The 57,671-nt window shown below is 74.0% G+C and carries 44 protein-coding genes; 33 read left to right on the top strand and 11 right to left on the bottom strand.

What is annotated here, in order from left to right:
- Positions 1–229: 229 nt before the first annotated feature.
- The 6 genes from AB0M03_RS28615 to AB0M03_RS28640 all read left to right on the top strand — a co-directional run bounded on the left by AB0M03_RS28615 (position 230) and on the right by AB0M03_RS28640 (position 7,755).
- Entirely contained in the window at positions 230–1,519 is a 1,290-nt protein-coding gene (locus AB0M03_RS28615) for an aldolase (RefSeq protein ID WP_363496133.1), read from the top strand.
- A 107-nt stretch (positions 1,520–1,626) separates the two neighbouring features.
- A complete protein-coding gene (locus tag AB0M03_RS28620; RefSeq protein WP_363496271.1) occupies positions 1,627–2,277 on the top strand; it encodes a YigZ family protein in 651 nt (216 codons plus the stop codon).
- Positions 2,278–2,436: 159 nt separating this feature from the next.
- Positions 2,437–4,260 carry a hypothetical protein gene (locus AB0M03_RS28625; protein WP_363496136.1) on the top strand — a complete coding sequence of 608 codons (1,824 nt, stop codon included), beginning with the start codon at positions 2,437–2,439 and terminating at the stop codon, positions 4,258–4,260.
- Positions 4,261–4,623: 363 nt separating this feature from the next.
- Positions 4,624–6,288 (top strand): restriction endonuclease, encoded by a 1,665-nt coding sequence (locus AB0M03_RS28630; RefSeq protein WP_363496139.1) that lies wholly within the window; start codon positions 4,624–4,626, stop codon positions 6,286–6,288.
- 158 nt (positions 6,289–6,446) lie between these two features.
- Positions 6,447–6,878, top strand: a complete 432-nt coding sequence (locus AB0M03_RS28635) for a DUF6278 family protein (protein WP_363496142.1) — start codon at positions 6,447–6,449, stop codon at positions 6,876–6,878.
- A 157-nt stretch (positions 6,879–7,035) separates the two neighbouring features.
- Positions 7,036–7,755, top strand: a complete 720-nt coding sequence (locus AB0M03_RS28640; RefSeq protein WP_363496274.1) for a ZIP family metal transporter — start codon at positions 7,036–7,038, stop codon at positions 7,753–7,755.
- Positions 7,756–7,788: 33 nt separating this feature from the next.
- On the opposite strand, the gene AB0M03_RS28645 is transcribed toward AB0M03_RS28640, so the two are convergent.
- Positions 7,789–8,739 carry a LysR family transcriptional regulator gene (locus AB0M03_RS28645; RefSeq protein ID WP_363496145.1) on the bottom strand — a complete coding sequence of 317 codons (951 nt, stop codon included), beginning with the start codon at positions 8,737–8,739 and terminating at the stop codon, positions 7,789–7,791.
- A gap of 145 nt (positions 8,740–8,884) precedes the next feature.
- Between AB0M03_RS28645 and AB0M03_RS28650 the strand changes: the two genes are divergently transcribed.
- Positions 8,885–9,814, top strand: a complete 930-nt coding sequence (locus AB0M03_RS28650) for an EamA family transporter (RefSeq protein WP_363496148.1) — start codon at positions 8,885–8,887, stop codon at positions 9,812–9,814.
- Here the strand turns inward: AB0M03_RS28650 and AB0M03_RS28655 are convergent.
- Positions 9,717–10,256: a MarR family transcriptional regulator gene (locus AB0M03_RS28655; protein ID WP_363496151.1), complete on the bottom strand. Its 540-nt coding sequence runs from the start codon at positions 10,254–10,256 to the stop codon at positions 9,717–9,719. The two genes, AB0M03_RS28650 and AB0M03_RS28655, sit on opposite strands and share 98 nt — an antisense overlap.
- Positions 10,257–10,468: 212 nt before the next feature.
- Between AB0M03_RS28655 and AB0M03_RS28660 the strand changes: the two genes are divergently transcribed.
- Positions 10,469–10,810, top strand: coding sequence for a DUF2218 domain-containing protein (locus tag AB0M03_RS28660; protein WP_363496154.1), 342 nt, complete (start codon positions 10,469–10,471; stop codon positions 10,808–10,810).
- 3 nt (positions 10,811–10,813) lie between these two features.
- Here AB0M03_RS28660 and AB0M03_RS28665 read toward each other — a convergent pair whose 3' ends face one another.
- On the bottom strand, positions 10,814–11,524 hold the full coding sequence (locus AB0M03_RS28665) for a phosphatase PAP2 family protein (RefSeq protein WP_363496157.1): 711 nt from the start codon (positions 11,522–11,524) through the stop codon (positions 10,814–10,816).
- A 434-nt stretch (positions 11,525–11,958) separates the two neighbouring features.
- The gene (gene gabT, locus AB0M03_RS28670) at positions 11,959–13,299 is read right to left on the bottom strand and encodes a 4-aminobutyrate--2-oxoglutarate transaminase (RefSeq protein WP_363496160.1); all 1,341 of its coding nucleotides are present in this window, start codon (positions 13,297–13,299) and stop codon (positions 11,959–11,961) included.
- A 227-nt stretch (positions 13,300–13,526) separates the two neighbouring features.
- Between gabT and AB0M03_RS28675 the strand changes: the two genes are divergently transcribed.
- From AB0M03_RS28675 to AB0M03_RS28715, 9 genes are all read left to right on the top strand, one after another.
- Positions 13,527–15,632, top strand: coding sequence for an ATP-binding protein (locus tag AB0M03_RS28675; protein WP_363496163.1), 2,106 nt, complete (start codon positions 13,527–13,529; stop codon positions 15,630–15,632).
- A 193-nt stretch (positions 15,633–15,825) separates the two neighbouring features.
- Positions 15,826–17,391, top strand: a complete 1,566-nt coding sequence (locus tag AB0M03_RS28680) for a PucR family transcriptional regulator (protein ID WP_363496166.1) — start codon at positions 15,826–15,828, stop codon at positions 17,389–17,391.
- A gap of 161 nt (positions 17,392–17,552) precedes the next feature.
- Entirely contained in the window at positions 17,553–18,995 is a 1,443-nt protein-coding gene (locus AB0M03_RS28685; RefSeq protein ID WP_363496169.1) for an aldehyde dehydrogenase family protein, read from the top strand.
- Positions 18,996–19,106: 111 nt separating this feature from the next.
- Positions 19,107–19,514, top strand: coding sequence for a hypothetical protein (locus AB0M03_RS28690; RefSeq protein ID WP_363496172.1), 408 nt, complete (start codon positions 19,107–19,109; stop codon positions 19,512–19,514).
- A 55-nt stretch (positions 19,515–19,569) separates the two neighbouring features.
- Positions 19,570–20,799 carry a 1-deoxy-D-xylulose-5-phosphate reductoisomerase gene (dxr, locus tag AB0M03_RS28695; protein WP_363496175.1) on the top strand — a complete coding sequence of 410 codons (1,230 nt, stop codon included), beginning with the start codon at positions 19,570–19,572 and terminating at the stop codon, positions 20,797–20,799.
- Between the two features lie 46 nt (positions 20,800–20,845).
- On the top strand, positions 20,846–22,150 hold the full coding sequence (locus tag AB0M03_RS28700) for a site-2 protease family protein (RefSeq protein ID WP_363496178.1): 1,305 nt from the start codon (positions 20,846–20,848) through the stop codon (positions 22,148–22,150).
- Between the two features lie 162 nt (positions 22,151–22,312).
- Positions 22,313–23,473, top strand: coding sequence for a flavodoxin-dependent (E)-4-hydroxy-3-methylbut-2-enyl-diphosphate synthase (ispG, locus tag AB0M03_RS28705; RefSeq protein WP_363496181.1), 1,161 nt, complete (start codon positions 22,313–22,315; stop codon positions 23,471–23,473).
- Positions 23,474–23,648: 175 nt separating this feature from the next.
- Positions 23,649–24,524 carry a GNAT family N-acetyltransferase gene (locus tag AB0M03_RS28710; RefSeq protein WP_363496277.1) on the top strand — a complete coding sequence of 292 codons (876 nt, stop codon included), beginning with the start codon at positions 23,649–23,651 and terminating at the stop codon, positions 24,522–24,524.
- Positions 24,525–24,597: 73 nt separating this feature from the next.
- Positions 24,598–25,164: a GNAT family N-acetyltransferase gene (locus tag AB0M03_RS28715; RefSeq protein ID WP_363496184.1), complete on the top strand. Its 567-nt coding sequence runs from the start codon at positions 24,598–24,600 to the stop codon at positions 25,162–25,164.
- On the opposite strand, the gene AB0M03_RS28720 is transcribed toward AB0M03_RS28715, so the two are convergent.
- Together AB0M03_RS28720 and AB0M03_RS28725 are read right to left on the bottom strand one after the other, a co-directional pair.
- Positions 25,137–26,066: an aminoglycoside phosphotransferase family protein gene (locus AB0M03_RS28720; RefSeq protein ID WP_363496187.1), complete on the bottom strand. Its 930-nt coding sequence runs from the start codon at positions 26,064–26,066 to the stop codon at positions 25,137–25,139. The genes AB0M03_RS28715 and AB0M03_RS28720 overlap by 28 nt on opposite strands.
- 73 nt (positions 26,067–26,139) lie before the next feature.
- Positions 26,140–27,273: a ferritin-like domain-containing protein gene (locus tag AB0M03_RS28725; protein ID WP_363496190.1), complete on the bottom strand. Its 1,134-nt coding sequence runs from the start codon at positions 27,271–27,273 to the stop codon at positions 26,140–26,142.
- A gap of 240 nt (positions 27,274–27,513) precedes the next feature.
- Between AB0M03_RS28725 and rimP the strand changes: the two genes are divergently transcribed.
- From rimP to AB0M03_RS28775, 10 genes are all read left to right on the top strand, one after another.
- Positions 27,514–28,080: a ribosome maturation factor RimP gene (rimP, locus tag AB0M03_RS28730; RefSeq protein WP_363496193.1), complete on the top strand. Its 567-nt coding sequence runs from the start codon at positions 27,514–27,516 to the stop codon at positions 28,078–28,080.
- Between the two features lie 54 nt (positions 28,081–28,134).
- Positions 28,135–29,136: a transcription termination factor NusA gene (gene nusA, locus AB0M03_RS28735; RefSeq protein WP_363496196.1), complete on the top strand. Its 1,002-nt coding sequence runs from the start codon at positions 28,135–28,137 to the stop codon at positions 29,134–29,136.
- Between the two features lie 70 nt (positions 29,137–29,206).
- Positions 29,207–29,500, top strand: a complete 294-nt coding sequence (locus AB0M03_RS28740) for a YlxR family protein (RefSeq protein WP_363496199.1) — start codon at positions 29,207–29,209, stop codon at positions 29,498–29,500.
- Between the two features lie 194 nt (positions 29,501–29,694).
- Positions 29,695–32,784, top strand: coding sequence for a translation initiation factor IF-2 (gene infB / locus AB0M03_RS28745; protein WP_363496202.1), 3,090 nt, complete (start codon positions 29,695–29,697; stop codon positions 32,782–32,784).
- A gap of 130 nt (positions 32,785–32,914) precedes the next feature.
- A complete protein-coding gene (locus tag AB0M03_RS28750; RefSeq protein WP_363496205.1) occupies positions 32,915–33,211 on the top strand; it encodes a DUF503 domain-containing protein in 297 nt (98 codons plus the stop codon).
- 164 nt (positions 33,212–33,375) lie between these two features.
- Positions 33,376–33,819 carry a 30S ribosome-binding factor RbfA gene (gene rbfA / locus AB0M03_RS28755; protein WP_363496208.1) on the top strand — a complete coding sequence of 148 codons (444 nt, stop codon included), beginning with the start codon at positions 33,376–33,378 and terminating at the stop codon, positions 33,817–33,819.
- A 2-nt stretch (positions 33,820–33,821) separates the two neighbouring features.
- Positions 33,822–34,904, top strand: coding sequence for a bifunctional oligoribonuclease/PAP phosphatase NrnA (locus tag AB0M03_RS28760; RefSeq protein WP_363496211.1), 1,083 nt, complete (start codon positions 33,822–33,824; stop codon positions 34,902–34,904).
- 32 nt (positions 34,905–34,936) lie between these two features.
- Complete coding sequence (truB, locus tag AB0M03_RS28765) at positions 34,937–35,842, top strand: tRNA pseudouridine(55) synthase TruB (RefSeq protein ID WP_363496214.1); 906 nt, start codon at positions 34,937–34,939, stop codon at positions 35,840–35,842.
- Between the two features lie 214 nt (positions 35,843–36,056).
- Positions 36,057–39,434: a trypsin-like peptidase domain-containing protein gene (locus AB0M03_RS28770; RefSeq protein ID WP_363496216.1), complete on the top strand. Its 3,378-nt coding sequence runs from the start codon at positions 36,057–36,059 to the stop codon at positions 39,432–39,434.
- Between the two features lie 61 nt (positions 39,435–39,495).
- On the top strand, positions 39,496–40,443 hold the full coding sequence (locus AB0M03_RS28775; protein WP_363496219.1) for a bifunctional riboflavin kinase/FAD synthetase: 948 nt from the start codon (positions 39,496–39,498) through the stop codon (positions 40,441–40,443).
- A 59-nt stretch (positions 40,444–40,502) separates the two neighbouring features.
- Here the strand turns inward: AB0M03_RS28775 and AB0M03_RS28780 are convergent, their stop codons facing one another.
- The 3 genes from AB0M03_RS28780 to eccE form a co-directional block, all read right to left on the bottom strand.
- Positions 40,503–42,677 (bottom strand): MinD/ParA family protein, encoded by a 2,175-nt coding sequence (locus AB0M03_RS28780; protein ID WP_363496222.1) that lies wholly within the window; start codon positions 42,675–42,677, stop codon positions 40,503–40,505.
- A 270-nt stretch (positions 42,678–42,947) separates the two neighbouring features.
- Positions 42,948–43,712, bottom strand: a complete 765-nt coding sequence (locus AB0M03_RS28785) for a hypothetical protein (protein WP_363496225.1) — start codon at positions 43,710–43,712, stop codon at positions 42,948–42,950.
- Positions 43,712–44,980, bottom strand: a complete 1,269-nt coding sequence (gene eccE / locus AB0M03_RS28790; RefSeq protein WP_363496228.1) for a type VII secretion protein EccE — start codon at positions 44,978–44,980, stop codon at positions 43,712–43,714. Before eccE ends, AB0M03_RS28785 begins: the two co-directional genes overlap by 1 nt.
- Positions 44,981–45,297: 317 nt before the next feature.
- Here eccE and AB0M03_RS28795 point away from each other — a divergent pair, with 317 nt between their 5' ends.
- The 4 genes from AB0M03_RS28795 (at position 45,298) to mycP (ending at position 49,161) form a co-directional block, all read left to right on the top strand.
- Positions 45,298–46,887 carry a type VII secretion protein EccB gene (locus tag AB0M03_RS28795; RefSeq protein ID WP_363496231.1) on the top strand — a complete coding sequence of 530 codons (1,590 nt, stop codon included), beginning with the start codon at positions 45,298–45,300 and terminating at the stop codon, positions 46,885–46,887.
- 180 nt (positions 46,888–47,067) lie between these two features.
- Positions 47,068–47,376, top strand: a complete 309-nt coding sequence (locus AB0M03_RS28800) for a WXG100 family type VII secretion target (RefSeq protein WP_363496234.1) — start codon at positions 47,068–47,070, stop codon at positions 47,374–47,376.
- 79 nt (positions 47,377–47,455) lie between these two features.
- Entirely contained in the window at positions 47,456–47,746 is a 291-nt protein-coding gene (locus tag AB0M03_RS28805; RefSeq protein WP_363496236.1) for a WXG100 family type VII secretion target, read from the top strand.
- Between the two features lie 110 nt (positions 47,747–47,856).
- Positions 47,857–49,161: a type VII secretion-associated serine protease mycosin gene (mycP, locus tag AB0M03_RS28810; protein ID WP_363496239.1), complete on the top strand. Its 1,305-nt coding sequence runs from the start codon at positions 47,857–47,859 to the stop codon at positions 49,159–49,161.
- Between the two features lie 81 nt (positions 49,162–49,242).
- On the opposite strand, the gene AB0M03_RS28815 is transcribed toward mycP, so the two are convergent.
- Both AB0M03_RS28815 and eccCa read right to left on the bottom strand, forming a co-directional pair.
- Complete coding sequence (locus tag AB0M03_RS28815; protein WP_363496242.1) at positions 49,243–50,643, bottom strand: APC family permease; 1,401 nt, start codon at positions 50,641–50,643, stop codon at positions 49,243–49,245.
- Positions 50,644–51,123: 480 nt separating this feature from the next.
- A complete protein-coding gene (gene eccCa, locus AB0M03_RS28820; RefSeq protein WP_363496245.1) occupies positions 51,124–55,077 on the bottom strand; it encodes a type VII secretion protein EccCa in 3,954 nt (1,317 codons plus the stop codon).
- Positions 55,078–55,659: 582 nt separating this feature from the next.
- Here eccCa and eccD point away from each other — a divergent pair.
- Positions 55,660–57,129, top strand: coding sequence for a type VII secretion integral membrane protein EccD (eccD, locus tag AB0M03_RS28825; protein WP_363496248.1), 1,470 nt, complete (start codon positions 55,660–55,662; stop codon positions 57,127–57,129).
- A gap of 139 nt (positions 57,130–57,268) precedes the next feature.
- Complete coding sequence (rpsO, locus tag AB0M03_RS28830; RefSeq protein WP_030274764.1) at positions 57,269–57,559, top strand: 30S ribosomal protein S15; 291 nt, start codon at positions 57,269–57,271, stop codon at positions 57,557–57,559.
- The last annotated feature ends 112 nt before the right edge of the window (positions 57,560–57,671 follow it).

Consider the following 57,671-nt stretch of genomic DNA (forward strand, 5'->3'; position numbering starts at 1 on the left):
ATGGGGTTGGGGGGGGCCGCCCGGGGGGGGGGGGGGGGGGCGGGGGTTAGGCGCGCGGGGGCGGGCCGCCCTGCTGCGCCGGGGCGCGGCCGCCCCCCCCGGGGGTGGCAGGACGCGTCCGTCTGGTGGGCCGGCATTGACGCCTTGCCGCCGCTGACACTACTTTCACATCAACAATTTGTTGAAGCGTCGTTGCGGTGTTGCTCCGGCGCGTCGTGGAGGAGTTCTGATGGCCCAGGTCGAGCTGGACGGCACCGTGCCCGCGGGCGGGCCCTCGTTCTCCGAGGCGGCGCGCGCCGCCGTGGCGGCACTGCTGGCGCCGGTCGACGCCGAGCTGGCCCGCCGTTACCCCGGCGACTCGGGCAGCCGGCAGCCCGTCCACACCGTCTACGTCCCGGCCGACGCCTTCGGCGCCGACACCGTACGCGACTGGGGCCGGCAGGCCCTGGAGGCCTTCGACACGCACGCTGCGACCCCCGAGCAGCTCGCCCGGGCGCTGGGCGTCCCGGCGGACGGGCTGCTCGCCGATGTGCACGCCCGGGTCCGGGCCAAGCTGGAGCGCGAGCCCGTCGAGGACCTCCGGGTCGACTTCGAGGACGGCTACGGTCCGCGCCCGGACGCCGAGGAGGACGAGGCCGCCGTCCGGGCCGCCCGCCTGGTCGCCGCGGCAGTGGCCGCGGACAGCGCCCCGCCGTACATCGGTATCCGGATCAAGTGCATGGAGGCGGCCGTCCGCGACCGGGGCATCCGCACGCTGGAGCTGTTCCTGGCCACGCTCCTCGCCGAGGGCGGGCTGCCCGACGGTCTCGTGCTCACCCTGCCGAAGGTCACCTACGCGGAGCAGGTCACCGCGCTCGTCCGGCTGCTGGAGGACTTCGAGCAGCGGGCGGGCCTGCCGGCCGGGCGGCTCGGCTTCGAGATCCAGATCGAGACCACCCAGGCGATCCTCGGCCCGGACGGCCGCGCCACCGTCGCCCGGATGATCGACGCTGCCGAGGGCCGTGCCACCGGCCTGCACTACGGCACCTTCGACTACAGCGCGGCCTGCGGGGTCAGCGCCGCCTACCAGAGCATGGACCACCCGGTGGCCGACCACGCCAAGGCCGTGATGCAGGTCGCCGCGGCGGGCACGGGCGTGCGGCTGTCGGACGGCTCCACCAACGTCGTTCCGACCGGTTCCACCGAGCAGGTCCACGCGGCCTGGCGGCTGCACCACGGCCTCGTCCGCCGCTCGCTGGCCCGCGCCTACTACCAAGGCTGGGACATGCACCCCGCCCACCTGCCCACCCGGTACGCCGCGGTCTACGCCTTCTACCGCGAGGGCCTGGAGGCGGCCTCCGTCCGGCTCGCCGCCTACGTGGCCAAGTCCGGCGGCGACGTGATGGACGAGCCGGCCACCGCCCGTGCCCTCAGCGGCTACCTGTTGCGCGGGCTGGACTGCGGGGCGGTCGACCCGTCCGAGGTCACCCGGCTCACCGGCCTCGACCGGGCCGCGCTGGACGCCCTCGCCGGACGCTGACCCCATCCCGGGGCGGCGGGGCGCGGGACCCCGGCGGTTAGGCTAGCTGGGCCATGCGCAGGCGCACCGCGCCCGCCCCGCCCGCCCCTCCGGAGACCTGCCGCGCCATGTCGCAGCCCAGCCCGAAGCCGTACCTGACCGTCCGGGGCTCCGGCAGCCACGAGATCGAGATCAAGAAGTCCCGCTTCATCTGCCACCTCGCACGCGTCGCCGACGAGGACGAGGCCCAGGTCTTCATCGCGGCCGTCCGCAAGGAGTACTGGGACGCCCGGCACAACTGCACCGCCTTCGTGGTCGGTGACGAGCAGCGGCGCGAGCGCTCCAACGACGACGGCGAGCCGAGCGGTACGGCGGGCGTGCCGATGCTCGAGGTGCTCCGCCGACGGGGACTGACCGACACGGTGGCCGTGGTGACCCGCTACTTCGGCGGCATCAAGCTCGGCGCGGGCGGGCTGGTGCGGGCCTACGGCAGCGCGGTGTCCGAGGCGGTGGACGCGGTCGGGCTGCTGGAGCGCCGCCCGGTCGCGCTCTTCGAGGTGTCCGCCGATCACACCAGGGCCGGGCGGCTCGGGAACGATCTCCGCGCCGCCGGCTACGAGGTCCGCGACCTGGCGTACGAGGCCGCCGGGGTGCGGATCGAAGTCGGCGTCCCCGAGGCCGGGGTGACGGACTTTCACGCCTGGCTGGCGGAGGCCACCGGCGGTGCCTCGGAGGCGGTTCCGGCGGGGTGGAGCCACATCGAGTTTCCGATCGAGTGACACTCGAACGAATTAACCATGCCCGGAGGCGGAACTTCCGCTCCGGGCCCTTCCGTTTCCAGCACAAGGACGTCGCGCCGGCACCCGCCGGCCGATGCCGGACAACCCACCCATCGATGGAGGACCGCAGACCCCACCGCACCACGGGAGGTACCGAGCATGACTTCCGACCACGCCCCGACCTCCGGCCGACCAGCCGAAACCCGCCGATCGGCCGACACGCAGGGCCTGCCCCGCCAGGCCGCCCCGTCCGACCGCGCAACCCCCTACCGGATGACCGTCGCCACGCCGCTGCCTTTCGACGACGTCGTGGCCCTGGTGGACGAGGCGCTCGCCGCCTGGCTCAAACAGGAAGGCCACGACGAGCCGTCGGCCGCCCGCGGCCCGGGCGCCGAACGCCTGAGACTCGGCGAACGGGTGCTGCTCGACCGGGATACCGGGCGCCTGCTCGTTGCCGGTCCGGCCGCCGTTCCCTCGCCCATCACTGACACCCCCGAAGCCGCGACGGCACCCGCGCCCCGTGGTTCCGATCAGCCCCCTGCCACCGGCCACTACGCCCACCGCAGGCTGCGCACCCCCGCCGGCCCGCACCGCACCCACCTGCTGACCATCACCCTCGCCTCCGGCTGCACCGCCGATGCGGCCGGCACGGGAGCCGACGGCGCCGCCGAAGGCGTCGTGCTCCGCCTGGAGGCCGAGTACCTCGCGTCCGGCTCACAGCTCAGCGGCCCCGGCAGGGTGCCCGTGCCGGAGGTCGCCCGGATATTGCTTCCGCTGCTGGATGCCACCGACGGTCCGGCAGCCCTCACCGCCCAACCGGCCGTCGTGACACCCGCAGAGGTGGACGACCTGATCGACCGTCTCTGCGACCCGGAGCGCCGCCTGGCCGCCGTGGTGGTGAGCGTGCCCACCTCCACTCCGCTGGAGGAGTGGCTGGCCGAGCAGGTCCGGCCCGTCCTGCAGCAGGTGACGGGTCTTGCCTCGCTGTACGTCCTCGACCATGCCGCACTGCCGCTGTTCAACGTCGCGTTCGAGTACCACAAGGTGTACGGCGGAGCGGTGCGCACCTTCCTCCCCGAGGTCGACCCTGCTTCCCGGGCCGACGCCGGCCGCCACCAGGTGCTCGCCAGGCAGCGGATGCAGGAGGACACCAGGCGGGCGGCCGCGTTGCTCGCCCGCGAGCCCCGCCGGATCGCAGCCGAACTGCCCCGGCCGGCACCGCTCGCCGCGATCCCCCCGCTGGTCGTGCCGGAGGAGTTCCGTCGCCCGGTCCGTCCGAAGCCCGGCAGCGAAGGGCCGCGCACCCGGGCCGACGAGCAGCGCCGCCGCCGCACCGTGCAGCGGCCGGGCCGCTCCGGCGGGCGGCTGTGTTCCGTGCCCGCTCCGCTCGCCGCGGCGGGTGCCGGGCCCGGACTCCCGCCGGCCGCTGCCCTGATCGCCCCGGCCCACGCGGAGTTCGCCAGGCTGTCGATGGACGCCTCGGCGGACAAGGGCATCTTTCCCGCCAGCTTCGGCGAGCTGGTCGGCCGGTTCGCGGAGTTCCCGCTGCTGGAATTCACCGGGGACGAGAAGGAGACGATCGCCCTGGACGGCCAGCCCGACGGCGCCGGCTGGGCGAGGCTCACCTGGGACGGCCTGACGGCCCTTCAGGAGTACGCAGCCGCGGCCGTCCGCGGAGAGGCCGGCGGCGACTTCAAGCAGTGGTGCGAACACACACCGCCGGGATGCCACCACTTCCCGCCGCGCAAAGCGGTCCGCTGGGAGTCCCGTACGGTCGAGAGCCATGCCAAGTGGAAGCGTGAGCGGATGCTCCCGGTGCCGTCCTGCGTGGATGTCTCGCGGCGCGCGTTCATGGGCGCCCACCTGCGGATCGGCGGCGGTTCCACGGCTCCGCGGCTGCACTACCTCGACGACTGTTCCGGCAGTGGGCGCATCTATGTCGGCTACATCGGCCAGCATCTGACCAACACCCGGACCAACTGACCGTCCGGCCCGGCCCTCCCCACCGAACGGACCCCCTACCGAACCGACCCCGTTGCCAACCCGACTCCCTTTCCGAGCCGACCCCTTCCGAGCTGACCCCTTGCCGGCCCCGACCGCCGTCGGTCCGCGCCCCCGCACCGGGCGTCACCCTCGCAGCGTCCCGTCCCGCAGACACCCCGTCGGGTGAGTGGGACGGGACGCCCACCTGGCCAACTCGCAAGTGTTGGCTGACCCGTGCATCCGAACGGTGGACAATGCTGGACGGGGGCCGTGGCCGAGCGACCCCTGCGAGCGCGTGCGGGCTGGTCCGGGCCCACGCGGCCTCGCCGGACGCGCAGTGACGTAGTGGGGGATCGACCGCTGATGCAGCATTCACCCGACAGCCGCCCGGACGCCGTCCCGTCGGCCCGGGCATCCGGCACCCAACCCGTCCAGGAGGCACCCGCACCGCTGCAGGCCGGATTCCTCGCCACACTCTTCCGGGACCTCGGGGCCGAAGCCCCCGTCGATGCCTTCGCCGACGCACCCTCCGAAACCTCTGGCGGGGCGCCGGAGGAGGACGTGGTTGCCGCGCACGGCCGCGCAGCCGCCCTGACCCACCATCGGACGCTCACCGTGCGGGCCCAGCACGAGCACCTCGCCGACCTGCTCCGCAGGGCCGCACTGCCGGTCTCCGCCATGGACTTCGAGAGCCAGCTGCGCACCTACGAACCGCGGCCCTTCCCGGCGGGCACCGACGACCACCCCGCCGAGGCCGAGCCGCGCTGGGCCGACTACGCCCCGGCAGAGCCGCCCGCCGCCGACCCCGACGAGCCGGCCTCCCGCCGGCTGCTCGACTCCGGCTACCAGCGCGAACTCGCCCAGGCCCGGCTGCGCCACCAGCGCGACCTCCGCGAGTGGCGCGCCCGGCAGGCCGAGGGCGCCGCGGCCGAGACCAGGGCCGCCCGGAGCGCCCACGAGCAGGCCGAGCAGGCCCGGGCCCGGGCCGTCCAGGAGTACAACCAGAGCCTGGAGGAGTGTCGGCGCGCCTACCGGCTGTCCGAACCGGCCGCCGTGGAGTCGCTGCTGGAGCGCGCCTTGGCCGCCGCCGAAGCCACCACCCGGGACCTCCCCGCCCCCTGCCGGGCGCTGTTCCGCCCGCTCACCAGGACGGCCGTCCTCGATCTCGACCTGCCGCCGCTCGACGTGGTGCCCTCGCTCTCCGGATACCGCCTCGGCGACGGCGGCGAGCCCGAGCCCGTGCCGCGGGCCCCCGCCGACCGCGCCTCCGACTACCTGCGGCTCGCCGCCCGCCTCGCCCTGCGCGCCCTGCAGGCCGCCGACGCCGTCGACACCGACGAGATCCTTGCCGGTGTCGTGTTCAACGGCTGGCTGCGTCGGCCCGGCGCCGCCCCGGTCTGCCTGCTCAGCGTGGACGCCGACCGGGACGCACTCGCCCGCACCCGTCTGGTGGCCGAGCCGGTCGGCGCAACCGTGCCGGGCGACGAGGACGACGAACTGGTCCAGGGGATCTACGCCGATGCCGAGCAGGACGAGGCGCTCGTCCGGCTGCGCGAGCTGTCCGCCGTGGTCACGCCGGACCCGTACGGGCCGCTGCCGGTGGTGCCCAATGGCACGGCGGGTTCGACGGTGCCGTCCGCGGCCGAGCTGTCGCCCAACGAGTTCGCGCAGCTCGTCCGGGAGCTGCTGACCCGCGGGGGCCTGGCCGCGTGGAGCGTGCGGCTGCGCGGTCCGGCCGGGCTGGTCGCCACCGCCGAGGGCGCACCGGACAGCGCCCTGCCGGGCCGCTGGGTGGTGTGGGCGTCCCGCAACACCGAGCCGGTGGCCGAGGAGGAGCTCCGCACCCTGGCCGAGGCGGTCCGTGAGGAGGGTGCCGAGCGCGGGCTGCGCCTCACCACCGGCCGGTTCGGGGAGGCCGCACTCGACCTGGCGGCCGAGGAGGGCTACCGGCGCATCCACCTGATCGACGGCGGGGGCGTCCAGGAGCTGTCCAGGACCCATCTCGGGCTGCCCCTGGCGGTCGGCTGAGCACAGGGCCCGGCCGGCCTGGCCGACCACCCGGTGCATCCTGCTCCCGCTGCCGCCCCCGGCTGCCCGCTGCCTGCCGCTGCCGCCCGCCGTCCGCCGCTGTGCGCGGTCGGCGGGTGGCGGCTGCACCGACCCGGTCGCCCTGTCAGGCTGGAGGGATGGGAATCGGGTTCATGGACCGGTGGCGCGCCCGACACGGCCGCCGTCCGGACGGCACCCCACCGCAGCCGGACGAGGCGACGATGGCCGACCTGCTCGCCGAGTGCGGGCTGCTGCGCGAGCTGGCCGGCGAGTCGGGCGTGCAGCTCGACGACGGGGTGTCGTCGTTGACCGACCTCGACCAGCTGCTGCCGCGCTGGCGCGACGATCCGGAGGTCTCCGAGTGGCTGGGCAACGACGCGGGCCTCTACCTCGGCACGGTGCTGCACCGCACCGTCCCCGGCACGGCCTGGCGGCTCGACGAACACGACCGCCCGCTGGTGGTGCTCCCCGGCGGCCGCGAGCTCGACGTCACGGCGATCGGCCACGGCTGGGCGGTCGAGGGCTCGCCCCAGCTGGCCGCCGCCTACCTCGCCGCGACCGACGGTTGACCCCCGTCCTCCTCCCCGCCGCTCCCGCTCCCACGCCCGCAGGGCCCGTACCCGCAGGGCCCGCATCCGCAAGACCTGAGCCCGGCCCCACCGGCGGAGCGGCACGCACGGAGGCTCCCCGGTGACCGCGATCGCAGTGGCGGCCGCCGCCTTCCTGATGACCCTGATCGGCGGCTGGGTGGCGCAGCGCACCGGCGACCGGCGGCACCTGGTGCTCGGGTTCGCCGCCGGGCTGATGCTGGGCGTGGTCGCCTTCGACCTGCTGCCGGAGGCGGTCCGGGCCGCGCCCGACGAGGTGCACGGCGTTCCGCAGGCCCTGCTGATGTTCGCGGCCGGGTTCCTGACGATCCACATCATCGAGCGTGCCGTGGCGATCCACCGGGGTCACGAGGGCGAGTACGCCGCGCACAGCCACGGTCACGATCGGCACGACCACGGCCGCCAGGGCATCGGCCTGACCGCGGCCGGCGCCCTGGTCGGGCACAGCCTGATGGACGGCTTCGCGATCGGCGCGGCCTTCCAGGCCGGTACCACCGTCGGCACGGTGGTGGCGATAGCGGTGGTGGCCCACGACTTCGCCGACGGCTTCAACACGTACACGATCACCCGGATGTACGGGAACGACCGCCGCCGCGCCCTGACCCTGTTGGCCGCGGACGCGCTGGCGCCGATCACCGGTGCGGCGATCACCCTGCTCTTCACCATCCCGGAGCAGGTGCTCGGCCTCTACCTCGGGTTCTTCGCCGGTTTCCTGCTGTACCTCGCGACCTCGGACATCCTGCCGGAGGCGCACAGCCCGCACCCGTCCCGCACCACCCTGCTGTGCACGCTGCTCGGTGTGGGCTTCATGTGGCTGGTGATCGGCTTCGCGGACTGAGCCCGCCCGGGCCGGACGCCGGCCCGGGGAACGTCAGGGGCCCGCAGGTCCGGTGTCCGGTCCGCCCACCACCGCGGAGGCGGCCTCCACGGCGGCCCACCTCTCCCGCATCGCCAGCAGCGCGGCGGTGATCGCGGGCCGTCGGGAGGCCTGGGTGCGCCACAGCGCGTACACCCGCCGGGCGGGCTCGGGGGAGACCGGCCGGGCGACCACGCCCGGCGGCAGGGCGGCCCGGCCGAGCCGGGGGACGAGGCCGAGCCCGAGCCCGGCCTCGACCAGGGCGATCTGCGTCTCGAACTCGCCGACCTGGTAGAGCACGTCGGGCTCCTCGCCGGCCTCGCGGAGCGTCCGTACCAGCCAGTCGTGGCAGATGTTGCCGGGCGGCACGCTGATCCAGCGCTGCCCGAGGAGCTCGGCCACCGGCACGGTGCCGAGGGCGGCGAGCGGGTGCTCGGCGCGCAGCAGCAGGTCGACCGGGTCGAGGCCGAGGTCGAGGCGGGAAAGTCCGTCCTGGACGGGCAGCGGCACGGTGGGCCAGTCCTGCACCAGGGCGAGGTCGACCTCGCCTCGGGCCACCAGGTCGGCGGCCGGGTACGGGTCGCACTCCAGCAGCCGGACGTCCAGGTCGGGGCAGCGTTCCCGCAGGTCCGTCAGGGCGCCCGGCATCAGCCCGCGGGCGCCGGTCGCGAAGGAGGCGACCAGCAGCCGGCCGACGGCCTGGCCGCGCCGCTCCTCCAGCGTCACCTCGGCCTGCTCGACGAGCGCGAGCAGTTGTCGCGCCGTGTCGGCCAGGCGGACGGCGGCGTCGGTGAGCACCACGCCCCGGCCCTGGCGTTCCAGCAGCACCGTGCGGGTCTCGCGCTCCAGTTTGGAGATCTGCTGCGAGACCGCCGAGGGAGTGAATCCGAGGGCGGCGGCCGCGCCGCCGACCGAGCCGTGCACCGCGACCGCGTGCAGCGCGCGCAGCCTGCCGAGATCCAACATGGCGGCCATGCTAAAGCAATGCTGAACGGTTCGGTTCAGAATTCATCGCTGGTGCTACACGGTGCGTGCCCCTCAGGCTCGATGCATGCCAGCGACCACCGACTCCATCACTGCCCCCTCCGCCACTGTCCCATCCGCCGCGGTCATGACATCCCGTCACATCGCCCTGGCGGTGCTGATCGCCGCCGTTTGGGGTCTGAACTTCGTGCTGATCCACGTCGGGCTGGAGAACTTCCCGCCCCTGCTGTTCTGCGCGCTGCGGTTCGCGGTGGTGGCCGTGCCGGCGGTCTTCCTCGTCGGCCCGCCGAAGGTGCCGTGGCGCTGGGTGGTCGCGGTCGGCTGCACGCTGGGCGTCGCCAAGTTCGGGCTGCTGTTCCTCGGCATGCACGCCGGCATGCCTGCCGGCCTGTCCTCGCTGGTGCTGCAGAGCCAGGCCGTCTTCACCGCGCTGTTCGCCGCGGCCCTGCTGCGCGAGCGGCCGACCGGGCAGCGCGTCGCGGGGCTCGCCGTCGCCTTCGCCGGCATCGGCCTGGCCGCCGCGGACCACGGCCCGGGCGGCCCGGCCGGCGCTTTCGCGCTGGTCATCGCATCGGCGGCGTTCTGGGGCCTGTCCAACGTGCTGACCCGCAGGGCCGCCCCGCCGGACGCGCTGCGCTGGATGGTCTGGGTGAGCGCCGTGCCCCCGCTGCCGCTGCTCGCCCTCTCGCTGCTCGTCGAGGGGCCGCAGCAGGACCTGCGCGCACTGGCCGACATCTCCGCCGCCGGGGTGGGGGCCATCGCCTACGTCGGACTGGTCTCCACGCTGTTCGGCTTCGTCGGCTGGAGCCACCTGCTGCGCCGCTACGACGCCTCCGCGGTGGCGCCCTACTCGCTGCTGGTGCCGGTCTTCGGGATGTCCTCGGCCTGGCTGCTGCTGGGGGAGCGGTTCAGCCTCACGGCGGGCGCGGCGGCCGTGCTGGTGATCGCCGGGATCGGGCTCACCGCGCTGCGTCCCGGCTGGGCGGCGAGGCTGCCTCGTACGCGGCCTCGGCGGCCCGCAGTGCCTGCAGCAGTGCCTCCTGGTCAAGGCGGCTGACCGCGCCGAAGTACTCCTGGGCGACCTCGTGCCGGATCTGCCCGATCCGCTCCAGCGCTCCCCGCCCCCGGTCGGTCAGCACGACGCGGACGGCCCGGCGGTCGGCCGGGTCCGGCGTACGGGCGGCCAGGCCGGCCTCCTCCAGGGCGTCCACCACGGCGGTGGCCGAGCGCGGGGCGATGCGCAGCCGGTCGGCCAGCGCGCTGAGCCGCATCGGTGAGCTCTCGGACTCCGCCTCGCGGCTGCACGCGCCGTCGCGGCCGTTGCCGTGGTCCCGGGTGTGTCCCTCGGCGTGGGCGAGGGTGCGCAGGGCGCGGGCCTGGGCAGGGGTGATGCCGTACGGCTCGAGGCGCTGCACGGTCTGCCGCCGGATGCGTTTCATCGCCCGGGTCAGCGCATCGGCGAGTTCCGCTGCGGTGTCGGCGGTCGGCGGCGTGGTCATGGCGGGCTCCCGGCTCGGACTGCCCCGGCCCGGGCCCGGGGCGCGGGGCCAGGCTATCGGGGAGCCGCCGTCTCGCTCCGATAACTTGTTGAGCCTGACTCACTATTCGGTCTAGCGTAGGAGGGTGAGGCGCGCTGTGCGGCTCCTGCCGTTCTGCCTGCCCGTGCGCCTTTCCCGCCGGTATCCCTTCCCGCAAGCCTCCCGGAGGACCCGTGTCCCGATCCCGAGCCCGTGTCGCCACCGACCGCCCCGCCCGCTACGGCAAGCAGCTCGCCTCCCATCTCGGCCGGAAGGTGCAGGCCGAGTGGTCCGAGGAGGAGGGCCGCGGCAGCGTCGCCTTCTCCTTCGGCACCGCCGATCTCGTCGCCGAGCCCGGCGGCCTGCTCCTCGCCGTCGAGGGGGAGGCCGACCGCCTCGCCGACCTCGAGGACGTGGTCGGCCGTCACCTCGTCCGCTTCGGCGCCCGCGACGAACTCGTCGTCGAGTGGCACCGCGACCACGGCGAGCCCGGCCTCGTCCACCGCAACCAGGAGGAGCCCCCCGCCGGCGGGTGACCCTCAGCCTCCGCCCCGCCCGGAGCCGCCGGCCCGCCCGGCCGTCCAGTCGGGGCCGGCCGTGCCGGGGCCGTCGTTGGGCGTGCAGCGGGGGAGCAGTCGTGCGAGCAGCCGCGCGCCGGCCCAGAGGACCAGGCCGGCCAGGCACCAGCTGGCCAGCACGTCCAGCAGCCAGTGGTAGTCGCTCCACACCAGCCCGCAGCCGACCCCGAGGCAGAGCAGCGCGGTGCCGGTGTACAGCAGCGGACGTGCATCGGCGGCCAGGGTGCCGCCGAGCAGCAGGGCCGCGGTGCCGTAGGCGATCGCCGAGGTCGCCGTGTGCCCGGACGGGTACCAGCCCCACTGGTCGGGGGAGAGCGGCTGCCCGTACGGGCCGGGCCGGGCGAACCAGGCCTTGGCCGGCACCACCAGCAGCGGGACCAGCGCCGTGGCCGCCACCGCAGCCGGCAGCGGCAGCCACCAGCGGGACGGCGTGCCGCTGCGCCTCCGCCGCACCGCCGTGAGCACCGCAGCGGCCAGCAGCACCGGCACGGCCGGCACCGAGCCGCCGAGGTCGGACAGGGCCGCGCCCAGGTGGTTGACCAGGGTGCTGTGCAGCAGGTGGCGGAGCTCGCGCACCGCGTGCCGAGTGCCGGTGTCCACGCCCAGCAGGGGGCCGTCCACCGAGACCTGCCAGGAGACGGCCGCCAGCACCACCGCAAACGTCGCGGGCACGACAAAAGACGAAAGCCGCCCCGGAGCAGGGGGGAGAGCTCCGGGGCGGCCGAGGTGATCGCCGCTCCGCGCGGCCCGGGGGGTGTGGGCCGGGCGGTCGGTCGATCGGTCTGGATGCTCAGCCGCCAGTGCCGGGGCGGCAGAGGATGTCGCTAAGGGTTGCGGCTCGCTGTCCATCTGTCATGACAGTACGTCAAAGGCGGTGCCGGGCAGAGATGCGCAAGTGGTTTCGCACAGCATCTTCACCACTGGGAGTACAACCTCCACGCTGCAGTACCCGTCCGGCCGCCCGGGCCCCGCGCAGCCCGGAAGCCCGCCTCGAGCCGGAGGGCCCGCCGGTGCCGAAAGGGCGACGGAACGCCGAGCGGCCCGGTCCAGGTCGGACCGGGCCGCTCGCAGCGGGGCGCTGTGCGCTGTCCACCGCCCCGGGACCGTCAGGCGCGGGCGAAGGCGCCCTCGATGATGTCCAGGCCCTCGTTGAGCAGGTGCTCCGGCATCACCAGCGGCGGCAGGAAGCGCAGCACGTTGCCGTAGGTGCCGGCGGTCAGCACGACCAGGCCCTCGGCGTGGCAGGCCTTCGCCACGGCGGCGGTGATCTCCGGGTTGGGCTCCTTGGTGCCCGGCTTGACCAGCTCGATCGCGATCATCGCGCCGCGGCCGCGGACCTCGCCGATCACGTCGAACTTCTCCTGCATCGCGCGCAGGCGGCCCAGCATGACCTCGCCGATGCGCTGCGCCTTGGCGTTGAGGTCCAGCTCCTTCATGGTCTCGATCGAGCCGAGCGCGGCGGCGCAGGCCACCGGGTTGCCGCCGTAGGTGCCGCCCAGGCCGCCCGCGTGCGCGGCGTCCATGATCTCGGCGCGGCCGGTCACGGCGGCCAGCGGCAGACCGCCGGCGATGCCCTTGGCGGTGGTGATCAGGTCCGGGACGATGCCCTCGTCCTCGCAGGCGAACCACTGGCCGGTGCGGCAGAAGCCGGTCTGGATCTCGTCCGCGACGAAGACGATGCCGTTGGCCTTCGCGTACTCCACGATCGCCGGCAGGAAGCCCTTGGCCGGCTCGATGAAGCCGCCCTCGCCCTGGATCGGCTCGATGATGATCGCCGCGACGTTCTCGGCGCCGATCTGCTTGTTGATCATGTCGATCGCCTGGGCTGCGGCCTCGGCGGCGCAGTTCTCCGCACCGGTCAGCCAGCGGTACGGGTAGGCGACCGGCACGCGGTAGATCTCGGGGGCGAACGGACCGAAGCCCTGCTTGTACGGCATGTTCTTCGCCGTCAGGCCCATGGTGAGGTTGGTGCGGCCGTGGTAACCGTGGTCGAACACCACGACGGCGGTGCGCTTGGTGTACACGCGGGCGATCTTCACCGCGTTCTCGACGGCCTCGGCGCCGGAGTTGAACAGCGCGGTCCGCTTCTCGTGGTCGCCCGGGGTCAGCTCGTTCAGCTGCTCCGCCACCGCCACGTAGCCCTCGTACGGGGTCACCATGAAACAGGTGTGGGTGAACGCGGCGAGCTGCTCCGACGCCTTGGCGACGACCGCCTCGGCGCTGTTGCCGACGTTGGTCACGGCGATGCCGGAACCGAAGTCGATCAGGCTGTTGCCGTCCACGTCCTCCAGCACGCCGCCGTTGGCGCGGGCCACGTACACGGGAAGGGTCGTGCCGACACCGGCGGCCACCGCGCCGAGCTTGCGAGCCTGCAGCTCCTGCGACTTCGGGCCGGGGATCGCGGTGACCAGGCGGCGCTCCTGCGGGAGCGGGGTTGCAGCGCTCATGGCGGTTCTCCAAATCTCAAGGCGCGGTCCTCGAAGGCTACGGCGGCGCCCGGGGCCCGGGCATGCGCCACTCGGTAGCAGTGGACCGTCCGGAATTGTCCGGCGCGGCCAGCGCACGGAGATCAGGGATCGCGCGCCCCTGCTCCACTACATTGAGCGCGGGCGTGTCGCCGGACCGGCGGCATGGGTATGGCAATGCCGGTGGTGGGACAGGGAGCGGGGCCGGGATGGGACTGGACGGCACACACGGGCGGCAGGCCGCACAGGCACAGCGGACATCGGCCGTCCCCCCGCAGCGGCACCTCCCCTTCGACCTCGCGGCCTGGGCCGCCGAGCCCCGCCCCGAGACCCCGCCCGGCATCTTCCGCCTCGGCTACCGCCCCCAGGACGAGACCCGCACCGAACAGGCCACCGTCCCACCCGGCCCGCTCCTGACGCGCGCGGCCCTGAACCTGGTGGTCGGCTGGCTGGTTTTCATCTACGGGCGGGCGCTCTGCCTGAACCTCATCGCCTATGCGGTCGACAAGTTCGAGATCGGCAGCCGGATCGACCTCGGACAGGGGCGCTTCCAGTACGTCGTGCCGGCGGGCCAGCGCGATCTCGTGGCCCTCGCCGTCAACGTCCTCATGATCCTTCTCGTGGTCCGGTACTTCGGCCGGATGGGCCGTTGGACGGAGGTGTTCCGCAGGTACGCCGCGCCGCTGCTCGCCCGCACCGTCACGCAGGAGGCCTCCGAGGGCGGTATCGATGCCGTCGGCCGGACCCACTCCGCCGATCCCTGGTTCGAGGTGCGGGCCGGGGCGCCGGAGGCCGTGCGGCGGTTGGAGGGCGAGCAGTTGGGCGATGTCGACTACGCCCGCATCCGGCACGCCTGGGACACCGTGCTGGCCGACCCCGACCTGCTGCCCGCCTTCGCCGAGCAGGTGGAGGCCCGCGGTGCCGCCGCCTGCGCCCACCCCTCCGGGGCCCGCGACCTGCCGGGCCGCACCGGCCGGCACGACCTGCTGACCCGTCAGGTGCGGCTGGGCACTGCGCAGAACGTGGTGAAGAACCCGCTCGCGCACCGCAGCGCCGGCTTCGCCCTGGACCCGCAGCTGCTCGGCACCTCGCTGCTGGCGGTCGGCCCGGCCGGCACCGGCAAGACCGCCCGGCTGGGCCGGCCGGTCGCCGAGGCGCTCTGCCTGCAGGCGCTGGCGGGCACCGCCTGTGCGGTGGTGATCGGTGCCGCCGACGCCGATCTGGGCCCGGACACCTGGTACGACGTGGTGATCGCGCCGGGCGATCCGCGCTCCCCGTACGGCCTCGACCTGTACGGCGCGGCCGCGGACCCGGACGAGGCCGCGGCCCGGCTGGCCGACGCGCTGCTGCCGGACGAGCTGGCGCAGCGCGCGGAGACCGCCCGGACGGCGCTGCAGCAGGTGGTCGGCCCGTACCACGCCGCGCACGGCCGCTACCCGGGGGTGCGCGAGCTGCGGGCGCTGCTGGGCGGGGACCCGGACGCCTGGGCGGTGCTGCGGAAGGCGCTGCAGGCGGCCGGGGTGTTGGCGGTGCACGAGGCGGAGCTGCAGCACCGGGAGCGGCAGCACGGCCGGGCGGACGATCCCGGTGCGCTGCTCGCCGACCGGCTGGCGCTGCTGGACCGCCCGGTGTTCGCGGGCTGCTTCCCGGGTGTGCCGGGCGGGCCGGCCGGGGGCCTGCCGCCGTTCGCGATGCGGGCGCTGGACCACCCGCTGCGGGTACGGGTGAAGCTGCCGGAGCGCAGCCATCCGGAGGTGGCCCGGGTGCTGTCGCGGCTGGTGGTGGCGCAGTTCGTGCAGGCCGCGTCGGCCCGCACCGAGCGGTCGCTGTTCGCCGGCCTGGTGGTGGACGACGCCTCGGCCGCGGTGGACGTGCACACCGTCCGCGGCCTGCAGCGGATGCGCGGCACCAACGCGGGTGCGGTGCTGCTGCTGCGCACCCTGGCGGACCTGTCCGAGCCGCTGCGGGCGCCGCTGTTCGGTGCGGTGGGCTGCCGGATGGCCTTCCCCGGGATCGCCCCGTGGGACGGCCGGCTGTTCTCCGAGGCCTGGGGCACGCACCTGGTGACCGAGACCGCGGTGACGCACACCCCGGACACCTCGGGCGGGCTGGTGCGCAAGGCGGCCCGGGGCGTCCGCAAGGCGCTGTCGGGGACGACCGCGCAGACCGAGTCGGTGACCACCCGGGACGTGGAGCGGCACCGCTGGTCGCCGTCCGACCTGGCGCACGCGCTGCCGAGCGGCCACGCCGTGGTCTCGCTGACGACGGTGGACGGGGAGCAGGTGCCGCCGCTCCTGGTGGACCTGCGCGGCTGAACGCACCGGCCGCGCGGCTGGACGCGTCCCGGCACGGTCGACCTCACCCCGGCCGGGGCCGGTCGGGGCCTGACTCCGCAGCGGAGGATTCGGTGCCGCCGCTTGTCCGGGGCGTACATAATGGGAGTCGAGCCCCCGAACCCTCACCTGCGCGGTCGCAACGGCGCGACCGTGTCGTACCAGCGAAGGTGCCATGCCCCCCACACTCGCCTCCGTCGTCCGCAACACCGCGCTCCATCTGACCGTGCTGGCGGGTGCGGACCACCTGGAGCGGCAGGTTCGCTGGGTGCACACCAGCGAGCTCGACGACCCGACCCCGTTCCTGGAGGGCGGCGAGCTGCTGCTCACCACCGGGATCAAGCTCGGCAAGAGCTCCTCCCGGCTGCAGGCGTACGTGCACCGGCTGGCCGACGCCGGGGTGGTCGGTCTCGGGCTGGGCGTGGGCCTCTCGCACACCGAGGTGCCGCAGGCGCTGGTGGAGGCTGCCGCGCAGCGCGGGCTGCCGCTGCTGCGGGTGCCGGAGGCGACGCCGTTCATCGCGATCAGCAAGGCGGTGTCGGCGGCCCTGGCGGCCGAGCAGTACGAGGCGGTGACGACCAGCTTCGAGGCGCAGGAGGAGCTGACCCGGGCGGCGCTCGGCAAGGACGGCACGACGGCGGTGGTCCGCCGGCTGGCCGCCAGGCTGGGCGGCTGGGCGGCGCTGTACGACGGTTCGGGTGCGCTGTCCGCGGTGGCGCCGGACTGGGCGGCCCGCCGGGCCGGCCGGCTGGCGGCCGAGGTGGACCGGCTGCGCCGCCGCCCGGCACCGTCGAGTGCGGCCCTGCAGGGCCGCTCCCCGGGCATCGACACGGCGGACGAGGACTTCGTGGTCGTCCAGTCGCTGGGCGCGGACCGCCGACCGCGGGGCTTCCTCGCGGTCGGTACCGAGGACCGGATCACCCCGACCGAGCGGTACGTGCTGAACGCGGCGGTCGCGCTGCTCACGCTGACCCTGGAGCGGTCGCGGGAGCTGCGGCAGGCCGAGGAGCGGATGGGCGCGGCGCTGCTGCACATGGTGCTGGCGGGCGAGGTGGCGACGGCGCGGCAGGTGTCGGCGGGGCTGTTCGGCGGCCTGCCGGAGGGCAATGTCCGGGTGCTGGTGGCCGGTGCGGGCTCCGGCCCGGAGGCGGCGGAGTCGCTGAGCGAGCTCGGCGACCGTGCCGAGCAGGCGGGCGGACGGGTCGGCGAGCGGCTGCTGGTGTCCCGGGAGGACGGCGCGCACGGGCCGCGGCTGCTGGTGCTGGCCCAGGACAACGGCGCCGCGCACCGCGCCTGCCTCGGTGCGGTGGAGGAGCACGAGGGGCTGGCCCTGGGCGTGTCCGGGCCGACCGTGCTGGAGGAGTCCGGCACGGCGTACGCGCAGGCCGAGCGGGCGCTGGCGGTGGCGCTGCGCGGCGGCCGCCGCTCGGTGGACCACGAGGAGGTCGGCGCCGGTTCGCTGCTGCCGCTGCTGGGCGAGGAGGCGGTGACGGCGTTCGCCGAGGGGCTGCTGCGGCCGCTGCGCGAGCACGACCGGACGGCCCGCGGCGACCTGGTGGCGAGCCTGCGGGCCTGGCTGTCCCGGCACGGGCAGTGGGACGCGGCCGCCGCCGACCTGGGCGTGCACCGGCACACCCTGCGGTACCGGATGCGCCGGGTCGAGGAACTGCTCGGCCGCTCGCTGGACGACACCGACGTCCGGATGGAGCTGTGGCTGGCCCTGCGCGCGGGCGAGGAGTGACCGCCGCGCGCTGAGCCCCGTCCTCGGGAAGCCCCGTGCGTCGGTGCGCCGTTCCGTACCGAATCGGGCGCGCACTTCTCCACGGCGTCCAATCCGGTCGGCCGGTCCGCCGCCCTACCGTGGGCTGGTATCCACCACCCGAGGAAAGGGCCGGTACGACCGTGACCACCACCCATGAGTTCTGGCTGGCCGGCCGCCGGGCGAGCGGCGACGCGGACTTCGAGGTCCGCCACTCGTTCGACGGCAGCCTGGTCGGCAAGGTCAGCGTCCCCACCGACGCGCAGGTCGAGGAGGCGGTCGCCGCCGCCGCCGCGGTCGCCCCGGCCTTCGCCGCCACCCCCGCGCACGTCCGCGCGGCCGCGCTGGACCACGTGTCCAAGCGGCTGGCCGAGCGCGCCGAGGAGATCGCCCGGCTGATCACCGCCGAGAACGGCAAGCCGATCAAGTGGGCGCGCGGCGAGGTCGGCCGTGCCGTCTCGGTGTTCCGCTGGGCCGCCGAGGAGGCGCGCCGCACCAACGGCGAGACCATGCGCCTGGACACCGACCCGGGCGGCACGGGCCGCTTCGCGGTGGTGCGCCGCTTCCCCAAGGGCGTGGTGCTGGGCATCGCCCCGTTCAACTTCCCGCTGAACCTGGTGGCGCACAAGGTCGCCCCGGCGATCGCGGTCGGTGCCCCGATCATCCTCAAGCCGGCCCCGGCCACCCCGATCTCGGCGCTCGTCCTCGGCGAGATCCTGGCCGAGACCGACCTGCCGGCCGGTTCCTGGAGCGTCCTGCCGGTGCCGAACGAGAAGATGCCGGCCCTCGTCCAGGACGAGCGCCTGCCGGTCGTCTCCTTCACCGGTTCCGACAAGGTCGGCTACCAGATCATGGACTCGGTGCCGCGCAAGCACGTCACCCTGGAGCTCGGCGGCAACGCCGCCGCGGTGGTCCTCGCCGACTGGTCCTCCGAGGCCGACCTCGACTGGGCGGCCACCCGGATCGCGATGTTCTCCAACTACCAGGGCGGCCAGTCCTGCATCTCCGTGCAGCGCGTGATCGCCGACGCCTCGGTGTACGACGCGCTGGTGGAGAAGGTCGTCGCCAAGGTGGAGGCCCAGGTCACCGGCGACCCCTCGGACGACGCGGTGGACGTGGGCCCGCTGGTCGACGAGAAGGCCGCCGAGCGCGTCGAGGCGTGGGTGGACGACGCCGTCGCCAAGGGCGCCAAGGTGCTCACCGGCGGCACCCGCGAGGGCGCCGCGTACGCGCCGACCGTGCTCGCGGACCTGCCCTCCGACGCGATCCTCGCCACCGCCGAGGTCTTCGGCCCGGTGCTCTCGCTGCACAGGGTGAACTCCACCGACGAGGCCTTCGCCGCGGTCAACGACTCCGCCTTCGGCCTGCAGGCCGGCGTGTTCACCCACGACGTGCAGACCGCCTTCCGCGCCCACCGCGAGCTGCAGGTCGGCGGCGTCATCATCGGTGACGCACCGTCCTACCGCGCCGACCAGATGCCGTACGGCGGCGTGAAGGACTCCGGCGTCGGCCGCGAGGGCGTGAAGTACGCGATGGACGACTTCACCTACGAGCGCGTCCTGGTGCTGACCGGCCTGGACCTCTGACGTCCTGCCGACCCGACGCCCCGTCACCGGCCTCCGGTGGCGGGGCGTTCGCCTGCCTTGACAGGCCCGGGGAGGGGGCGTAGTCCGGAAAGGGAGGAAGGGAGGTCGATCATGCTCGGCGACCTCATCGGAGAGGAACAGGCACAGATCACCGGCCAGCGGGTGGTCCGCAGCGACCACGGGCTGGCGCCCGTCGTGGAGACCTCGTTCACGGGCACCGGCCAGCTGCTCGGCGTCACCGTCCAGGACATGGGCAGCTACACCGGGCGGCTGCGCCCCGACGGCACGCTGTACGGCGAGGGCCAGGGGGTCATCATGAGCCCGACCGGCGCGCACGCCTCCTGGCAGGGCGGCGGCGTCGGCACGTTCACCGAGGGCGGCGGCACCAGCTGGCGCGGCACCATCGTCTACAGCAGCGACTCGCCGGAGTTCGCCGGCCTCAAGGGCGTCGCGGGCGCCTTCGAGTGGGAGGTCGGCGCGGACGGGAAGGCGGTCGGCAAGATCTGGGCCTGGAAGTAGCCGTACGGCACAACCCAGCGACCGGTACCACCGACCGCACGACACAATGGGGGGCATGAACTCGCTCGCCCACCCCCAGCTCCGCTTCACCCCGACGGTCCAGGACCCGGACGGCCCGAGGGAGCTGGTGATCCTCGGCTCCACCGGATCGATCGGCACCCAGGCCATCGACGTGGTGCTGCGCAACCCCGACCGGTTCCGCGTGGTGGCGCTGTCCGCCAACGGCGGCCGGGTCGAGCTGCTCGCCGAGCAGGCCCTGCAGCTCGGCGTCCGCGCGGTGGCGGTGGCCGACGAGGGCGCCCTCCCGGCGCTGCGCGAGGCGCTCGCGGCCAAGGCGGCCGGCCGGCCGCTGCCGGAGGTGCTGGCGGGCCCCGACGCGGCCGCGCAGCTCGCCGCCACGGAGTGCCACTCGGTGCTCAACGGCATCACCGGATCGATCGGCCTGCGGCCGACCCTGGCGGCGCTGGAGGCGGGCCGGGTGCTGGTGCTCGCCAACAAGGAGTCGCTGATCGTCGGCGGCCCGCTGGTGAAGGCCGTGGCCGCGCCCGGCCAGATCGTGCCGGTCGACTCCGAGCACGCGGCGCTGTTCCAGGCGCTGGCCGGCGGCACCCGGGCCGAGGTCCGCAAGCTGGTGGTGACCGCGAGCGGCGGCCCGTTCCGCGGCCGCAGCCGGGCCGAGCTGGCCGGGGTGACCCCGGCCGACGCGCTCGCCCACCCGACCTGGGCGATGGGCCCGGTGGTGACGATCAACTCGGCGACCCTGGTCAACAAGGGCCTGGAGGTCATCGAGGCGCACCTGCTCTACGACGTGCCCTTCGACCGGATCGAGGTCGTGGTGCACCCCCAGTCGGTCGTCCACTCGATGGTCGAATTCACCGACGGCTCGACGCTCGCCCAGGCCAGCCCGCCGGACATGCGGATGCCGATCGCGCTCGGCCTCGGCTGGCCGGACCGCGTCCCTGACTCCGCCCCCGCCTGCGACTGGACGAAGGCCGCGACCTGGGAGTTCTTCCCGCTGGACGACGAGGCCTTCCCCGCCGTGGCGCTCGCCCGCGAGGTCGGTACGCTCGGCGGCACCGCCCCCGCCGTCTTCAACGCGGCCAACGAGGAGTGCGTGGCCGCCTTCCTCGACGGCCGGCTGCCCTTCACCGGGATCGTGGACACTGTGGCGAAGGTCGTCGCCGAGCACGGCACCCCCGCGCGGGGAACTTCGCTCACCGTCGCGGACGTCCTCCACGCGGAGGACTGGGCCCGGGCCCGGGCCCGCGAGCTGGCGGCGGGCTGACGACGGACGGCGAGCGGAGCGGCGACGGCATGGCGGAGGGCGAGCGGTGAACAATCTGATGTGGGTGCTCGGCATCCTGATCTTCCTGGTCGGGCTGCTGTTCTCGATCGCGTGGCACGAGCTGGGGCACCTGTCCACCGCCAAGATGTTCAAGATCCGCGTCCCGCAGTACATGGTCGGCTTCGGCCCGACCGTCTGGTCCCGCAAGAAGGGCGAGACCGAGTACGGCATCAAGGCGATCCCGCTCGGCGGCTACATCCGGATGATCGGCATGTTCCCGCCGGGCGCGGACGGCCGGGTCACCAAGCGCAGCAGCTCGCCCTGGCGCACCATGATCGAGGACGCCCGGGAGGCCTCCTACGAGGAGCTGCAGCCCGGCGACGAGCACCGGCTCTTCTACACCCGCAAGCCCTGGCAGCGGGTGATCGTGATGTTCGCCGGCCCGTTCATGAACCTGATCCTGTCGGTGGTGCTGTTCCTGTTCCTGTTCATGGGCATGGGCGTGCAGACCGCGGTGCCGACCGTCTCCACCGTCAGCCAGTGCGTGGTGAAGGCCGGCCAGCCGACCGACACCTGCCCCGCCGACGCGCCCAAGTCCCCGGCCAACGTCGCCGGGCTGCGGGCCGGCGACCGCTTCGTCTCCTTCGACGGCGACGAGATCCGCAGCTACAAGCAGCTCCAGGCGGACATCCGCAAGTCGCCGGGCAAGCAGGTCCCGATCGTCGTCGAGCGGGGCGGCCAGCGGCTGACCCTGACCGCCGACATCACCAGCAACACCGTGAACCCGGTCGACGAGGACGGCCGCACCGTCAAGGGCGACCCGGTCACCGCCGGCTTCCTCGGCTTCACCCCGACCACCGGCGTCGTCCGGATGAGCTTCGGCGAGTCCACCCACGAGATGTACGCGATGGCCGAGCACGGCGTCTCCTCGCTGGTCGCCCTGCCCGGCAAGGTCCCCGGCCTGTGGCACGCCGTCGTCGACGGCACCCCCCGCTCCACCGACGACCCGATCGGCATGGTCGGCGCGGCCCGGCTCGGCGGCGACGTCTTCGCGATGGACATCCCGGCCACCCAGCAGATCGCCTTCTTCGTCCAGCTGCTGGCCGGCATCAACCTCTCGCTCTTCCTGTTCAACATGCTGCCGCTGCTGCCGCTGGACGGCGGGCACATCGCCGGCGCGGTCTGGGAGTCGGTGCGCCGCCGCCTCGCCGGGCTGCTCAAGCGGCCCGACCCGGGCCCGTTCGACGTCGCCAAGCTGATGCCCTTCGCCTACGTCGTCGCGACGGTCTTCATCTGCTTCACCGTCCTGGTCATGGCCGCCGACGTGGTCAACCCGGTCAAACTGAACTGACCGACCGCCCGCGCCCCCGGGCCCGCACCGGCGCGGCCGGATGTGCTGGGGCGCACGGGCGTGCCGTACCGTTGTGTGCCGGGCGTGTCCTCGTGGACGCGCCCGGCCCGGCCAGAGCAAACCGGCCGGCTCACCGACCTCACCCAGGGGAACCCTGCGCACATGTCCGCGATCTCGCTCGGTATTCCGTCCCTGCCGCTCAAGCCGCTCGCCAAGCGCCGCTACTCGCGTCAGATCATGGTCGGCAACGTTCCGGTCGGCGGCGACGCCCCGGTCTCGGTCCAGTCGATGACCACCACGCTGACCTCCGACGTCAACGCCACCCTCCAGCAGATCGCGCAGCTCACCGCCTCCGGCTGCCAGATCGTCCGGGTCGCCGTCCCCTCCCAGGACGACGCCGACGCGCTGCCGATCATCGCCAAGAAGTCGCAGATCCCGGTGATCGCCGACATCCACTTCCAGCCGAAGTACGTCTTCGCCGCGATCGAGGCCGGCTGCGCCGCCGTCCGGGTGAACCCCGGCAACATCAAGGCCTTCGACGACAAGGTCGGCGAGATCGCCAAGGCCGCCAAGGACGCCGGCGTCCCGATCCGGATCGGCGTCAACGCCGGCTCGCTCGACAAGCGCCTGCTGGAGAAGTACGGCCGGGCCACCCCCGAGGCGCTGGTCGAGTCCGCGCTGTGGGAGTGCTCGCTCTTCGAGGAGCACGACTTCCGCGACATCAAGATCTCGGTCAAGCACAACGACCCGGTCGTGATGATCGACGCCTACCGGCAGCTCGCCGCGGCCTGCGACTACCCGCTGCACCTCGGCGTCACCGAGGCCGGCCCCGCCTTCCAGGGCACCATCAAGTCCGCCGTCGCCTTCGGCGCGCTGCTCTCCGAGGGCATCGGCGACACCATCCGGGTCTCCCTCTCCGCCCCGCCGGCCGAGGAGATCAAGGTCGGCATCCAGATCCTGGAGTCGCTGAACCTCCGCCAGCGCGGCCTGGAGATCGTCTCCTGCCCGTCCTGCGGCCGCGCCCAGGTCGACGTCTACAAGCTCGCCGAGGAGGTCACCGCCGGCCTCGAGGGCATGGAGGTGCCGCTGCGCGTCGCCGTCATGGGCTGCGTCGTCAACGGCCCCGGCGAGGCCCGCGAGGCCGACCTCGGCGTCGCCTCCGGCAACGGCAAGGGCCAGATCTTCGTCAAGGGCGAGGTCATCAAGACCGTCCCCGAGTCGAAGATCGTCGAGACCCTCATCGAGGAGGCGCTCAAGCTCGCCGAGCAGATGCAGGAGGAGGGCGTCGAGTCCGGCGCCCCGGTCGTGGTCGCCGCCGAGTGACCGGCGGCCGACGCTGACCCGGGCCGTCCGCACGGCCCCCGCTCCCCCGGTCTCCGGGGGAGCGGGGGTGTACGGACGGCCCTCGCGTTCCCTGCCGCGCCGCCCGGGGGAGTAGGGTGCGGCAGAAGTCCCGTGGGGCGTGTCTAGTGAGGTGCCTGTGCTCGATCGAGGTGTGATGCTCCCCGGCCCCTTCCAGGTCGCGCGTGCCCTGGCGGCCACCCGGGTGCTCGAGGCCCCGGATCTCGACGACGCCCTGGAGGTCCTGCACCGGGACCCGGTGGCCAACGCCTTCGTCGCCACCCGCGTCGAGGCGGTCGGCCTCGACCCGTGGCGGCTCGGCGGCGAGATGTGGGGCTGGTACGACGAGGACGGCCGGCTGGAGTCGCTCTGCTACGCGGGCGCCAACCTCGTCCTGGTCAACGCCGGCCCGGAGGCCGTCAGGGCCTTCGCCGAGCGCGCCCGCAGGCAGGGCCGCCGCTGCTCCTCGATCGTGGGCCCGGCAGGGCCCACGGCCGCCCTCTGGGCGCTCCTGGAGCGCAGCTGGGGCCCCGCCCGGGACGTCCGCGCCCACCAGCCGCTGATGGCCGCCACCGAGCCCTCCGCCGAGATCGAGCCGGACCCGCTGGTACGGCGGGTGCTGCGCAACGAGATCGAGACGCTGATGCCCGCCTGCGTCGCGATGTTCACCGAGGAGGTCGGCATCTCCCCGCTGGCCGGCGACGGCGGCCTGCTCTACCAGGCCCGGGTCGCCGAGCTGATCTCCGCCGGCCGCTCCTTCGCCCGCTTCTCCGAGGACGGCGAGGTGCTCTTCAAGGCGGAGATCGGCGCGGTCACCGAGGGCGCCTGCCAGATCCAGGGCGTCTGGGTGGCTCCGGAGCACCGTGGCAAGGGCCTTTCCAAGGCCGGCATGGCCGCCGTCCTCGACATCGCGCTGCGCGAGGTCGCCCCCGTGGTCTCGCTCTACGTGAACGACTTCAACCTGCGTGCCAGGGCCTCCTACCGGCGGGTCGGTTTCACCGAGGTCGGCGCCTTCATGAGCGTCCTGTTCTGACCCTCCCCGGGAGGCCGGGCAGATCCCGGTCTTCGCAGGTCACGGCGGGCCCCGGAGTAGTAACGTCCCGGTCATGGAGCAGCTCACCGAGGTGACGATCGAGGTCATCGATTTGGCGGCCTGGGCGCCGTACGCGCTGGAGGTCCAGGCGCTGGCCTTCGGGCTGACGCCCGAGGAGGTGGCGGTGCGGCTGCACATCGTCGGACGGCACGCCCAGCAGCCGGGCGTGGACGCACTCGGGGCGATGAGCGGCGGCCGGCTGGTCGGCTTCGGCTACGGCATGCCCAACTCGCGCGAGCACTGGTGGTCCACCGTCATCCAGCCCTACCTGGAGGCCGGCGGCCACGGCGACTGGCTGGACGGCGTCTTCGCCGTCACCGAGCTGCACGTGCTGCCCGCCTACCAGGGCCGGGGCCTGGGCAGTGCGCTGATCCGCGGCCTGTGCGAGCGCTCCGGCAAGGACCGCAGCATCCTGTCGGCCATCGACGCGGAGACCCCGGCCCGCCGGCTCTACCGCTCCCTCGGCTACCGCGACCTGGCCCGCGCCGTGCGCTTCCCCAACACCGTCCGCCCGTACGCGGTGATGGGCGCCCGGCTGCCGCTGGCCGCGGTTCACAGCCAGGCGGCGAACTCCAGGTAGAGCTCGGCCGCCTCGCGGTCGCCCACCGAGAGGCTCCACAGGCCGGCCTCCACGGTGCGGAACAGCGTCCAGCCGCGCAGCCGGTCCCGGTCGACCTCGACCGCGTCGGAGAGCTGGTGCAGTCGGCGCCGGACGGCCGCGCGCGGGCCGGGGGAGCCGGCCAGGGTGTCCATCCGGTCCCGGGCGAGCCAGGCGAGGTCCCAGGCGCGCTCGCCGACCACCGGCTTGGGGTCGATCGCCAGCCAGGGGGAGCGATCGGCGGCGAGGACGTTGCCGTGGTGGAAGTCGCCGTGCAGCAGGAAGCGCTCGGGCTCGGAGGCGATCAGCCCGGCGGCCGTCTCCAGCGCCTCGTCGACCAGGGCCGAGGCGTCGGCCGCGCCGGGCAGCGCCCGCCGCTCGCCCATCCGCCCGGACATGCCGGCCGCGACGTCGACGACCAGCCGGAACGGGTGCCCCTCGGCCGGCGGCACCCACAGCCGGTGCAGCAGGGCGGTGGCCTCCAGCATCGCCTTGGCCTCGGCGAGCGAGCGCAGCGGGATGTCGCCGTGCAGCCGCTCCAGCAGCAGCACCCCGGCCTCCGGGTCTGCGTCGGTCATCAGGACGGCTCCGCGGCCCGCCCAGTGCCGCAGTGCGGCGTGCTCCTGCGCGGTCTCCTCGGTCACCAGCCCGACCTTGAGCACGGCCGGCGCCAGGTCGTCGTCCCGGTGCACGTAGCCGACCAGGCTGATCAGCCCGCCCGGGTCGGCGATCCGCTCCAGGGTCAGCCCCCAGCGGTCCAGGTACTCGGCGACCAGGTCGGGCAGCGCCGCCAGCCAGGCCCGTCCGGCCTCGCCCTCCCAGGCCTGCACGGTGTCCGCGAGCCGCTCGGGAATGGTGATCTGCTGCCCTGGCAGTGCCGACATGGTGGCCTCTCGCTCGGTGCGCCCGGGGGTGGTGCCGCCCGCCCATTGTCGGCCATGGGAGGGAAGCCGCTGGTCAGGTGCTCGGTGACGCGCTGGCGCCCGCGGTCGTGCTCGCCCCGTCGGAGGCACCCGTGCCGGGCAGTCCGGGCAGCGCGGACAGGTCGGCGCCCCACTGCGCGGCCCGCAGCGCGGTCTCCCGGAGCGCGGTCGCCGCGGTCTGCCGCAGCGCCCCGGTGGTCGCCGCGACGGCATCGACCCAGACGGCGGTCAGCTGGATCTCGATGTGGGCGGCGAGCCGCCCGCCGCCGTCCGCGTCGGTGACCGCGAACGGGAGCCGGTAGCCGGCCGCCGCGGCGGTGGGGGTGCTGCCCGCGTCCTCGAGCAGCCGCTGCAGGGCGTCGCGGCGTGCCTGGTGGGCGGTGTAGCCGGCGCGGGCGCTGTCGCGCTGCGGACCGGTGGCCGTCCGGGCGCCGACCACGCCGTAGCCGTAGACGGCCGCGTGCTCGGCGGCGAGGGCGGCCTGCAGGGCGCCCGTGGCGCCGCTCGGCAGCGGGGCCGGGCGGCTGCTCGCGGCTCCGGAGGCGGAGGTCTGCGGGGAGGCCTGGGCGGTGACCGGCCCGGATGCCGTGGCGGAGGCCGAGGCGGACCCGGAGGCCGTGGTGCCCGTGGAGGGGGCAGGTGCGGGGGCGGTGACCGGCCCGCTGTCGCCGAGGGCGCGGGCGTGCAGCGCCCCGGAGGCCGCGACCGCGGCGAGCAGCCGGGCCAGGTCGGGGGAGGCGGCCTCCAGGTCGGCCAGCCGGGCGGCGGCGGTGCGCCGCTCGGCGGCGGCCAGCTCCGCCACCGACGCCGCCACCGACGCCGCCGCCGGGACGGCGGCCGGACCGGACGGGGTGGCGGAGCCGGAGGCCGGGGCGGAGCCGGAGGGCACGGCCGAGGGCAGTCCGGCGGCGAGCGCGGCCCGGTGCTCCTCGACGTCGGCGCGCAGGTCGTGCAGGGTGTCGGCCCGGTCGGTGCCGGGCCCGGCGAGCACCGCGTCGTAGGAGGCGAGCAGCGCGTCGGTGGCGGCCACCGCCCGGCGGCGCAGCGGGAGGTCGGGGTCGGGGCGGCCGCGGTCCGGGTCCCGGTGGTCCTCGGTGCAGCCGGACACCAGCAGCGCGCCGGTCAGCGCGCCGAGGGCCAGGACGGTCCGCCGGGTGGGGGACGGCATCGGCGTGCTCCCGCTCGTTCGTACGGGGCCGGATGCCCCGAGGTCACGGTGCATCATGGCAGGGCGTGTTCGAGACCGGACCGGCGTGCGTCCGAACGGCCGGATGTGAGCTTGCTCGCAGCACGGGGCTGTCACCCGGGCGGGCGGCACGGTCGGAATCGGCGGTTGCCGGGTGGACCGGATAGGCTGCGCGATGAGTTAGCACCTGACAACAGCAGACGCGGCCGAGGAGTCACCCGGATGAGCACCCCCCAGATCGACCGGCTGCGTGCGCTGCTGGAACCCCTGGCCGCCGAGGCGGGCCTCGACCTGGAGGACGTCAGGATCACTCAGGCGGGCAGCCGCCGCCAGGTCCAGATCGACGTGGACGCCGACGGCGGCGTGGACCTCGACGCGATCGCCGAATTCAGCCGCGAGGTCGGCCGGGCGCTGGACGACTCCGACCTGATGGGCAGCGCGCCCTACCTGCTGGAGGTCGGCTCGCCGGGTGCGGAGCGCCCGCTCGTGCTGCCCCGCCACTGGGCCCGCGCCGAGGGCCGGCTGGCGAAGATCCAGCTGGCCGAGGGCGGCGAGATCACCGCCCGGGTGCTGGAGAGCGACGAGGAGGGTGCACTCGTCGAGGTGCAGCCGGTCAAGGGGCGGGGCCGTCCCAAGGAGCGCCGGCTGGACTTCGCCGAGATCGCCAAGGCCCGGGTGCAGGTCGAGTTCAACCGCAAGGACGACGCGCTGCTCGACGAGGCCGGCGAGGACGTCGTCGACACGGACGACGCGGACGACGCCGGCGACGACGGCTCGCACGACGCGTAGTCGGGGTCCGGCCCCGATCATGAATCTGAAGAGAGAAGAAGAGGAGGCGTAGCCGTGGACATCGACATGAGCGCCCTGCGTGGGCTGGTTACCGAGAAGGGCGTTCCGTTCGACCTGCTGGTCGAGTCGATCGAGTCGGCGCTCCTCATCGCGTACCACCGCACCGAGGGCTCGCGCCGCAGGGCGCGGGTCGAGCTGAACCGCAAGACCGGCCACGTGACCGTCTGGGCGCTGGAGGACGCCGCCGAGCTGGAGGAGGGCGTCGAGCCCAAGGAGTTCGACGACACCCCGAGCGGCTTCGGCCGGATCGCCGCGTCCACCGCCAAGCAGGTCATCCTGCAGCGCCTGCGGGACGCCGCCGACGACCAGACCTTCGGCGAGTACGCGGGCAAGGAGGGCGACATCGTGACCGGTGTCGTCCAGCAGGGCAACGACCCGAAGAACATCCTGGTCGACATCGGCAAGCTGGAGGCGATCCTGCCCCCGCAGGAGCAGGTGCCGGGCGAGGAGTACAAGCACGGCACCCGGCTGCGCTGCTACGTGGTCGGTGTGCGCCGCGGCGTCCGCGGCCCGTCGGTGACGCTGTCGCGCACCCACCCGAACCTGGTGAAGCGCCTGTTCGCGCTGGAGGTGCCGGAGATCGCGGACGGCTCGGTGGAGATCGCCGCGATCGCCCGTGAGGCCGGCCACCGCACCAAGATCGCGGTGTGGTCGCGCAAGCAGGGCCTGAACGCCAAGGGGGCCTGCATCGGCCCGATGGGCGGCCGTGTGCGCAACGTCATGGCCGAGCTGCACGGCGAGAAGATCGACATCGTCGATTTCTCGGAGGACCCGGCCGAGATGGTCGCCGCCGCGCTGTCGCCCGCCCGGGTGACCAAGGTGGAGATCGTGGACTACGCGCAGCGCTCCGCACGGGTGATCGTGCCTGACTACCAGCTGTCGCTGGCGATCGGCAAGGAGGGCCAGAACGCCCGCCTGGCCGCCCGTCTGACGGGCTGGCGGATCGACATCCGGCCGGACACCGAGGCCCCCGCCGGGGAATCCCCGGCCCGGTAGTCCGCGTTGTAGCAGTCCCGCGGTGATCGGCGGGGCGGCGCCATGTCCCATCGGAGGGGTAGACTTGAGGTTGTCTGGCCGGACGCATGTCCGCGCATGCCCTGAACGCACCTGCGTGGGCTGCCGCAAGCGCGCGGCCAAGCATGAGCTGCTGCGTGTCGTGGCGGTCGAGGGCATCTGCGTCCCCGATCTCCGCGGCGCACTGCCGGGGCGGGGTGCACATCTGCATCCCGATCCCGCCTGCCTCGACCTCGCGGTCCGCCGTCGGGCGTTCCCCAGGGCCTTCCGGCTCCAGGGTCCGCTCGACACCGATGCACTGCGGTCATACGTCGAGCAGCGGGCGGGCGCGGCCCCGGCGTCCTGAATCCTCAGGCGCGGCGGAGCACCGCAGGAAGTGCGCGGCACACGTTCGTCGTGTGCGGCGCGAAACGTCAGGTACCTCGCGAGATGGAAGTAGGTCGAGATTGCGATGAGCACTCGATGAGTACGCGATGAGTACGCCCATGAAGTAGCGACAGTCCGGCGGACGATGACCCCGGACGGATAGACAGGAGCGAAGTGGCTAAGGTCCGGGTATACGAGCTCGCCAAGGAACTTGGCTTGGAGAGCAAGGCCGTCATGGCCAAGCTCACCGAGCTCGGTGAGTTCGTGCGTTCGGCGTCCTCGACGATCGAGGCGCCGGTCGTTCGCAAGTTGACTGACGCTTTGGGAGCGACGCCGCCTGCCGGTGGTTCCTCCGCGAAGCCTGGCCCGCGGAAGCCCGCGGCGCCCCAGCCCGCCGGCGGTGCCGGCGCGGCTGCACCCAAGCCGGGTGCGCCCACCCCCGGCCCGCGTCCCACCGTGACGCCGGGCCCCCGTCCTACCCCCGCCGCCGCGGCACCCTCCGCGCCGGCCGCCCCCGCGGCTGCCCGCCCGGGCGGCGCGCCGACGCCGGGCCCGCGCCCGGCGGCCCGCCCGGCCGCGCCCGCCGCTCCTGCGGCGCCGGCGGCCGAGTTCTCCTCCCCGGCCCCGGCCGGCGAGGCCCGTGAGTCCCGTCCGGCCGCTCCGCGTCCGGCCAACCCCGCGGCCCGTCCGGGCCCGCGTCCGGCCGGCCCGCGTCCGGGCAACAACCCCTTCACGTCCAGCAACACCGGCATGGCCCGTCCCGGCGAGCGCCGTCAGGGCGGTCCCGGTGCCGGTGCGCCGCGTCCCGGTGGCGACCGTCCGCGTCCGGGTGCCGGTGCTCCCGGTGCGGGTGCCCCCCGTCCGGGTGGTGCCCCGCGTCCGGGTGCTCCCGGTGCCGGTGCCGGTGCGCCGCGTCCCGGTGGCGACCGTCCGCGTCCGGGTGCCGGTGGCCCCGGTGCGGGCGCTCCGCGTCCCGGTGGCGCTCCGCGTCCGGACGGGCTGCCCCGTCCCGCCGCGCCGCGTCCCGGCGGCCCGAGCCCCGCGGGCATGCCCCGTCCGAACCCCGGCATGATGCCGCAGCGTCCGGCCGGTCCGGGCCCGCGTCCGGGCCCGCGCCCGGGTGGCGGCCCCGGTGCCCGTCCGGGTGGCGGCGCCGGTGGCGGCCGTCCCGGCTTCGCCGGTCGTCCGGCCGGTCCGGGCTCGCGTCCGGCGGGCGGCGGCTTCGGCGGCCCGCGTCCGGGCGGTGGCGCCGGCGGCGGTGGCGGCTTCGGTGGCGGCGGTGCCCGTCCCGGTGGCTTCGGCGGCCGTCCCGGCGGTCCGGGTGGCCGTGGTGGCACGCAGGGTGCCTTCGGCCGCGGCCCCGGTGGCCGTCCGGCCCGTGGTCGCAAGTCGAAGCGGGCGAAGCGCCAGGAGTACGAGGCCATGCAGGCCCCGTCCGTCGGCGGTGTGATGCTGCCCCGCGGCAACGGACAGACCGTCCGCCTGTCGCGCGGTGCCTCCCTGACGGACTTCGCGGAGAAGATCAACGCCAACCCGGCGGCGCTCGTCTCGGTGATGTTCAACCTGGGCGAGATGGTCACCGCGACCCAGTCGGTCTCCGACGCCACCCTCGAGCTGCTGGCCGGCGAGATGGGCTTCGTGCTGGAGATCGTCAGCCGTGAGGACGAGGACCGCGAGCTGCTCGAGTCCTTCGACATCGACTTCGGTGCCGACGAGGGCGACGAGGAGATGCTGGCGCCGCGTCCGCCGGTCGTGACCGTCATGGGTCACGTCGACCACGGCAAGACCCGCCTGCTCGACGCCATCCGCAAGACCAACGTGGTGGCGGGCGAGGCCGGCGGCATCACCCAGCACATCGGTGCGTACCAGGTGCAGACCGAGGTGAACGGCGAGGAGCGCCGCATCACCTTCCTGGACACCCCGGGTCACGAGGCGTTCTCCGCCATGCGTGCCCGTGGTGCCAAGTCCACCGACATCGCGATCCTGGTGGTCGCGGCCAACGACGGTGTCATGCCGCAGACGATCGAGGCGCTGAACCACGCCAAGGCCGCCGGTGTGCCGATCGTGGTCGCGGTCAACAAGATCGACGTCGAGGGTGCCGACCCGACCAAGGTCCGCGGTCAGCTGACCGAGTTCGGTCTGGTGGCCGAGGAGTACGGCGGCGACACCATGTTCGTCGACATCTCCGCCCGCCAGGGCCTGCACATCGACAGCCTGCTGGAGGCCGTGGTCCTCACCGCGGACGCCTCGCTCGACCTCCGGGCCAACCCGGAGCAGGACGCGCAGGGCATCGCGATCGAGGCCCACCTGGACAAGGGCCGCGGCGCCATGGCGACGCTGCTCGTCCAGCGCGGCACGCTCCGCGTCGGCGACTCGATCGTCGTGGGCGACGCCTACGGCCGCGTCCGCGCGATGCTGGACGAGAACGGCAACAGCCTCACCGAGGCCGGCCCGTCCCGTCCGGTCCTGCTCCTCGGTCTGACCTCGGTGCCCCGCGCCGGCGACAGCTTCATCGTCGTCGACGAGGACCGCACCGCCCGCCAGATCGCCGAGAAGCGCGCCGCCCGCGACCGCAACGCGTCCATGGCCCAGCGCCGTGTCCGCGTCTCGCTCGAGGGCCTGGAGGCCGCCCTGGCCGCCGGCTCCATCGAGAAGCTCAACCTCATCATCAAGGGTGACGTCTCCGGTTCGGTCGAGGCCCTCGAGGACGCCCTCGTCAAGCTGGACGTCGGCGACGAGGTCGAGCTGCGGATCCTGCACCGCGGTGTGGGTGCCATCACCGAGTCCGACGTGGACCTGGCGATGGGCTCGGACGCCATCATCATCGGCTTCAACGTGCGCGCCGAGGGGCGTGCCCGTACCGCGGCCGAGCGCGAGGGCGTCGACATCCGGTACTACTCGGTCATCTACCAGGCGATCGAGGAGATCGAGGCCGCGCTCAAGGGCCTGCTCAAGCCCGAGTACGAGGAGGTGCGCCTCGGCTCCGCGGAGATCCGCGAGGTGTTCCGCTCCTCCAAGTTCGGCAACATCGCCGGTGTACTGGTGCGCGAGGGCGTCATCCGCCGCAACGCCAAGGCCCGCCTGCTGCGCGACGGCAAGGTCGTGGCGGAGAACCTCAACATCGAGGGCCTGCGCCGCTTCAAGGACGACGCGACCGAGGTCCGCGAGGGCTTCGAGGCCGGTGTGACCCTGGGCTCGTACAACGACATCAAGATCGACGATGTCATCGAGACCTACGAGATGCGCGAGAAGCCGCGCTCGTAACGGCTCACGTCCGGGGCCGGTCGGCGGGTGTTAACCCGTCGACCGGCCCCGGTCTCGCTGTGTAGGGTCCTCGTACATCCCCCCGAGGGATCACTCCGAGGCCTTCAGGTCGGCTCTGACCTGCCCACACATGTTCGTAGGAACACTCACCTTCGACCTCCTCCTGGGCGATGTGCACTCGCTCAAGGAGAAGCGTTCGATCGTGCGGCCCATCGTGGCCGAGCTGCAGCGCAAGTACAGCGTGTGCGCTGCCGAAGTCGGGAACCAGGATCTGCACCGCCGGGCCGAGATCGGCCTCGCCGCGGTCTCCGGGGACGCCTCGTACGTCACCGAGATCCTGGACAGCTGTGAGCGGTTCGTCGCCGGCCGCCCCGAGGTGATGCTGCTCTCCGCACGGAGGCGCTACCACCACGACGACGACGAGTGACCACCGGTGCGCCGGGCGCCACCCGCACGAGCGGAAGTCGCCACCGTCACACCGATCAGGACCGAGAGCGCCCACAAGGTTGGGCGCGGGCAGGTACGTTGGGGCAGGGGCCCCACCGGGTGCGCGACCGACCCGAGTACCGGCCCATTGCACGAGGAGGCAACGTGACCGACACCGCAAGGGCGCGCAAGCTCGCCGACCGCATCCAGGTGGTCGTCGCCGAGACCCTGCAGCGCCGGATCAAGGATCCGCGCCTGGGCTACGTGACCATCACCGACGCCCGGGTCACCGGGGACCTGCGCGAGGCCACCGTCTTCTACACCGTCTACGGTGACGAGACCGAGCGGCAGGCCAGCGCGGCCGCGCTGGAGAGCGCCAAGGGCGTGCTCCGTTCGGAGGTCGGCCGGCAGACCGGGGTCCGCTTCACGCCGACCCTGACCTTCGTCGCGGACGCGCTGCCCGACAACGCCAAGAACATCGACGACCTGCTCGACCGGGCGCGGCAGTCGGACGCGGCGGTGCGCACCGCCGCCGCCGGCGCCACGTACGCCGGCGACGCGGACCCGTACCGCAGCCCCGCCCGCGACGACGCGGACGAGGACGAGTAGGCATGACCGGCGAGCCGACGGCGGCCGGTACCGCGGGGGCGGTCTCCACCAGCACGGTGGAGCCTGCCCTCGCGGTGCTTCCGGGGCCACGCAGCGAGGTCTCCGGCCTCGAACACGAGTGGCAGCGCGTGGTGGCGGCGATCCGGCAGGCCACCACCGTCGACCTGATCTGCCACATCAACCCGGACGGCGACGCCCTGGGCTCCGCGCTCGCCGCGGGCCTGGCGCTGCGCTCGCTCGGCCACCGCGTCCGGGTCTCCTTCGGCGACGACCCGCAGATCGTCCCCGAGTCGCTGTCCTTCCTGCCCGGGCAGGAGCTGATCGTGCCCGCCTCGGCCGTCCCCGACGTGCCCGAGCTGGTGCTCTGCTTCGACGTCGCCTCCGAGGGGCGGCTCGGCCTGCTCCACGACAAGGCGTTCGCCGCCCCGGTCATGGCGGTCTTCGACCACCACGCCTCCAACCCCGGCTTCGGCACCCACCGCCTGATCGACCCGGGCGCCCCGGCCACCGCCGTCCTCGTCGACGAGCTGCTCCGCCGGCTCGGCGTGCCGCTCGACCAGTCGCTCGCCACCTGCCTCTACACCGGCGTCGCCACCGACACCGGTTCGTTCAAGTACGCCGCCACCACGCCGGCCACCCACGAGCTCGCCGGACGGCTGCTCGCCACCGGCATCCGGCACGACCTGATCTCCCGTCAGCTGTGGGACACTTCCTCCTTCGGCTACCTCAAGGTGCTCGCCGGAGCCCTCGGCCGCGCGGTGTTCGAACCGGACGCGGCCGGCGGCCGGGGTCTGGTCTGGACGTGGGTGCCCTACGAGGAGCTCGCCCTGTTCGGCGTCACCGTCGAGGAGATCGAGGGCCTGATCGACGTGCTGCGGCGCCCCGCCGAGGCCGAGGTCGCCCTCGTGCTCAAGCAGGACCCGGACGGCACCCTACGCGGCTCCTGCCGCTCCAAGGGCGCCGTGGACGTCGCCGCGGTCTGCGCCGAACTCGGCGGCGGCGGACACGTCTACGCGGCCGGCTTCGCCGCCCGCGAGGACGCCGAGACCGTGGTGGCCCGCTTCCGGGCCGCGCTGCCCGGCTGACCCCGCCCGAACACCTTCCGAAGAAAGATCCGATGAAGCGCAAGGGAACAGCTGCTGACGGCCTGGTCGTCGTCGACAAGCCGGAGGGCATCACCTCGCACGGGGTGGTCGCCAAGCTGCGGTGGCTGGCCGGCACCCGCAAGGTCGGCCACGCCGGCACGCTCGACCCGATGGCCACCGGCGTGCTGGTGCTCGGCCTCGAGCGGGCCACCCGCCTGCTCGGCCACCTGATGCTCACCAGCAAGACCTACGAGGCGACGATCCGGCTCGGGCAGACCACGATCACCGACGACCGCGAGGGCGAGATCACCGCCTCGGCGGCCGCCGACGGCGTCACCCGGGAGGCGATCGACGCCGGGATCGCCGCGCTCACCGGCGACATCCTGCAGGTCCCGTCGAAGGTCTCGGCCATCAAGATCGACGGCAAGCGCTCCTACGCCCGGGTGCGCGAGGGCGAGGACTTCGAACTCGAGGCCCGGCCCACCACCGTGCACTCCTTCACCGTGCACGAGCAGCGCTCCGCCCTCGCCGAGGACGGCACCCCGGTGATCGACCTCGACGTGACCGTCGAGTGCTCCTCCGGCACCTACATCCGCGCCCTGGCCCGCGACCTCGGCGCCGCGCTCGGCGTCGGCGGCCACCTCACCGCGCTGCGCCGCACCAAGGTCGGCCCGTACGGCCTGGAGCACGCCCGGACCCTGGAGCAGCTGGAGGAGAAGCTCGAGGTGCTGCCGATCGCGGAGGCCGCCGCGGCCGCCTTCCCGCGCTGGGACATCGACGCCGAACAGGCCCGGCTGCTCTCGCACGGCATGAAGCTGCGCGCCCCCGGCCTGGGCGTGGACGGCCCGATCGCCGTCTTCGACCCGGAGGGCCGCTTCCTCGCCCTGGTCGAGGAGAAGGGCGGCAGCGCCCGCCCGGTCGCCGTCTTCGTCGGCTGACACCTGCCCCGCAACCCCGACAGGGCGTCTTCACGGCACGTGGGTGGCCGCTCCAGGGGCGCTACCCACTCACCCGGACGGGCGAGCGCGCGAGGTGAACCGGTGTCGTGAACGGCGCGTGCACGGTGGTGCGAGGTTCGGTGGGGGCAGACTGCCCGCGGCGAGAACGGCGGCCGCACCGGCCGCCGACCGACCCGGCGGGAGGGCAGCGCGGATGGCGGGCAGACACCAGCCGGGGGCGGCAGCACGACAGCGGCCGCCCGACCCCGGGGACGCACTCGTCGCGGTCCGCGACAGCGCCGGACTCCACCGCGGCCTCGGCTTCACCGCCGACCCGCAGGGCACCGTCGTCACCGCGTACGAGGTCGCCGAAGGCGCCGCCGGGCTCGTCCTCCACCTGCCCGGCGGCACCACCCGCACCGTCCCGCCCCACGGCATCGAGCTGCTGCCCGCCCACGGACTGGCCGTGCTGCACCCCGCCGGGGGCGGCCCGGCCGCACCCGCCCTGCCGATCGCCCCGGACACCGGCGCGCCACCCCCGGAACGCCCCCTGGCGCTGCTCGGGCCGCCCGGCGCCGGCGGAGCGGCCACCCTGCCCCCGGTCACCGCGGCCGGCCGCTGCACGGCCGTCCAGCCCCTCCGGGACAGCTTCAAGGCCGTCCCCGGCGCCCTGCTGCTCGACCTCCCGCCCGGCACCGCCGACCCCGGCACGCCCGTACTGGACACCGCCACCGGGGCCGTCCTGGCCGTGCTCGCCCCCGCCCTGCGCGGCGACCGGCCCGGCACCACCGCCGCCGCCGCGCTCGCCGGCGAGGGCCTGCAGGCCCTGCGACAGCGCAACGCGGAGGGTGTCCCCTGCCACGGCACCGCCCTCAACCTCGGCGGTGTCCTGCAGCTCGCCGCCGTCCGGCTCGGCACCGCCGGCGCAGGCCACTCCCGGATCACCGACCTGGCCGCCGACCGCACCGACCGCGCCGACGGCCTCACCGGCGAGGAGCCGCCCGACCTCCTGACCGTCCTGCTCGGCACCGCCGGCAGCGGCCGCAGCACCGAACTCGCCGCCCTCGCCGTCCGCCGCACCGGCGCCCGCCACCCGCTGCCCACCCTCTGGCTGCGCGGCGCCGACCTCGCACCGGACGACACCTCGCTCGCCGGCGCCGTCGGCCGCGCCCTCGCCCGGGCCGCCGCCCGCCTCGGCGTCCCGGCCCCCGTCCCCGAGGACGCCGCCCGGCTCTGCGCCGACGCCGGCCGCCCCCTGCTCCTGCTGCTGGACGCCCCCGAGGAGGCCCCCGCGGCACCCTCCGACACCTGGTGGACCCGGACCGCGCACTGGCTCGCCGACCACCGCGTCCGGCTGCTCACCGCCTGCCGGCCCGAGACCTGGGAGCACCTCGCCGCCGTCCTGCCCGGCAGCCGGCCGATCGGCCTCGGCCCGCTGCCCGCCGACGCCGCCGACCGGATCGCCCGCCGCCACGGCGTCGACCCCGCGGCCCTCGCCCCCGCCGACCGGACCCACCCGCAGGCCCTGCGCACCGCCGGCGACCTGTGCGCCGCCGGCCTCACCGGCACCCCGGCCGGCCGCGGCGAGCTGTACGCCGCCCACCTCGACCTGCAGTGCCTGCGGATCGCCCGCCGGATCAGGGCCGCGGAGGACCGCCGCCCCGGCGCCCACCGCCGCGGCGCACCCCCGCCCCGCGGCGAGGACACCGGCCGGCTGCGCCGCACCGCCGCCACCGTCGCCGGACGCGTCCACGAGGCCGCCCGGCTGCTGCTCGGCGCCGGCCACACCGGTCTCACCGGCGCCGACTTCGACCGGCTGTTCCCCGCCGACGGAGGCTGGGGCGCAGCCGTCCTCGCCGAGGGCCTGTTCGTGCCCGCCGGGGACGGCCACCGGCTCGCCCACGAGGACCACGCCGACTGGCTGCTGGGCCGCCACCTCGACCTCGACCGCGCCCTGGATCTGCTCCTCGGCCCGACGGGGGAGCAGGCGGGCGGCGCCCCGGTCGACCACGACGGCCACGGCGTGCCCCGGCACCGCGTCGGCCCGGTCGCCGCCGCACTGCGCCGACTCGCCGAGAGCGGCGAGCGCCGGGCCCTTGACGAACACCTGCACCGCCTGCAGCACACCCTGGAGACCGCCCCGCCGGGCTCCGACGCCTCCTGGTGGGCCGCCCGGCTGATCACCGACGTGGTGCCCGCCCTGCCCCGGCCCACCGACCACCGCGCCCTGCTGGAACGGCTCGCCCGGCACGGCGGATTCACCCCCGCCTGGTGGTCGACGCTGCCGCTCGCCCCGGCGGACCGGCTGGACCTGCTGCGCCGGCTGGTGCGCACCGACCCGCCCGGCGGCCCCCACCGCGCCGCCGCCGAGGCCCTGCTGGCGGCCGACCCGGCCGCCGTCCAGCCGCTGCTGTGCGCCTGGTTCGCCGACACCGGCCCGCTCGCCGACGGCACCGGTGCCACCGTCGCCGACCTCGCGCACGACCTGCTGTACGCCCACCGGCGGCTCGCCCTCGACGAGTTGGCGGACGCCCTGGCCGCCGCCGCCCACCCGCGCGCCGACGCCCTGCTCGCCCGGCTCGCCGAGGACGAGCCCTCGGCGCTCTGCCGCGCCGTCGACCGCTGGGCCCACGACCCCCGCCCCGAACGGCACGTCGCCGCCGCCGTGCACGCCCAGCGCACCGCCCCGCACGCCGGCCCCGCCGGGCAGCGGCTGCTGCGCTTCGCCGCACTCGCCCTGCTCGCCCGCGAGAACGAGCCCGCCCTGCACGGCGCCGCCCTCGCCCTGCTGCTCCGCGACCCCGACGACCGGGCCGCCCACCTGCCGCGCGCCCTCGAGGCGTACGCCGCCGACGACCGCTTCGTCGGCGCGGCCGCCCTCGCCCCCGCGCTGGCGGACCACCCCGAGGAGGTGCTGGCGGCCGTCCGCAGCCGTCTCGCCCGGCCCGCCGCGCCGGTCGCGGACGGCCTGCGGCTGCTGGCAGGCGCCGCCGACCCCGGGACGGTCCGCGAGGGCGTCCTGCTCGCCGCCCGCCAGCTGCGCGAACACCCGGAGCGCGCCGGGCAGTTGGCCGCCCACCTGGAGGTCCTGCTGGCGGCCGGGCACGATGCCCGCCCGCTGCTCGCCGAGGTCGTCGCCGCCCCCGCCACCGTCCGCAAGGTCTTCGCCCCCGTACTCGCCGCCCAGGACGGCCCCGACGGCCCCGACCGCGACGCCCTGCTGGACACCCTGCTCGCCGCCGAGCGCGACCCCGGCGTCCTCGCCGCCGTCCTGGACCGCCTCGCCGACGGCTGTCCCCGCACCGCCCCCGAGCGGGCCCGCGAACTCGTCCGGCGGATCGCCGCACGCTGGCCGGAGGCCGACACCGCACTCGTCCGCGCGGCCGGGCGGACGGCCGCCTTCGCCCGGCTGCTCGCCGACTGGCCCGACACCGCGCCGCCCCCGCCCGAGGGCCCGCTGACCGCCCGGCTGCGCGCCCTCGCCGCCGCCGGACGCGACCCGCAGTACGCCGCGGCCGAGGCCGAACGCACCGGCCGGGGCGCCGAGGCCATTCCGGTGCCGAAGCAGGGACGGGCTCATGGCACGCTATAGGGGTTCGGGTTGAGTGTTCGAGCGCCTCCCGAGGCGCGGCAGAGGGACAAGGAGCGGTCAGGTGCAGCGCTGGCGTGGCCTGGAGGAGATCCCCGGGGACTGGGGGCGCAGCGTCGTCACCATCGGATCGTTCGACGGTGTGCACCGGGGCCACCAGCTGATCGTCGAGCGGGTGGTGGCACGCGCCCGCGAGCTCGGCGCCAAGTCCGTCGTGGTCACCTTCGACCCGCACCCCAGCGAGGTCGTCCGGCCGGGCAGCCACCCGGCCCTGCTCGCTCCGCAGCCCCGCCGGGCCGAACTGATCGAGGGGCTCGGCGTCGACGCGGTGCTCGTCCTGCCGTTCACCCTCGAATTCTCCCAGGAGTCACCGGAGTTCTTCGTCCGGTCGGTGCTGGTGGACGCGCTGCGCGCCAAGGCCGTGGTCGAGGGCCCGAACTTCCGCTTCGGCCACCGGGCCGCCGGCAACGTCGCACTGCTCGCCGAGCTCGGCCGCGCCGACGACTTCGAGGTCGAGGTGCTCGACCTGCAGGTGAGCGGCGCCGCCGGCGACGGCGAGGCGTTCTCCTCCAGCCTGTGCCGCCGGCTGGTCGCCTCCGGCGACATGGCCGGCGCCGCCGAGGTGCTCGGCCGCCCGCACCGGGTCGAGGGCGTGGTCGTCCGCGGCGCCCAGCGCGGCCGCGAACTCGGTTACCCCACCGCCAACGTGGAGACCGTGCCGCACAGCGCCGTCCCCGCCGACGGCGTCTACGCCGGATGGCTCACCGCCGACGGCGAGCGCATGCCGGCCGCCATCTCGGTCGGCACCAATCCGACCTTCGACGGCACCGCGCGCACCGTCGAGGCGTACGCCATCGACCGGGTCGGCCTCGACCTGTACGGCATGCACGTGGCCGTCGACTTCCTGGCCTACCTGCGCGGCATGGAGAAGTTCGACTCGATCGAGGCCCTGCTGGAGCGGATGGCCGACGACGTCAAGCAGTCCCGCGAGCTCACCGACACCGCAGGCTGACCGGCCCGGACGCACCGCAGGCCCCCGACGTCCGGCGTCGGGGGCCTGCGGCGCTCCCGTCACTGCTGCGGCGGCGGGTAGCCGTACCCGGGCGGCGGGGGCTGCTGGCCGTCCTGCGGCGGCGGGTAGCCGTACCCCGGCTGCTGCGGCTGCTGCCACTCCTGCGGCAGCGGCTGCGCGCCGGGCTGGGCCGGCGGCTGCTGGCCCCACCCGGGCGGCGGGGCCTGGCCCGGCTGCGGCGCCCACGGCGCGCCCGGCGCGGGCTGGCCCGGGTAGCCGTAGCCCTGCTGGGGCTGCTGCTGCGGGTGGCCCGGCTGCTGCTGCGGGTACGGCTGCTGCTGGGGCGGCATCTGCTGGCCGTAGCCCTGCTGCTGCGCCCAGGCGGCCTGCTGGGCCTGCTGGGTGCGGGCGATGTCCTCGCCGACCAGGGTGGCCAGCTCGAAGTACGCGTCGCGGACCTTGGGCTTCATCATGGCCAGGTTGACCTCGGCACCGGCCGCCAGGCTCTCGTCGAACGGCACCACCACGACGCCGCGGCAGCGGGTCTGGAAGTGCGCGACGATGTCCTCGACCTTGATCATCTTGCTGGTCTCGCGGACCCCGGAGACCACCGTGATGCTGCGCTGCACCAGATCGGCGTAGCCGTGCGCGGACAGCCAGTCGAGCGTGGTGGAGGCGCTGGAGGCGCCGTCCACGCTCGGCGTGGAGACGATGATCAGCTGGTCGGCCAGGTCGAGCACACCGCGCATCGCGCTGTACAGCAGACCGGTGCCGGAGTCGGTCAGGATGATCGGGTAGTGCTGGCCGAGCGTCTGGATGACCTGGCGGTAGTCCGAGTCGTCGAAGGTGGTGGAGACCGCCGGGTCGACGTCGTTCGCCAGGATCTCCAGGCCCGAGTGCAGGTCCTGCGAGGTGAACTGGCGGATGTCCATGTAGCTGCGCAGGTGCGGGATGGCCGTCACCAGGTCGCGGATGGTCGCGCCGGTCTGGCGCTTCACCCGGCGGCCGAGCGTGCCGGCGTCCGGGTTGGCGTCGATCGCGATGACCTTGTCCTGGCGCTCGCTGGCGAGCGTCGCACCCAGCGAGGTCGTCGTCGTGGTCTTGCCGACACCGCCCTTGAGACTGATCACCGCGATCCGGTAGCAGCTCATCACCGGCGTACGGATGATCTCCAGCCTGCGCGCCCGGTCGGCCTGCGCCGCCTTGCCGCCGAACTGGAACCGCGGCTGCTGCCGCTGCGCCTTCGGCTGGCCGCGCAGCAGGCGGTCCGAGGACAGCTCGACCGCCGCGGTGTAGCCCAGCGCGGCACCGTGCGCCATGCCCTGCTGCGGGCCCGGCTGCTGGAACGCCGCGGGCGCCTGCGGCACCCCGCCCTGCTGCGGGTACGGCTGCTGCTGCGGGTACGCGTGCGGCTGCGGCCAGCCGCCCGTCCGCGGATCGACCGGCGGACCGGGCACCGGGGCGGGACCGGGCTGCGGCGCAGGACCCGGGCCCGGCTGCGGCGCGGGGCCGGGCACCGGGGCGGGACCGGGCACGGTGGGCGGCACGGCCTGCTGCTGCGGCCACGGACCGGGCTGCGGCGCGGGAGCGGGACCCGGCTGCGGCGCGCTCTGCTGGAACGGCGGCGGGCCGGGCGGGCCCGGCGGCACCGGCTGCTGCGGCGGGGCGTACGCAGCGTTCTGCTCGGGCGCGGGCGGCCACGGCTGTGCCACCTGCTGCTCCGGGGCCGGCGCCGGAACGGGCGCGGGCGGGGGAGCGACCGGAGCGGGAGCCGGCTCGGCCGACTGCAGCTCGACCGCGGGCTCCGCCTCGGCCGCGACCGGAGCAGGAACGGGAGCGGGAACAGGGGCCGGCGCGGGAGCGGGGGCCGGCTCGGCCACCGGCGGCGCCGGTGACTCCTCCGCGGCGGGCGCCACCGGCTCCGGCGACGGCACCGGAACGGCCGGCGGCTGCTCGGCCACCGGTACGGGAGCAGGAGCCGGGAGGGGGACGGGCTCCGCGGCCGGCGCGGGAGCGGGCGCCGGCACGGGCGGCTGCGCCACCGGGGGCTCGGAGGCGACCGGCGGCTGCGGCACGGCAGGCGGTGGCGAGGGGGCGGGCGCGGGTGCCGGCTGCGCCGGCGCCGCGCTCTGGGTGTACCAGGACGGGGGAGCGTAATCGGGCTCGTCCGACCAGTCGTCGTCGTCCTCCGCCGCGTTGTCGCCGACGTAGACGCCGTCCCGATCGCTGCTCACTGGGGCTCCCTCGTTTTCGTCGACGCTGTTCGCGGTGGTCGGGCTACAAGACTAGGACGTGATCCGCGGTCACCTGAAGGCGGTACCGGCTGCCGGACCACGGCGGGCACGGCAGATCGTCGCACCGGGAACCGTCCAAAGGGTGAACGCCCGACGCGCGGCCTCTGCCTCCCCCGTCCCCGGTCGTGACCGCTCGAAACGGTCGCGGCCGACACGGGGGTCCGTGCCGGCCGCAGCGGGTACGGACACCGTCCGTGCCGTGAGGTGCTGTCAGTCCATCCGGCGGGGGCCGCCCAGCAGCTGGGCCTCGGCCTCGACGGGGTTGGTCATCACGTACTGGCGGCGCATCCGGGTCGCCCACAGGGTGATGTTGTCGCCGAGCGTCGGCAGCGCGGCGACCTCCTGGTCGCCGAGCGACAGGATGCGCGAGACGGTCTCCGCCTCCTGCGGCGAGACGCGCTGCACACCCACCAGGTCGGCCGAGTTGAGCACGCGGCTCGCGTTCGGGCCGAGGTACGGCAGCAGGGTCAGCGTGGTCTGCCAGGGCGCGGCCGACAGCCGGCTGCGCGAAGGACGCGCACCGAGGTCGCGGATCACCAGCACCGGGGACGCCACCGAGGCGCCCTGCGGGCCGAGCCGGCCGACCTGGTGGATCGTCACGCAGGGCTGGCCGCCGCCGGCGGCCTGCGCCATCGGCGCCCAGGCCTGCGGACGGCCGGTCTCCACGGCCACCCGGGCGCCGGTCGCCGCCGCGCGCAGGGCGATGACCTGGGCCGTCCACATGCCGCCGACCAGCACCACGTCGTAGGCGTGCGGGCGGAACAGGCCGATCACCGCGGGCTGCTGCTGCGGGTCGACGCCGATGACCACGCCGTCGTCGCCGACCGGGAAGGACAGCGCGCCCAGGTCCTCGGTGGTGAGCACGTGCTTCTCGCGCTTGGGGCCGCGCAGCCCGAAGCCGGGCCGGATGCGGACCGGCCGGGCCTGCTCCGCGGCAGGCTGCGGGGCCTGGGTGGGGTAGGACTGATAGGCCATCAGGACGTCCCTCCCAGGGGCAGCGTGGCGAGCAGGCCGGGCGCCTGCTCCAGGTCGAGGCGGGTCAGGCCGACGCCGGCGCTCTGCGCGCGCGACTCCACCAGGCGCCCGACCTGGGCGACCTCGCTCTCGCTGCGGCCGGTGACCCGGACGTGGCCGCTGACGGCGACCGAGCCGCCGGTGCCCCGGCTGGCCGTCAGGCTGAAGGTGCTCGCCAGTGCGGGCGTGCCGGTGACCAGGTTGACCATGTCGGGCGCGGAGATCCGGCCGGGGGCGCCGCCAGGGCGGCTGAGCTGCGGCCACTTGGAGATCCAGAAGGTGCTGTGCCAGCGGTCGTCGATCCGCCAGAACTTGCTGCTCTCCTGGGTGCGGCGGGCGGCCGTCCCGCCGCCGCCGCTGCCCTGGCGGCCGGCCACGGCCACCGGGTTGGCGCAGATCGAGATGGCCAGGGCGGCGATCAGCTCCTGCTCGTCGAGCACGGTGGCGGTGAACCCGGCGGCGTTGAGCCGGCCCGCGAGCTGGTCGGTGACGCGCTGGAGGGTCTTGCGGGCGCCCTCCTCGCCGCCGCCGCGGGCGAGCACCGCGGTGGACGAGGTCTCCGGGTTGAGCTTGAGCGCGACCCAGGTCAGCCGCAGCGCCGGGGTGGCGGGGCCGTCCTGCAGCTGCTGGTAGGCGCGGGCGGCCAGCGACTGGTCGGGCAGGTGCGGGGCCGGCGCGGGCTGGGTGTGCTGCACCAGCTGGACGGACTCCAGGGAGATGTCGTCGACCTGGAGCGCCGAGCAGACGATGTCGAGCGGCAGCGGCAGCGCGGTGCGGGCCGGGCGCAGCGGCTGGTCCTTGGCCTGCACCAACAGCACGGAGGTGTAGAAGGTGCCGTCGCCGACCATGCCGGTCTCCCGGCGCATGGGCCGGCCGTCGCCGAGGTCGGTCTCGGTGACGTGGGTGCAGGTGCGCAGTGCGGGCTCGACCTCCAGGGCGGGGGCGAGCGCCGGGTCGGTGCCGGGCGGCGGCACGTTGTACTGCGCCTCCTTGCGGCGGGCCTTCAGGGCCGACCGGATGCGCAGCGCCTCCGGCAGGGTGCGGCCGCCGAGCGGGAGCAGGGCCACGATCGCCAGCAGCACGGCGGGCACGGCGAACGCGCCGGCCATGGCCGGTGCGATCGTCCAGCCGACCGCGACCAGGGCGGCCGCGACCTCCAGCATCACCAGCTGCTGCAGCTGGAGCCGGCGGCCGAGCCGGCCGGGGCGGGGGTGGACGCGCAGCGCCACCGGTGCGGTCGCGGGCGCCGCGGACCGGGCCCGACGGCCGCCCGGGTCGGCCCCCCGGCCTCCCGGCCTGCGGCCGTGCGAGGCGCTTCGTCGAGCTGGAGCGGTCTGGCTTGGCATCCCCCGATGGACCCTCTCTGATCAGATGTCACGGCCCGGCCGACCGGGCGGTGAACCCTACCCGTTACCGTACTCACCGTCTGCTGCGGCATCGTAGAGGGTTCAGCGCGCGCGGTGCCCGCCGGGTGGCAGACTCACGCACGGCGAACGTGCGTTGACGGTCGTACAGGCGCCGTACAACAGGGGAGACGGGGACGAGCATGGCATCACGCAGGGACGAGCTGAACGCGTACAACTTCGCCCGGCGGCGGACGGTGGGCGCGTTCCTGCAGCCCGGCGGCGGGGGCAACGACGAGGACGCGCCGCGCCCGGTGCGGGCGGTGCTGCCCAGCTTCGTGGTGGCCGCGGTGGTCGTGGCGGGCTTCGGCATGTGGGGCGTCATCAAGCCCAGTGCCCCCAAGAACTGGGACGACGGCAAGAACATCATCCAGGGCAAGGACTCCACGACCCGGTACGTGGTGCTGGAGGACCCGCAGACGCACGAGAAGGTGCTGCACCAGGTCCTCAACATGTCGTCCGCCAAGCTGCTGCTGCCGGCCGGTTCGAAGGTCGTCCAGGTCGCCGACAAGGTGCTCGACAACTACAAGAACCACGGCGCCACCATCGGCATCCCGTACGCGCCGGACAAGCTGCCGTCCTCCGCCGACGCGGGGGAGGCGAAGAAGTGGTCGGTGTGCGACCGCCCCGGTGTCGACACCAGCCAGGTGAGCATCAACCAGGCGGTGTTCGTCGCGGCGGGCCAGGACGCCAAGGTGCTGTCGAACCCGGCCATGGTGCTGCAGGAGGGCCAGGGGCTCTACGTGCAGGCGCCGCCGCTGCGCAAGGGCGACGAGGGCAGCAAGTTCCTGGTCGACATGAACGGCGTGAAGCACGCGGTCGGCAAGACGGACCTGGAGGGCACCGATCGGAAGGCGCTGGAGTCCGGCCTGTTCGGCGACGGGGTGCAGCCCCAGCAGGTGACCAAGGCCTGGCTGGACACCCTGGAGAACGGCGAGCCGATCGTGTTCCCGCAGATCAAGGACCTGACCAGGACCAAGACTCCCTCCAGCGTCCCGCTCAGCAACGCGCAGGAGCGGTTCGTCGGCCGGCTGCTGGTCTTCCAGAACACGTACTACGTGGTCGGCAAGGACAAGCTGTTCGCGGTGACGCCGTTCCAGGCCGAGGTGATCCGCAACTTCCCGGATCTGCAGGTGGCGTACGGCGGCGCAGCCACGCCGAAGGCCGCGGAGATCTCGCCGAAGGACAACGCCGAACTGGCCCCGCTGGTCGACAAGTCCATGCTGGACACCGGCGACCTGCCGGACGCCAAGCCGCAGCTGCCGCTCAACGTCGGCCCCAAGGGCACCCGTTCGGTGATCTGCAGCACCTTCGAGGGCTACGACAAGGGCGTCGTCAAGCGCACCGTGTGGGCGCACACCGACTATCCGGCGAAGGTGTCGCTGGGCTCCGCGAGCGCCCATGTGACGCCCGGTCACGGCCTGTTGTACCGCGCGGTGGACGGCCAGACCGGGCCGGGCGCGCAGGACAGCTCCGGCACCACGTTCCTGATCACCGAGACCGGGCTGCGCTACTCACTGCAGGCCAACAACGACGGTGGCAACGGGCCTTCGCCGGCGCCGAGCGCCGCGCCGCAGCAACAGCAGCAGGGCAACGGCGAGGAGAACGGCGCCCAGGCCCGGCTGGGCTACAAGACCGTGGTGCCGAGCATGGTTCCGCTGAGCTGGTCGGTGCTGGTGCCGGCCGGCGGTTCGCTGAGCACCAAGGCCGCGGAGACCGCCCAGACCGCGTGACGTGCCGTCAGGGCGGTTGCGTGGCGGCCGTGTCATGGTCTGGTAACTACCGGCACTCCGGTGTTGGGTGACTTGCGCTTGGCGGCTACAGTGCTGGGGACACCGCAACGTGGTGTCGACGGGTAGGCCGTACCGGCACTACCCGAGGATGAATGTCAGTCTCATGGGGGACGGTGGATCATGGCTGGTCAGTTCAAGACGACCGCTGAGGAAATGAATGCCTTCGCCAACCGCATCGGCGAGGTGAACGCGCAGGTCCAGGGCGAGATTCAGCGGCTCAACTCGCTGGTCGACTCGATCAAGTCGGGCTGGCAGGGTGCGGCGGCGCAGGCCTACCAGCAGATGCAGACCCGCTTCAACGAGGACGCCACGGCGCTCAACAAGGTGCTCGACGAGATCAAGCAGGCGATCGAGGCGACGACCAAGCTGTACGCGCAGACCGAGCAGGACCAGCAGTCCTCGATGACCGGCGTCGGCGGCTCTTTCTGATCCTCGCGGGTCCGTACGGCCTCGGCCGTAAATCGGCCCGCGTGTCGGGTCGCGCCGATTCCATCGACTAGGAGACACCATGTCCGACCACATTCTCGTCAATTTCTCCACCATCCAGAGCTCCGCGTCGGAGATCCGCCAGACCGCCCAGCGCATCCAGTCGCAGCTGGACGAGCTGAAGGCCGGCGTCCAGCGCATCGCCGCCAGCTGGGAGGGTGCGGCCCAGCAGGGCTACCAGGCCCGCCAGGCCGAGTGGGACAACAAGGCCGCCGACCTGCAGCAGGTGCTCGGCCAGATCGCCACCACGCTGGACAACGCGGCGCAGAGCTACCAGGCGACCGAGTCCAAGAACGCGGGCGTCTGGAGCTGAGCCCCCGCCGCCTCGCGGCGCGGCATCACTGATGTGGGCGGGCGTCCGACGGGCGCCCGCCCACCGCGCGTGCAGACGCGCACGGCATCCGGAGCATGAGGGGAAGACAGGTGTCGTTGGGTACGTTCCGCAGGGCGGCCGCCGCGTCCGTGGTGCTGGGGGTGGTCGGCTCGTTCGCCGCGGCCCCGGCGTACGCGGCCACGCCCACGCCCTCGCCGTCGGCGTCGCAGGGCTCGGCGCTCTGGTCGCCGATCGGCATAGCCGCGGCCGGTGAGTGCAAGTTCCCGTCCGACAACGTGCAGGGCACGCCGTGGGCGCTCCAGCGGGTGCTGCTCAACGAGCTCTGGAAGGACGGCCGGACCGGCAAGCTGTCCAAGGACGTGCCGGGCCGGAAGAAGGGCGACCCGGTGAAGGTCGCGGTGATCGACACCGGTGTGGACGACCGCAACCTGCAGCTGCAGGGCAAGGTCTTCGCCGGCGGTTCCTACCTGGTCGACAAGCAGAGCAACCAGAAGCCCGACGCCAAGACCGACACGGTCGGCCACGGCACCAAGGTGGCCGGCATCATCGCGGCCAAGCCGATCGCCGCGACGGGGTTCGTGGGGCTCGCGCCGGACGCGGTCATCCTGTCCTTCAAGCAGAACGACGACCAGGGCAGCGGCTCGGTCGAGAGCCTGATCACGGCGATCAACGACGCGGTGAAGCAGGGCGCCGACGTCATCAACATCTCGCAGGACGTCCGGGCCGAGGGCGACAAGGCCGACTTCACGTTCAAGGACCAGCTCGAGGCCGCGGTCCTGGCCGCGGACAAGCAGGGCGTGGTCATCGTCGCCTCCTCCGGCAACGACGGCCGCGAGGGCGACACCTTCCCCGCCGCCTTCAAGAGCGTGCTGGCGGTCGGGGCCTCGGACCGCAACAACGAGCGCGCCCCGTTCTCCGAGTACGGCGAATTCGTCGACGTCGCCGCGCCTGGCGTGGACATGCTCTCCACCGTGCCGGCCGGCGGCCAGTGCGTCGACAACGGCACCAGCTTCTCCGCGCCCTACGTGGCCGGGGTGGCGGCCCTGCTGAAGGGCGCCTACCCGGACTGGACGGCGGCGCAGATCTGCGCGCGCATCGAGCAGACCGCGCAGCGCAACCAGCGCGGCCCGAACAAGTTCATCGGCTGGGGCGTCGTCGACCCGGTGAAGGCCGTGCAGAGCGGCGACGAGCAGGCGAGCGAGGCCCACGAGGACCCGAAGGTGGCGCTCGACCGGGTGCCGGTCGTCGCGCAGCCGCTCGGCCTGGCGGAGACCCAGGCCGACCGGGACCGCCGGACGGGCACCTACGTGCTGGGCGGCGGCGTCCTCGCCGTGGCGGCCCTGGCGGGCGGTTCGGTCGTCCTGCGCGACCACCGCCGCCGCCACGAGGGCTGAGCCCCGCAGCGCCCGTACGACGCCGTCGGCCCGGCCCCGCAACGGGGGTCGGGCCGACGGCGTTCGCGGTGTCCGGGCGGGTCAGACCTGCTCGTCCTCGGGCAGGGTGATCACCCAGCGCTCGGCCTGCCGGGGGCGCAGGTAGAACAGCCAGTACAGGCTCGCCACCACCGTGATGCCGCCGGTCCACAGCAGGGCCTGGGTGTCCAGCTGGGTCAGCAGGTAGGCCAGGCCGACGGTCAGCAGGACGGGCAGCGCCGGCCACAGCGGCTGGCGCCAGGCGGGGGCGTGCTTGTGGTGGGCGCGGCGGGAGAACAGCGCGGCCACGGCGACCAGCAGGTAGAGCGCGGTGACCGCGACGCCGGTGATGTTGGTCAGCTGGTCCTGCGGGACGAAGCAGAGCACCGCACCGGGGACGCCGACCGCCAGCGTGGAGACCCACGGGGCGCTGAACCGGTTGAGGGTGCCGAAGGCGCGGTTGACCGGCTCGGGCCAGGCCTTGTCGCGGCCGGAGGCGAACAGCACCCGGGAGTTCTGGATGACCATGACGATGCCGGCGTTGATGATGGCCAGCGCGACGCAGAGGCTGATGAAGGTGCCGACCGCGGAGTTGCTCCAGCCGGTCACCAGGTCGGAGATGTTGCCGGCGCTCAGGGCGGCGAGGTCCGGGGCACCCATGGTGATGGCGACGACCGGGAGGATGATGATGACGACCGACAGGGCCAGCGTCCACAGCACGGTGCGGGCGACGTTGCGGCGGGGGTTCTCCAGCTCCTCGGAGAGGTAGATGGCGGTGGAGAAGCCCTGGGTGACGAAGAGCGCGGTGCCCATGGCGGCGACGATCGCACCGAGGCCTACTGCGCTCGTGGCGCCGTCCGTGACGACCGAGCCGTGGAAGAGGCTGCTCGCGCCGCGCTCGGCGTGGCCGAAGCCCAGGAAGGCGACCACCGCGGCGGCGATGACCTCCAGGACGAGGAAGATGCCGGTGATCCAGGCGTTGGCGCGCAGGTCCAGCAGGCCTGCCACGGTGGCGGCGATCATGACGGCGGCGCCGGCCCAGCGGGCGTCCATGTGGACGATGGGTGCCAGGTAGTCGGCGGTGCCGATCGCGATCAGCGAGGGCACGATCATCACGACGATGAGCGACTGGACGAACACCAGCCAGCCCGCGAAGCGCCCGGCCAGGGTGCCGACCATGGCGTACTCGCCGCCGGCGCTGGGGACGAGGGTGCCGAGCTCGGAGTAGCAGAAGGCCACCGCGATGCAGATGAGCGCGCCGATGGCGATCGACATGGCGGTGAAGGTGCCGAGCGAGGAGAACAGCTCCGGCACGATGACGAACAGCGAGGACGCCGGGGTCACGCAGGAGAGCGTGAGCAGGGTTCCGCCCACGACACCGATCGAACGGGTGAGCTTCTTGGGGGTGCCCGTCGCCGCAGTGGGTTCGGCTACGGCGAGTGGCGGGCGAAGCGTGTCGGTCATGGGGCATCCGATCGGCTGTGCGGGGCTTGGGGGGAGGGAGCGGTATCGCCTCCGATGGGCGCTGGGCGGCCTTGTGTCTCGTCGCTCCCGGATGGCCATGGAAGCGCGACGCTTTGCTTGCGTCAACGCGCGATCTGCTACGGAATCCGTTGCACCGAGCCGCATAAACATGCGAACTGTTGATGCCGTGTGGCAATTCTCACCTTTGTCCGTCTTGTCAACTCGGGTGGGTGAAGATTGAATCAAAGACAAAATTGCGATTTTTATCAAGGAATCAAAGGTTGTGAGCCGTTTCACTCCTCGGGCTGAAGGCGGACCTCTCGGGGCCCGGGCGGCGCCCCGACCGGTACGGGAACCGCAGCCGGCGCCGGCAAAAAAGTAGATAACGTTCTGGCACCGTCCACGGCCTGGGACGCCGGAAGGGCCGGACTCCGAGGAGTCCGGCCCTTCCGGTCACGCAAGGTCACCACCGCGGGGCGGTCACGGGGCGGGCAGCCATCCCGTCTGCACCGTCTGGCCGGAGGCGATCCGGCGGGAGACGAACACACCGCGGCCCGGCGGCAGCGGCTGCGGCTTGACCGTGCCGAGCAGCGCACCCTCGTTCTTGTCGCCCGAGAGCAGCACGCCCTGGCCGCCCAGCTCGCGCATCCGCTGCATGACCGGCTCGAACAGCGAGCGGCCGGCACCGCCGGCGCTGCGCGCGATGATCACGCGCAGGCCGATGTCGCGGGCGAACGGCAGGAACTCGGCCAGCGGCGCCATCGGGTTGCCCGAGGAGGTGGCGACCAGCTCGTAGTCGTCCACGATCACGAACATGTCCTTGCCGCTGTACCAGCTGCGGTTGCGCAGCTGCTCCGGCGTGACGTCCGGGCCGGGCAGGCGGCGCGAACAGGCGCCGCGGAGCATCTCCACGGCCGCCGACATCGCGGGCGCCGCCGCCGAGTACTCCACCAGGTACTCCTGCGGCACCACGCCGAGCAGCGAGCGGCGGAAGTCGCCGACCACGATGCCCGCCTGGTCCGGGGTGTACCGCTCGGTGATCTGCTTGATCAGCATCCGCAGCAGCGCCGACTTACCGGACTCGCTCTCGCCGAAGACGATGAACAGCGGGTCGGTCTCGAAGTTGACGAAGACCGGCGCGAGCTCGACCTCGTCCACACCGAAGGCCACACCCAGCTCGGGGTGCTCGAAGCCCTTCGGCAGCGCGTGGCCGTCCAGGACGGCCGGCAGCATGCGGACCTGCGGGGCGCGCGGCCCCGTCCACGCGGCGTCGATCTGTGCCACCAGGTCGGCCACGCCGTCCGCCAGGTCCTCCGTCCCGGACGAGCCGTCCAGGCGCGGCAGGCCGGACAGGAAGTGCAGCTTGGCTGCGGTCAGACCGCGGCCGGGCGAGCCCGCCGGGACGTTGACCGCGACCTTGCGGTCGATCTCCGACTCCATCGAGTCGCCGAGGCGCAGCTCGGTGCGGTTCTGCAGCAGGTCCTTGAGGGCTGGCCGCACTTCCGCGTACCGCGCCGCGGTGACGATCACGTGCACGCCGTAGGTCAGACCGCGCTGCGCGATGTCGTTGATGACCGGCTCGAGGACCTCGTACTCCTGCTTGAAGGTCAGCCAGCCGTCGATGATCAGGAAGACGTCGCCGAACTGCTCGTCCGGCAGCTGGCCGGCCGCGCGGCGGGAGCGGTAGGTGGCGACGGTGTCGATGCCGGCCGAGCGGAACAGCTCCTCGCGCCGGTTGAGCACACCGTGCACCTCGCTGACCATGCGGCGCACCTTCTCGACGTCCAGGCGTCCGGCCACCCCGCCGACGTGCGGCAGGCCGGCCAGCGCGCCGAACGCGCCACCGCCGAAGTCCAGCAGGTAGAACTGCACCTCGACCGGGGTGTGCGTGACCGCGAACCCGGAGACCAGGGTGCGCACCATGTTGGACTTGCCGGACTGCGGACCGCCCACGATCAGACCGTGGCCGGCCGCGCCCGAGTAGTCCTGGTACATCACGTCGCGGCGCTGGTCGCGCGGCTTGTCGACGATGCCGACCGGCACCACCAGGCGGCCGAGCGCGCCGAACTCCGGCGAGGTCAGGCCGCGCTCCGCGGTGACCTGCAGCGGCGGCACCAGGCCGTCGATGCTCGGCGCCTCCTCCAGCGGCGGCAGCCACACCTGGTGGGCCGGCGGGCCCTGGCTGATCATGCGCTGCACGAACACGTCGAGCATGGTGTCGAGCAGCGAGTCGTCGATCTCCTCGACCTCCTCGAACACCTCCTCGACCACCGGCTCGACGACCGCCACCTCGGCGGCGGTGAACAGCACCGGCTGCGCGGTGATCACCTGGCCGCCGCTGGTGCGCTGCTGGCCTGGCGGACGGTAGGGGCCGGAGACGTACGCGGCCCGGAAGCGCTCCATGACGTCGGAGCCGAACTTCAGGTAGCCGACACCGGGGATGGGCGGCAGGTGGTAGGCGTCCGGCACGCCGATCGCGGCCCGCGACTCGGCGGCCGAGAAGGTGCGCAGACCCAGGCGGTAGGAGAGGAAGGTGTCCAGACCGCGGAGCTTGCCCTCCTCCAGCCGCTGCGAGGCGAGCAGCATGTGCATGCCGAGCGAACGGCCGATGCGGCCGATCTGGATGAACAGGTCGATGAAGTCCGGCTTGGCGGTGAGCAGCTCGGAGAACTCGTCGATGATCATCAGCAGCGAGGGCAGCGGGTCCAGCGCCGCACCCGCCGCACGGGCCCGCTCGTACTCGTTGATGTTGGCGTAGTTGCCCGCCGCCCGCAGGAGCTCCTGGCGGCGGTTCATCTCGCCCTCGATCGCGTCGCGCATGCGGTCGATCAGGGTCGCTTCGCCCTCGAGGTTGGTGATCACGGCCGCGGTGTGCGGCATCTCCGCCATGCCGGCGAAGGTGGCACCACCCTTGAAGTCCGCGAGGACCAGGTTCAGCACCTCGGAGGAGTGGGTCACCGCGAGCGCCAGCACGATGGTGCGCAGCACCTCGGACTTGCCGGAGCCGGTCGCGCCGACGCACATGCCGTGCGGGCCCATGCCCTGGAGCGAGGCCTCCTTGATGTCCAGCCAGACGTACTCGCCGTTCTGGCCGACACCCAGCGGCACCTTGAGCTTCTCGGCCATCGGGCGCGGCCGCCAGTGCCGGGCCGGGTCGAAGGAGCCCGGGTCGCCGGTGTTCATCATCTCGGTGAAGTCCATGGACACCAGCGACGGGTCGCCGTCGTCCCCGCCGGCCGACACCCGGAACGGGGCCAGCTGGCGGGCCAGCGCCTCGGACTGCCAGGCGGACAGCGTGTCCGGCCGGCCCGAGTAGGACGCGCCGGAGGCGGACTCCAGCAGCAGGCTGTCCTTGCCGACCGTGACGACCAGGTGGCCGCTGGGCTCGTCCAGGTCACCGGGGACGACCTCGATGACGGTGACGCCCTCCACGCCGTCCGGGCCGGCCAGGACCGAGTCGTGCGGCACCGAGGCGCCGTCCATGACCACGATCAGGTGCGGCTTGTCGGCGCTCGGCACGTTGTCCCGGGAGAAGCCCTTGCGGCCCTCCAGCTCCTTGGCGAGCAGTTCCTCCAGCTCGCCGAGGCCGGTGGCGATCAGGCGGCGCGAACCGGCGCCGTCGTTCTCCTTGCGGTGCTGCGCGTGCGGCAGCCACTTCGCCCACTCCCACTCGTCGACCGCGCCCGGGGCGGCGGCGACGGCGACCATCAGGTCGTCCGGCGAGTGCAGGGTCGTCAACTGGGCGATCATCGCCCGGACGTTGCCGTACACGGTGTCCGGGTCGCCGCACACCGTGATGTGGTAGAAGGCGCGCAGCGAGACCGCCAGCGGCAGGTCCTGCAGGGTGCCGTGCGACTTGATGAAGGTGCCCATGGCCTCGGCGGCCATCGGCTCCAGCTCGTCCATCGGGGCCGTCTGCGGCGCGACGATCGGCGTCGACAGCTGCTGCGGCCCGGTACCGAGCCGCACCTGCGCGAAGTCCGCCTCGGTGGGCCTGCGTTCCCAGAGCCGGCGGCCCTCGGCCACGATCGACCACAGCTGGTCGGGCTCGGGGTGGGTGAACAGCAGCGCACCGCGCTGCCGCTCCGCCGTGCGCCGCACCTGCCGGCGCATCTGCTGCAGGTACTTGAGGTAGTCCCGGCGCTCGTCCGCGGTGCCGGCGTTGCCGCCGCGGCGCGCCTTGACGATCTGCGCGACCGCCATGCCCGCGGTCGAGGCGACCATCAGGACACCCATGATCTTCATCGGGCCCTGGGCGCCCGGGGAGAAGAAGAACGCCGCCGAGCCGCCCATGCCGAGCAGCGGCAGCAGGGACATCATCCAGTCCTCGCCGCCGGCCCGCGGCAGCTCCGGCGGAGCCACCAGCTCCACCGGCTCGTCCGGCACCGGCGGCGGATACGCCCGCGGCGGACGCTTCACCGTCACGACACTCATGCGGCCGCCCCGCTCCGCCCGGCGGCCGCTGCGCGGAACCCGGACCTCTTGACGGTCCGTTCGCTTCGCTCGCTCACTGGCACCAACCCTCACGCACACCGATTACGTACGGGTGAGGGCGCCCCGTGCGATGACGCCGCCCCCGCTCCGCCGACCGCAGACGCAATCGAGGGTGCTGCACCAGCCGGGCCCCCGTACGCCTTGCGCAGGGGCCGATCCTACTGGGCAGCGGCGACGGTTCGACCACGGGGTCAGCTGAGGAGATTTCCGGTACGAAGCGTCGAATCTCCTCCACCAACGGCACACCGTTGCACGGCATTTCACCGCCCCCCGCGAGGGGGTGGGAATTCGGGCGGGGTACCCGGGGACATCGCACCTCCGGCGGGCGGTAGGGTAACGCCGCGCCAACTCTGGCCGCGACCGTGTCAGTTCCGGTCGGGCCGGGAGAAGGGCGACGGGAAAGCAAGAGCTGACGAGCAGGCAAATCCGACAAGGGGGAGCGCCGGTGAGCGAGCACAGCGAGCGGACAGGTCAGAGGTGCGCGGTGTGCCACGCGTCCTCCGGGCTCGTGGAGGTGACCGCATGAGCGCCGGCGCAACGACCGGTTTCTGCCGGGTGACCGTCGTCGCACCGGACAGCCGGATCGACGTCGCACTGCCCGAGGACGTGCCGCTCGCCGACATCTACCCCGAGGTGCTCCGCCTCACCGGGCAGACCCAGGTCGACGGCACGCCCACCGGGTTCCACCTGGTGCGCCGCGACGGCACCGTGCTGGACAGCGGCCTGCCGCTGGCCGCCCAGCAGGTCCGCGACGGTGACCTGCTGAGCCTGCGCCCGTTCGCCGAGTCGCTGCCGCCGGCCGTCTACGACGACGTCGCGGACGCCATCGCCAGCGCCGTCGAGGCCGACCGCCGCTTCTGGAGCCCCGACCTCATGCGGGCCTTCGGCCTGACCGGGGCCACCCTGCTGCTGGCCCTGCTCGGCTTCGCACTCTGGTTCTCCGACCTGCGCCACGACATGCACGGCCTGCCCGGCATCCTCTCCGGCGTGACCGCGGTCGTCCTGGTGACCTTCGCCGGCGTCCGCGCCCGGGTCTACGGGGACCACGCCGCCGGCCTCGCGCTCGGCCTCGGCGCCCTGCCGCACGCCCTGATCGCCGGCTCCGGCGCGGCCCCGGTCGGCCACGTCGGCGACGGCCCCGGCCGCCTGCAGTTCCTGATCGGCTGCGTCGCAGTGCTCATCGTGTCCGTGCTGCTGGTCGGCCTGCTGCCGGAGAAGGACTCGGTCTTCGTCGCCTCCTCCTTCCTCGCCGCCGCCGGCACCCTGGCCACCTTCGCCGCCGTGCTGCTCGACGGCACCCCGGCCACCCACATCGCGGCCGTCACCGGCGTCGCCGCGGTCGCCGCAGTCGGCTTCCTGCCCGCGCTCTCCGCCCGCTTCGCCCGGCTGCCCGTCGGGTTCAGCGCCCCCGGCCAGACCCGCACCCGCGGCACCGCCTACGGCGAGGAGAGCAGCCGCTCCGAGGCCGTCCAGTACGAGCGGATCGCCCACCAGGCCCGCCGCGGCCACGAGGTCCTCGTCGGCCTGGTCGGCGGCTGCGCGGCCACCGTGATCGGCGCCTGCGCCGTGCTCGGCTTCAGCAACTCCACCTTCGGCGAGCTGCTCGCCCTGGCCGTCGGCGTCTCGACGATGCTGCGCGCCCGGCTGTTCCGCTACACCGCGCAGGTCTTCAGCCTCACCGTCGCCGGCCTGGCCGGCCTCGGCCTGCTGATCCTCGGCCTGTCCCTGCACACCCCGCTGTTCATCCTGGAGCAGATCCAGCAGGGCGGCACCGACACCTCGATCGACCTGCGCACCGTGTGGCTGTCGGCCTCCGTCGCGGTCGGCGCGGCGCTGCTCACCGCGATCGCGCTGGTCGTGCCCCGGCTCGGCGTCTCCCCGTTCTGGGGCCGCATCCTGGACATGGTGGACAGCCTGATGCTGATCTCGCTCGTCCCGCTCGCGCTGGCCGTGCTCGACATCTACGCACTGGTCCGCGGCGCCACCAGCTGACGCCGCCGCACCCGCTCCCGCGCCCGCCGGCGCCCCGTGCAAGGGGACGCCGGCGGGCGCTGGTACGCTTGGTCAGTCCGAGTTCTGTCAGATCCTGTGTCGTCTACCGGGATCACTCGGCCACCCCGAAGGAGATGCCGTGGCTCTCGCCGCCGACGTCAAGAAGCAGATCATCGCCGAGTTCGGCCAGAAGGAGGGCGACACCGGCTCCCCCGAGGTCCAGGTGGCCATGCTCTCCCGCCGTATCTCGGACCTGACCGAGCACCTGAAGGCCCACAAGCACGACCACCACTCCCGTCGTGGTCTGCTGATCCTGGTCGGCCAGCGCCGCCGCCTGCTGCAGTACCTGGCCAAGAAGGACATCGAGCGTTTCCGTACCCTCGTCGACCGCCTCGGCATCCGCCGCGGCGCCGCGGGCGGCGCTCGCTGACACCGCTCCGTGGGGCGGCTCCCCTTCCCGGGGGGCCGCCCTTCGGCGCATCCGCCGCAGGGAACTGCCGCGGAACACCCCCGGAGAATCGCTGCCGCACGCGTGGTAATGG

Origin of the sequence: Kitasatospora sp. NPDC051914 (assembly GCF_040680995.1) — a bacterium.
Lineage (GTDB): Bacteria > Actinomycetota > Actinomycetes > Streptomycetales > Streptomycetaceae > Kitasatospora.

Coding starts and splice junctions, on each gene's coding strand:
- AB0M03_RS28615 (WP_363496133.1), top strand. CDS start 230: ATGGCCCAGGTCGAGCTGGACGGCACCGTGCCCGCGGGCGGGCCCTCG.
- AB0M03_RS28620 (WP_363496271.1), top strand. CDS start 1,627: ATGTCGCAGCCCAGCCCGAAGCCGTACCTGACCGTCCGGGGCTCCGGC.
- AB0M03_RS28625 (WP_363496136.1), top strand. CDS start 2,437: ATGACTTCCGACCACGCCCCGACCTCCGGCCGACCAGCCGAAACCCGC.
- AB0M03_RS28630 (WP_363496139.1), top strand. CDS start 4,624: ATGCAGCATTCACCCGACAGCCGCCCGGACGCCGTCCCGTCGGCCCGG.
- AB0M03_RS28635 (WP_363496142.1), top strand. CDS start 6,447: ATGGGAATCGGGTTCATGGACCGGTGGCGCGCCCGACACGGCCGCCGT.
- AB0M03_RS28640 (WP_363496274.1), top strand. CDS start 7,036: ATGACCCTGATCGGCGGCTGGGTGGCGCAGCGCACCGGCGACCGGCGG.
- AB0M03_RS28645 (WP_363496145.1), bottom strand. CDS start 8,739: ATGTTGGATCTCGGCAGGCTGCGCGCGCTGCACGCGGTCGCGGTGCAC.
- AB0M03_RS28650 (WP_363496148.1), top strand. CDS start 8,885: ATGACATCCCGTCACATCGCCCTGGCGGTGCTGATCGCCGCCGTTTGG.
- AB0M03_RS28655 (WP_363496151.1), bottom strand. CDS start 10,256: ATGACCACGCCGCCGACCGCCGACACCGCAGCGGAACTCGCCGATGCG.
- gabT (WP_363496160.1), bottom strand. CDS start 13,299: ATGAGCGCTGCAACCCCGCTCCCGCAGGAGCGCCGCCTGGTCACCGCG.
- AB0M03_RS28675 (WP_363496163.1), top strand. CDS start 13,527: ATGGGACTGGACGGCACACACGGGCGGCAGGCCGCACAGGCACAGCGG.
- AB0M03_RS28680 (WP_363496166.1), top strand. CDS start 15,826: ATGCCCCCCACACTCGCCTCCGTCGTCCGCAACACCGCGCTCCATCTG.
- AB0M03_RS28690 (WP_363496172.1), top strand. CDS start 19,107: ATGCTCGGCGACCTCATCGGAGAGGAACAGGCACAGATCACCGGCCAG.
- dxr (WP_363496175.1), top strand. CDS start 19,570: ATGAACTCGCTCGCCCACCCCCAGCTCCGCTTCACCCCGACGGTCCAG.
- ispG (WP_363496181.1), top strand. CDS start 22,313: ATGTCCGCGATCTCGCTCGGTATTCCGTCCCTGCCGCTCAAGCCGCTC.
- AB0M03_RS28710 (WP_363496277.1), top strand. CDS start 23,649: ATGCTCCCCGGCCCCTTCCAGGTCGCGCGTGCCCTGGCGGCCACCCGG.
- AB0M03_RS28715 (WP_363496184.1), top strand. CDS start 24,598: ATGGAGCAGCTCACCGAGGTGACGATCGAGGTCATCGATTTGGCGGCC.
- AB0M03_RS28720 (WP_363496187.1), bottom strand. CDS start 26,066: ATGTCGGCACTGCCAGGGCAGCAGATCACCATTCCCGAGCGGCTCGCG.
- AB0M03_RS28725 (WP_363496190.1), bottom strand. CDS start 27,273: ATGCCGTCCCCCACCCGGCGGACCGTCCTGGCCCTCGGCGCGCTGACC.
- rimP (WP_363496193.1), top strand. CDS start 27,514: ATGAGCACCCCCCAGATCGACCGGCTGCGTGCGCTGCTGGAACCCCTG.
- AB0M03_RS28750 (WP_363496205.1), top strand. CDS start 32,915: ATGTTCGTAGGAACACTCACCTTCGACCTCCTCCTGGGCGATGTGCAC.
- AB0M03_RS28760 (WP_363496211.1), top strand. CDS start 33,822: ATGACCGGCGAGCCGACGGCGGCCGGTACCGCGGGGGCGGTCTCCACC.
- truB (WP_363496214.1), top strand. CDS start 34,937: ATGAAGCGCAAGGGAACAGCTGCTGACGGCCTGGTCGTCGTCGACAAG.
- AB0M03_RS28770 (WP_363496216.1), top strand. CDS start 36,057: ATGGCGGGCAGACACCAGCCGGGGGCGGCAGCACGACAGCGGCCGCCC.
- AB0M03_RS28785 (WP_363496225.1), bottom strand. CDS start 43,712: ATGGCCTATCAGTCCTACCCCACCCAGGCCCCGCAGCCTGCCGCGGAG.
- AB0M03_RS28795 (WP_363496231.1), top strand. CDS start 45,298: ATGGCATCACGCAGGGACGAGCTGAACGCGTACAACTTCGCCCGGCGG.
- AB0M03_RS28800 (WP_363496234.1), top strand. CDS start 47,068: ATGGCTGGTCAGTTCAAGACGACCGCTGAGGAAATGAATGCCTTCGCC.
- AB0M03_RS28805 (WP_363496236.1), top strand. CDS start 47,456: ATGTCCGACCACATTCTCGTCAATTTCTCCACCATCCAGAGCTCCGCG.
- AB0M03_RS28815 (WP_363496242.1), bottom strand. CDS start 50,643: ATGACCGACACGCTTCGCCCGCCACTCGCCGTAGCCGAACCCACTGCG.
- eccCa (WP_363496245.1), bottom strand. CDS start 55,077: ATGAGTGTCGTGACGGTGAAGCGTCCGCCGCGGGCGTATCCGCCGCCG.
- eccD (WP_363496248.1), top strand. CDS start 55,660: ATGAGCGCCGGCGCAACGACCGGTTTCTGCCGGGTGACCGTCGTCGCA.